The sequence below is a fragment of the Burkholderia sp. CpTa8-5 genome (assembly GCF_017815045.1).
GTDB lineage: Bacteria > Pseudomonadota > Gammaproteobacteria > Burkholderiales > Burkholderiaceae > Burkholderia > Burkholderia sola.
Map to the genome: position 1 here is coordinate 1 of NZ_JAGIQD010000025.1, position 56,440 is coordinate 56,440.

A 56,440-nucleotide genomic window follows, 5' to 3' on the forward strand; every position below is an offset into this window, starting at 1 on the left:
TCGCGCGCCAGGTGCTCGGCGAGAACTGGATGGCCGATTATGTCGCACGGGCGAACCATGGCGGGATCGAGCGCGTGCTGGTCTAATGCGGGCATGACGACCGCCCGGCGGGACTAGGATGAGAGCGGGCGCCGGCGCTGATGTGCCGGCGCCCGTCCACATGGGAGCGACGATGGAATGCGTGTTTTGCCGTGAAGACGGCGGCGAGGTGCTCTGGCAGGACGATGCGCTGCGTGTCGTGCTGGCCACCGGCGAGCACGACTACCCGGGCTTCTGCCGGGTGATCTGGGGTGCGCACGTGGCCGAGTTCTCCGATCTCGGCGAGCCCGAGCGGGCACATCTGATGCGCGTGGTCTACGCGGTCGAGCGGGCCGTGCGCCGCGTGATGCAGCCGAACAAGGTGAATCTCGCGAGCCTCGGCAACATGGTGCCGCACGTGCACTGGCACGTGATTCCGCGCTTTTCCAACGATGCCCATTTCCCGCAGCCCGTGTGGGCGCCGCGCCAGCGCAGCGTGTCCGAGGCGCTGCTGCGCTCGCGCGCGGCGCAGGCCTCGCTGCTGCACAATGCGGTGCGCGAGGAAATTCAACGCATGACCGATTCGAGGCAAGCATGAGCGGTTTGACTTCCACGACGCCGATTCCGTCCGGCGTCGTCGTGCACGCGGTGTCGCGCGTGCTCGAATTGCAGTACCCGAACGGCGAGAGTTACCGGATTCCGTTCGAGCTGATGCGCGTCTATTCGCCGTCGGCCGAGGTGCGCGGCCACGGGCCCGGCCAGGAGACGTTGCAGACCGGCAAGCGCGAAGTGACGATCACCGCGCTCGAGGGCGTCGGCAACTACGCGCTGCAGCCGACGTTCTCCGACGGCCATTCGACCGGCATCTACTCGTGGGACCTGCTGTACGAACTGGCGACGCAGCAGGACGCGCTGTGGCGCGACTATTTCGACAAACTGAAGGCGGCGGGCGTCGAGCGCGACGCGCCGATGCCGGCAGCCGCAGCGCCGCACGGCCACTGCCACTGAAATCGACGGCGCCCGCTCGGCGCCGTCTTGCCATTTACTGAGGATCAACGCGATGAGCAAAACCCACTTCGGCTTCGAAAGCGTCGAGGAAAACGAAAAAGCGAAGAAAGTGGCGGGCGTGTTTCATTCGGTCGCGAGCAACTACGATCTGATGAACGACCTGATGTCGGCGGGCATGCACCGCGCGTGGAAGGCGTTCACGATCGCGCAGGCGAACGTGCGCCCCGGCTTCAAGGTGCTCGACATCGCGGCCGGCACCGGCGACTTGACCAAGTCGTTCGCGAAGGCGGCCGGGCCGACGGGCGAGGTCTGGCATACCGACATCAACGAATCGATGCTGCGCGTCGGCCGCGACCGGCTGCTCGACAAGGGCGTCGTGACGCCGTCGCTGCTGTGCGACGCCGAGAAAATTCCGTTTCCGGACAACTACTTCGACGTGGTCACGGTCGCGTTCGGGCTGCGCAACATGACGCACAAGGATGCCGCGCTCGCCGAGATGCGCCGCGTGACGAAGCCCGGCGGCCGCGTGATGGTGCTGGAATTCTCGAAAGTCTGGGATCCGCTGAAAAAAGCGTACGACCTGTATTCTTTCAAAGTATTACCGTGGCTTGGCGACAAGTTCGCGAAAGATGCTGAAAGTTATCGGTATCTTGCTGAATCTATCCGGATGCACCCCGATCAGGACACGCTGAAGACGATGATGGAACAAGCGGGCCTCGATGCCGTCAAATATTACAATTTGTCAGGTGGCGTGGTAGCTTTACACCTAGGGACCAAGTACTAAGGGGTTCTTTCCCTACATTCGTCTTACATTCGGAGAAGCTGATGTCTGAATCGCGTTCGTTGTTCAACCGTAGCAAGCCGTCGAAGCCGTGGGCTCGACGGGTCGGCACGCTGCTGATGGTCGGCCTGCTCACGGCCGGCACGTTCGCATCGCTCGACGCCGAAGCGAAGCGCATGGGCGGCGGGCGCAGCATCGGCCGCCAGAGCTCCACCGTCACGCAGCGCCAGGCCACGCCGCCCGCGCAGCAGCCGATGCAGCAGGCCGCGCCGTCGCAGGCGCAGCGTACGAACCCGGTCGCGCCCACGCCGGCCGCGCAGCCCAACCGCTCGCGCTGGCTCGGGCCGATCGCCGGTCTCGCGGCCGGTCTCGGCATCGCGGCGCTGCTGTCGCACTTCGGCCTCGGCGGCGCGTTCGCGAGCATGATGGCGAACGTCATCGTGATCGCGTTGCTCGCGATGGTCGGTATCTGGCTGGTCCGCAAGTTCATGAACCGCCGTCGCCCGCAGGAGCCGGCGTATTCGGTCGGCGGCGCATCGTCGTCGTCGGGCGGCTATTCGCAAAGCCCCTCGTTCCAGCAGGGCAACACCGGCGGCAACTACGCGGGCAGCGGCAGCAGCTATGCCAATGAAGCACAGGGCGTGTTCGGCGGCGGTGCGGCGGCCGCCGGCGCGGCAGGCGCGATGGCGGCTGCGCCGCTTCAAGTGCCGGCCGGCTTCGACACCGAAGCGTTCCTGCGCAGCGCGAAAGTCTATTTCGTGCGCCTGCAGGCCGCGTGGGACCAGGGCAACCTGGCCGACATCCGCGAGTTCACGACGCCCGAAATGTTCGCCGAGATCAAGATCGACCTCGATTCGCGCGGCAACGACGCGAACCAGACCGACGTCGTGCAGCTCGACGCGGAACTGATCGCGATCGAGGATCGCGGCATCGAGCAGTCGGCGAGCGTGCGCTTCCACGGCCTGATCCGCGAATCGGCGAATACGTCGGCCGCGCCGTTCGACGAGGTGTGGAACCTGTCGAAGTCGGGCAGCCAGGGCTGGCTGCTCGCGGGTATCCAGCAGATCAACACGCACTGAGCGTGGCCGGCGGCCCGCGCCGCCGGGCACCCGGGCGACGGCCGCCGCACTGCGACCGCTTGCCGCCCGGGTGTACGGTCAGGCACGGTCTGCCATCGATCCGACGTTACAATAGAAACCCGCGTGGGCGCCCGGCCTGCGCGGGTTTTTTCTTTCCCAGCCCGATGACCTTTGCCGCCAAGCCTTTTGCTGCTGCCGTCAATCACCTGCTCGCGCGCGAATCGTGGGCGCGCGACCGCCTGATTCCCTATGCGGGCAAGACTGCCCGGATCGACGTGCCTCCCGTCACGCTCACGCTGCTGGTGCAGCCCGACGGCTATCTGTCGGCTGTCGACGCACACGATGCGCAACAGGTCGACGTGTCGATCGCGCTCGCCGGCGATACGGTCGCCGCGTTCCTGCAGGGCGGCCAGGCGGCCGTGATGAAGCACGTGAAGATCGAGGGCGACGCGGAATTCGCGACGCAGATCGCGAAGCTGGCCGAGCATCTGCGCTGGGAACCGGAAGAAGATCTCGCGAAGCTGGTCGGCGACGCGGCGGCGTACCGGATCGCGACGGTCGTGCGCGATGCCGGCGCGCGCGCGCGCCGCACCGGACGCAACGTGCTCGACTCCGTCGCCGAATACTGGCTCGACGAGAACCCGCAAGTCGTTCGGCGCGCGTCGCTCGGCGGCTTCGACGCCGAACTGGCGCGCGCACGCGATGCGCTCGCGCGGGTCGAAAAGCGGGTCGAGCGACTCGAACAAAAAATCGGCGCGCGCACGGGTTCCAGCCCGCGCGGCGCGCACTGAGGGCCGCAGGGCATGCGCATTTTCCGTTTCATCAAGATTGTCTACACCGTCATCCGCTTTGGTCTCGACGAAGTGATGCTGTCCCGGATCGACGACCGGCGCGTGAAGCTGCTGCTGCGGATCACGACGATCGGTCGCCGTTACTCCGATCCGCCCGCCGTGCGGCTGCGCCACGCGCTCGAAAGCCTCGGCCCGATCTTCGTGAAGTTCGGCCAGGTGTTGTCGACGCGCCGCGACCTGCTGTCGGTCGATTTCGCGAACGAACTCGCGAAGCTGCAGGATCAGGTGCCGCCGTTCGACTCGGCCGTCGCGATCGCGATCATCGAGAAGTCGCTCGGCGCGCCGGTCGACGAGCTGTTCGACGAATTCGAGCGCGAGCCGATCGCGAGCGCATCGATCGCGCAGGTGCATTTCGCGAAGCTGAAGCAGGGCGTGCACGCGGGCAAGGCCGTCGCCGTCAAGGTGCTGCGGCCGAACATGCTGCCGGTGATCGATTCCGACCTCGCGCTGATGCGCGACATCGCGACGTGGACCGAACGCATGTGGGCCGACGGCCGGCGCCTGAAGCCGCGCGAGGTCGTCGCCGAATTCGACAAGTACCTGCACGACGAGCTCGACCTGATGCGCGAGGCCGCGAACGGCAGCCAGCTGCGCCGCAACTTCGCGGGCCTCGACCTGCTGCTCGTGCCCGAGATGTTCTGGGATTTCTCGACGTCGCAGGTGCTCGTGATGGAGCGCATGACCGGCGTGCCGATCAGCCAGGTCGAGACGCTGCGCTCGGCCGGCGTCGACATCAAGAAGCTCGCGCGCGAAGGCGTCGAGATCTTCTTCACGCAGGTGTTCCGCGACGGCTTCTTCCATGCGGACATGCACCCCGGCAACATCCAGGTGAGCCTCGACCCGAACACGTTCGGCCGCTATATCGCGCTCGATTTCGGGATCGTCGGCGCGCTGTCCGATTTCGACAAGAACTACCTCGCGCAGAACTTCCTCGCGTTCTTCAAGCGCGACTACCACCGCGTCGCGACGCTGCACCTCGAATCGGGCTGGGTGCCGCCCGAGACGCGCGTCGAGGAGCTCGAAAGCGCGATCCGCGCGGTGTGCGAACCGTATTTCGATCGCGCGCTGAAGGACATCTCGCTCGGCCAGGTGCTGATGCGCCTGTTCTCGACGTCGCGCCGCTTCAACGTCGAGATCCAGCCGCAGCTCGTGCTGCTGCAGAAGACGATGCTGAACGTCGAGGGGCTCGGCCGCTCGCTCGACCCCGAACTCGACCTGTGGAAGACCGCGAAGCCGTATCTCGAGCGCTGGATGACCGAGCAGATCGGCCTGCGCGGCTGGTACGAGCGGTTCAAGGTCGAGGCGCCGCAGTGGAGCAAGACGCTGCCGCAACTGCCGCGCCTGATCCACCATGCGATGGCCGCGCGCCACGACGCGCCGCGCGCCGCGAGCGAGGAGCTGATGCGTCAGGTCCTCGTCGAGCAGAAACGGACGAACCGGCTGCTGCAGGCGTTGCTGATCTTCGGCCTGGCCGTCGGCGTCGGGGCGCTCGTCGCGCGCGTGCTGCTCGCGCTCGCGTACGGCGCCTGACCGAAAGGAGCCACGCGATGTCCGAACCGAAACAGCCGTCCGCGTCGAGCGCCGCCGATTTCGCGACGCGCGACCCCGGCAGCGCGTCGTTCTGGGACGAGCGCTTCGAGCGAGGCGTGACGCCGTGGGAATTCGGCGGTGTGCCGGACGGGTTTCGCGCGTTCGCGCAGCGGCGCGACCCATGTGCGGTGCTGATTCCCGGCTGCGGCAGTGCGCAGGAGGCCGGATGGCTCGCGCAGGCCGGCTGGCCGGTGCGGGCGATCGATTTCGCCGCGCAGGCGGTCGCTGCGGCGAAGGCGCAGCTCGGCGCGCATGCGGACGTCGTCGAGCAGGCCGATTTTTTCCAGTACCAGCCGCCGTTCGATGTGCAGTGGGTGTACGAGCGCGCGTTCCTGTGCGCGCTGCCGCCGAGCCTGCGCGCGAGCTATGCGGCGCGGATGGCCGAGCTGCTGCCCGCGGGCGGATTGCTGGCCGGTTATTTCTTCGTGGTGGCGAAACCGAAAGGGCCGCCGTTCGGGATCGAGCGAGCCGAACTCGACGCGCTGCTCGCGCCGCACTTCGAGCTGATCGAGGATTTGCCCGTGACCGATTCGCTGGCCGTGTTCGACGGGCACGAGCGCTGGCTCACGTGGCGTCGCCGCTGATGCGCGGGCGTCGCGGCCGTTGCCGGAGCGGGCCGGGGTTTCGGCTATAATTCAAGGTTTTGCAAGCCGTTTCCAGTTTCTGCGGGAAAAATATCATGCCGATCTACGCCTATCGATGCGAAGCGTGCGGTTTCGCGAAGGACGTGCTCCAGAAGATGAGCGACGCGCCGCTGTCGCAATGCCCTGAATGCGGGAAGGATGCTTTTCGCAAACAGGTGACCGCCGCCGGTTTCCAGCTGAAGGGCTCGGGGTGGTATGTCACCGATTTTCGCGGCGGCTCGGGCGGCGCCAGCGCACCGGCGACCGCGTCGGGCGACGCGGCGCCGGCGGCACCCGCGGCGGAAGCCGCACCGGCCGCGGCCGCGCCGGCTGCGACGAGCAGTTCGGGCAGTGCGGGCAGCACCACGACGACGAGCGCCGCGCCGGCACCGGCTGCGACGCCCGCCGCCGGCACTTGATCGTCGCGGCCCGGCCGGGTCGCGACCAACCCGCGCTTCCGGCGCGGTTCATTGACGGCAGATGATGAAAAAGACGACCCTGAAAACGGTGTTCCTGACCGGCTTGCTGGTTCTCGTCCCGCTCGCGATCACGCTGTGGGTGCTCGGCCTCATCATCGGCACGATGGACCAGACGCTGCTCCTGCTGCCCGAATCGTGGCAGCCCGAGCGGATGCTCGGCTTCCATCTGCCGGGGATCGGCGCGGTGCTGACGCTCGCGTTCATCTTCGTCGTCGGGCTGGCCACGCAGAACTTCATCGGCCAGAAGCTCGTCACGTGGTGGAACGCGGTCGTGCGTCACATCCCGGTCGTCGGGCCGATCTACACGAGCGTCAAGCAGGTATCGGACACGCTGCTGTCGAGTAGCGGCAACGCATTCCGCAAGGCGCTGCTGATCGAATACCCGCGCCGCGGCTCGTATACGATCGCGTTTCTGACCGGCACGCCCGGCGGCGACGTGGTCAACCATCTGACGGAAGAGTACGTGAGCGTGTACGTGCCCACGACGCCGAACCCGACGTCGGGCTTCTTCCTGATGTTGCCGAAGAGCGAAGTCATCGAACTCGACATGTCGGTCGATGCCGCGCTCAAGTACATCGTCTCGATGGGCGTCGTGGCGCCTTCGGCGCCGGCTCCGGCGCCCGCCCGTCGTCCCGTCGAGCCGCCGCTGTAAGTAAAGAATCATCGCCCGGGCCGCGCGTTGCGGCGCCCGTTGATCAAACCGAACGAAAGCAAACATCATGTCGATGCGTACTGAATACTGCGGTCTCGTGACCGAACACCTGCTGGGCCAAACCGTGTCGCTGTGCGGCTGGGTGCAGCGCCGCCGCGATCACGGCGGTGTGATCTTCATCGACCTGCGCGATCGTGAAGGCCTCGTGCAGGTGGTGTGCGACCCGGATCGCGCGGAAATGTTCGCGACCGCCGAAGGCGTGCGCAACGAGTTCTGCGTGCAGATCAAGGGCCTCGTGCGCAACCGTCCGGAAGGCACGGTCAACGCCGGCCTGAAGAGCGGCAAGATCGAAGTGCTGTGCCACGAACTGAACGTGCTGAACGCGTCGGTCACGCCGCCGTTCCAGCTCGACGACGACAACCTGTCGGAAACGACGCGCCTCACGCACCGCGTGCTCGACCTGCGCCGCCCGCAGATGCAGCACAACCTGCGCCTGCGCTACCGCGTCGCGATCGAGGCGCGCAAGTATCTCGACGAGCAGGGCTTCATCGACATCGAAACGCCGATGCTGACGAAGAGCACGCCGGAAGGCGCGCGCGACTACCTCGTGCCGTCGCGCGTGAACGCGGGCCAGTTCTTCGCGCTGCCGCAGTCGCCGCAACTGTTCAAGCAGCTGCTGATGGTCGCGAACTTCGACCGTTACTACCAGATCACCAAGTGCTTCCGCGACGAGGATCTCCGCGCCGACCGTCAGCCGGAATTCACGCAGATCGACTGCGAAACGTCGTTTCTCGGCGAGCAGGAAATCCGCGACCTGTTCGAAGACATGATCCGTCACATCTTCAAGACGACGATCGACGTCGAACTCGACGCGACATTCCCGGTGATGCCGTACTCGGAAGCGATGGCGCGTTTCGGTTCGGACAAGCCGGACCTGCGCGTGCAGCTCGAATTCACCGAGCTGACCGACGCGATGAAGGACGTCGACTTCAAGGTGTTCAGCACGCCGGCCAACGCGAAGGACGGCCGCGTCGCGGCGCTGCGCGTGCCGAAGGGCGGCGAGCTGTCGCGCGGCGACATCGACGGCTACACGGAATTCGTGCGCATCTACGGCGCGAAGGGCCTCGCCTGGATCAAGGTCAACGAGAAGGCGAAGGGCCGCGACGGCCTGCAAAGCCCGATCGTGAAGAACCTGCACGACGCGTCGATCGCGGCGATCCTCGAGCGTACCGGCGCTGAAGACGGCGACATCATCTTCTTCGCTGCCGATCGCGCGAAGGTCGTCAACGACAGCCTCGGCGCGCTGCGCCTGAAGATCGGCCATTCGGAATTCGGCAAGGCGAACGGCCTCGTCCAGGCCGGCTGGAAGCCGCTGTGGGTCGTCGACTTCCCGATGTTCGAATACGACGACGAAGACGCGCGCTACGTCGCCGCGCACCACCCGTTCACGAGCCCGAAGGACGAGCACCTCGAGTATCTCGAGACCGACCCGGGCCGCTGCCTCGCGAAGGCGTACGACATGGTGCTGAACGGCTGGGAAATCGGCGGCGGCTCGGTGCGTATCCACCGCGAGGAAGTGCAGAGCAAGGTGTTCCGCGCACTGAAGATCGGCGCGGAAGAGGCGCAACTGAAGTTCGGCTTCCTGCTGGACGCGCTGCAGTACGGCGCGCCGCCGCACGGCGGTATCGCATTCGGTCTCGACCGCATCGTCACGATGATGGCCGGCGCCGATTCGATCCGCGACGTGATCGCATTCCCGAAGACCCAGCGTGCGCAGGATCTGCTCACGCAGGCGCCGAGCCCGGTCGACGAGCGTCAGCTGCGCGAGCTGCACATCCGTCTGCGTCAGCCGGAGCAGCCGAAGGCGTAACGCGTTTTCGCACCCGGTCGTGCGCGCGGCGACGCGCGCGCGACATCCAACGAAAAGGCGCCGTGGTGCGCCTTTTTCGTTTTTTGCGGTACAGTCGCAGCACTTGCCGCACGTTCGGGCACAGGCCCCGCGCACGGCCCTGTGCCGCATGAAACCAAGATGACGAAGCCGCCGAAAATCCCCGAATCCGTTCTCGTCGTGATCTACACGCCCGAACTCGACGTGCTCGTGATCAAGCGTGCCGACCAGCCCGATTTCTGGCAATCGGTCACCGGCTCGAAGGACGCGCTCGACGAGCCGCTCGCGCTCACCGCCGCGCGCGAGGTGGCCGAGGAAACCGGCATCGCGGTCGGCACGCCGGACGTGCCGGCCACCGCGCTCGTCGACTGGCATCACCGGATCGAATACACGATCTATCCGCAATACCTGCATCGCTATGCGCCGGGCGTCACGCGCAACGTCGAGCACTGGTTCGGCCTGTGCGTGCCGCATCGCGTCGACGTGACGCTGTCGCCGCGCGAGCATGTCGACCATGCGTGGCTGCCGTTCCGCGAGGCGGCCGCGCGCTGCTTCTCGCCGTCGAACGCCGAGGCGATCCTGCAATTGCCCGCGCGCGTGGCCCTCATGCGTGCGCCGCACGGTTCGTCCGCATGAATGCGGAGACCCGCAAGCGCTTCGCGCAATTGCGGCAGATGTTCCTGCAGGAGCGCGGCTCCGCGTCGCGGCTCGCGTTTACGGCCGGCAACACCGTGCGGCTGTGCGAAACCGGCGGTGAATTCTTCCACGCGCTGATCGATCGGATCGACGCCGCCCGCGAGCAGGTGATGCTCGAAACCTACATCTTCTGCGACGACGAGGCCGGCCGCCCGGTGTCGGACGCGCTGATCCGCGCGGCGCAGCGCGGCGTGCGCGTGCGCGTGATCACCGACGGCATCGGCACCGCCCGCCTGCCGCTGTTCGACACATGGGCCGAGGCCGGCGTCGAGCACTGCATCTACAACCGCTTCCTGTTCGGCCGCTTCGGCTTCTCGCGCACGCACCGCAAGCTCGCGGTGATCGATCACGCGGTCGCGTTCTGCGGCGGCATCAACATCGTCGACGACTACACGCAGGGCAGCGCGACGCTGCCGTTCCCGCGCTGGGATTTCGCGGTCGAGATGGCCGGGCCCGCGGTGTCCGACGTGCGCGCCGCGTTCGAGCTGCAGTGGCACCGGATCCGGTTCGGCCACAAGCCGTATGCGCAGTACGCGGCCGGGCTGCATGGCGGCGAAGCGTTCCCGGACATGTTCCGGCGCTGGATGCGCAGCCACCGGTGGATCAAGGCCGGCGCGCTCCGGGTCGTGACCGAGCCGAGCGTCGCGTTCGTCGCGCGCGACAACGTCGTGAATCGCCGTGCGATCGAGAAAGCCTACCTCGCGGCGATCGGCCAGGCGCGCCAGCGGATCCTGCTCGCGAATCCGTACTTCATGCCGGGCCGCAAGCTGCGCCGCGCGCTGACGGGCGCGGCCCGCCGCGGCGTCGACGTGCAGGTGCTGATCGGCCGCAAGGAATTCACGGCGCTCGATACGGCCGTACCGTTCCTGTATCACTCGCTGTTGCGCGCAGGCGTGCGCGTCGCCGAATACGACAAGACGATCCTGCACGGCAAGGTCGCCGTGATCGACGACAACTGGGCGACGGTCGGCTCGTCGAATCTGGACGCGCTGAGCCTGATGCTGAACAATGAAGCGAACGTCGTGCTGGTGCGCTACGATGCAGTGACGAACCAGTTGCGCGACGCGATCGCCACCGCGTTCGCCGAAGGCCGGGAAATCGACGCCGCGCACTACGCCGCGCGCCCGCGCGTCGAGCGGCTGCTGAACTGGCTGGCGTACAACACGTACCGCCTCGTGATGAAGGCGCTGACGGTCGGCGGTTACGACTGACGCAGACTCAGTATTCGCTTCAAAAAATCTGTCCGCACGTTCGTGCGGAAAAGCCGCTCCGGTCCCGCCGGAATCGCGCAAAATAGCGGCTCGGTTAGACACCGGTTTCTAATAATTTCCTTGTTTCGCGAGCGGCCGCACTCAATAATAGTACGGCCGTTCGATTTTATTCGAACCCCCCGAACGGTTACAGAAATAGCTATGCGAAAAGGCGAACAGACGCGTGCCGCGATACTCGAAGCTGCTTTGGACCTCGCCAGCCGTGACGGGCTGGAGGGGCTGACGATCGGCCTGCTGGCCGAGCGCATGCAGATGAGCAAGAGCGGCGTGTTCGCGCACTTCGGATCGCGCGAAGACCTTCAGGTGGAGGTCGTCCGCGAGTACCACCATCGTTTCGAGAACGAGGTGTTCTTTCCGAGCCTGCGCGAGTCGCGCGGTCTGCCGCGTCTTCGGGCGATGCTGGCGCGCTGGATCGAGAAGCGCATCCAGGAGGTGACGACCGGGTGCATCTACATCAGCGGCGCAGTGGAGTACGACGACCGGCCGGACAGCCCCGTGCGCGAGCAGTTGATCGCGAGCGTGACCGCCTGGCGTGCCGCGTTGCTGCGCGCCATTTCGCAGGCGATGGAAGAAGGGCATCTGCGCGCGGATACGGATCCGGAACTGATGCTCTTCGAGTTGTACAGCTTCACGCTCGGCCTGCATCACGACGCACGCTTCCTGCATTCGCCGGACGCCGTGCGCCTTACGTGGGCCGCGCTGGAAAAGACGATTGTTTCGTATCAGAGCGAGAGCCGTTAGCGGCGCGTGACCCGCCCGCCAGGAGCTCGAGCCGTTGCCCACCTTTGGAGAGAGTCATGGGACAGTACGCCGCGCCGCTGCGCGACATGCAATTCGTGTTGCACGAGCTTCTGAACGTCGAAGCCGAAGTCAAGCAAATGCCCAAGCATGCGGACCTCGACGCCGACACGATCAACCAGGTCCTCGAGGAAGCGGGCAAGTTCTGCTCCGAGGTACTGTTCCCGCTGAACCAGGTCGGCGACCGCGAAGGCTGCACGTATGAAGGCGACGGCGTCGTGAAGACCCCGACCGGCTTCAAGGAAGCGTATCGGCAGTACGTCGAGGCCGGCTGGCCGGCGCTCGGCTGCGATCCGGACTACGGCGGCCAGGGGCTGCCCGCGTTCGTGAACAACGCGCTCTACGAAATGCTGAACTCGGCGAACCAGGCATGGACGATGTATCCGGGCCTGTCGCACGGCGCGTACGAATGCCTGCACGCACACGGCGCGCCGGAACTGCAGCAGCAATACCTGCCGAAGCTCGTGTCGGGCGAATGGACGGGCACGATGTGCCTGACCGAGCCGCACTGCGGCACCGACCTCGGCATCCTGCGCACCAAGGCCGAACCGAACGGCGACGGCTCGTACTCGATCAGCGGCACGAAGATCTTCATCTCGAGCGGCGAGCACGACATGTCGAAGAACATCGTCCACCTCGTGCTCGCGCGCCTGCCGGACGCGCCGCAAGGCACGAAGGGGATCTCGCTGTTCATCGTGCCGAAGTTCATTCCGGACGCGTCGGGCGAGCCGGGCGAGCGCAACGGCATCAAGTGCGGGTCGATCGAACACAAGATGGGCATCCACGGCAACTCGACGTGCGTGATGAACCTCGACGGCGCGAAGGGCTGGATGGTCGGCGAGCCGAACAAGGGCTTGAACGCGATGTTCGTGATGATGAATGCCGCGCGCCTCGGCGTCGGCATGCAGGGCCTCGGCCTCACGGAAGTCGCGTACCAGAACTCGCTGACGTACGCGAAGGAACGCCTGCAGATGCGTTCGCTCACGGGCCCGAAGGCACCGGACAAGCCGGCCGATCCGATCATCGTGCACCCGGACGTGCGCCGCATGCTGCTTACGCAGAAGGCGTACGCGGAAGGCGCGCGTGCATTCACGTACTGGTCCGCGCTGCAGATCGACAAGGAACTGTCGCACGCCGACGAAGCCGTGCGCAAGGAAGCAGCCGACCTCGTCGCGCTGCTCACGCCGATCATCAAGGCGTTCCTGACCGACAACGCGTTCGAGTGCACGAACCACGCGATGCAGATCTACGGCGGCCACGGCTTCATCTCCGAATGGGGCATGGAGCAGTACGTGCGCGACGCGCGGATCAACATGATCTACGAAGGCACGAACTCGATCCAGTCGCTCGACCTGCTGGGCCGCAAGGTGCTCGGCGACATGGGCGCGAAGCTGAAGAAGTTCGGCAAGCTCGTGACCGAATTCGCGGAAGCCGAAGGCGTGAAGCCCGAGATGGCCGAGTTCATCAACCCGCTCGCCGACATCGGCGACAAGGTGCAGAAGCTGACGATGGAAATCGGCATGAAGGCGATGCAGAACCCGGACGAAGTCGGCGCTGCCGCCGTGCCGTACCTGCGCACCGTCGGCCATCTGGTGTTCTCGTACTTTTGGGCGCGCATGGCGCGTCTCGCGCTCGACAAGGAAGCGTCGGGCGATCCGTTCTACAAGTCGAAGCTCGCGACGGCCCGCTTCTACTTCGCGCGCCTCTTGCCCGAGACGGCGGCGACGATCCGCGCCGCGCGCGCCGGTTCGAAGACGATGATGGAAGTCGACGAATCGCTGTTCTGACGCGAGTCCGGGCGGTGCGCGCCGCGCGTCGCGCCGCCCGAACGCAACGGTTCCTGGTACTCACTTCGCCGTGCAGCCCTCACATTCCGCGCTGCACGACACTATCCGGAGACATCCCGTGAGCAATTTCCTGATTCGCAAGGTCGCCGTGCTGGGCGCCGGCGTGATGGGCGCGCAGATCGCCGCGCACCTCGTCAACGCGCGCGTGCCGGTGCTGCTGTTCGACCTGCCGGCCAAGGAAGGCCCGAAAAACGCGATCGCGCTGAAGGCGATCGAGAACCTGAAGAAGCTGTCGCCCGCGCCATTCGGCGTGAAGGACGACGCGAAATACCTCGAAGCGGCGAACTACGAAGACGACATCGCGAAGCTCGCCGAATGCGACGTCGTGATCGAGGCGATCGCCGAGCGGATGGACTGGAAGCACGACCTGTACAAGAAGGTCGCGCCGCACATCGCGCCGAACGCGATCTTCGCGACCAACACGTCGGGCCTGTCGATCACGAAGCTGTCCGAAGGATTCTCGGACGAGCTGAAGGCGCGCTTCTGCGGCGTGCACTTCTTCAACCCGCCGCGCTACATGCACCTCGTCGAGCTGATCCCGACCGCGCACACGCGTCCGGAAATCCTCGACCAGCTCGAGACCTTCCTGACGAGCGTCGTCGGCAAGGGCGTCGTGCGCGCGAAGGACACGCCGAACTTCATCGCGAACCGCGTCGGCATCTTCTCGATCCTCGCGGTGATCACCGAGGCCGCGAAGTTCGGCCTGCGCTTCGACGAAGTCGACGACCTGACGGGCAGCCGCCTCGGCCGCGCGAAGTCGGCGACGTTCCGCACCGCGGACGTGGTCGGCCTCGACACGATGGCGCACGTGATCAAGACGATGCAGGACAACCTCGCCGACGATCCGTTCTTCCCGGTCTACCAGACGCCTGCCGTGCTCGCCGAACTGGTGAAGCAGGGCGCGCTCGGCCAGAAGACGGGCGGCGGGTTCTACAAGAAGGAAGGCAAGGCGATCAAGGTGCTCGACGCGAAGACGGGCAGCTACGTCGATTCGGGCGCGAAGGCGGACGAAACCGTCGGCCGCATCCTGAAGCGCCCGCCGGCGGAACGCCTGAAGCTGCTGCGCGAGACGGATCATCCGCATGCGCAGTTCCTGTGGTCGATCTTCCGCGACGTGCTCCACTACATCGGCGTGCATCTCGAGTCGATCGCCGACAACGCGCGCGACGTCGACCTCGCGATCCGCTGGGGCTTCGGCTGGAACGAAGGCCCGTTCGAAGGCTGGCAGGCTGCCGGCTGGAAGCAGGTCGCCGAGTGGGTGCAGGAAGACATCGCGGCCGGCAAGGCGCTCGCGAACGTGCCGCTGCCGTCGTGGGTGCTCGAAGGCCCGGTCGCCGAGCAGGGCGGCGTGCACACGGCCGAAGGCTCGTGGGCGCCGGCATCGAAGCGCTTCGTGCCGCGTTCGGACCTGGCCGTGTACCGCAAGCAGGTGTTCCGCGCGCCGCTGCTGGGCGAAGCCGGCGCCGATCCGAAGACGTACGGCAAGACGCTGTTCGAGACCGACGCGGTGCGCGCGTGGGTCGACGACCGTGCCGGTGAGGACGACGTCGTGATCGTGTCGTTCAAGTCGAAGATGAACACGATCGGACCGAGCGTGATCGACGGCCTCGTGCAGGCGATCGAACTCGCAGAGCAGGACTACAAGGGCGTGGTGATCTGGCAGCCGACGTCGCTGAAGCTCGGCACGCCGGGCGGCCCGTTCTCGGCCGGCGCGAACCTCGAAGAGGCGATGCCCGCGTTCATGATGGGCGGCGCGAAGGGCATCGAGCCGTTCGTGAAGAAGTTCCAGGAAGGCATGCTGCGCGTGAAGTACGCGAACGTGCCGGTCGTCGCGGCCGTGTCGGGCATCGCGCTCGGCGGCGGGTGCGAACTGATGCTGCACAGCGCGAAGCGCGTCGTGCACGTCGAGAGCTACATCGGTCTCGTCGAAGTGGGCGTCGGCCTCGTGCCGGCCGGCGGCGGCCTGAAGGAAGCGGCGCTGCGCGCAGCGGACGCCGCGACGGCCGCGAACGCGACCACCGACATCCTGAAGTTCGTCACGAAGTCGTTCGAGAACGCGGCGATGGCGAAGGTGTCGGCGTCCGCGCACGACGCACGGGCGATGGGCTACGTGAAGCCGTCCGACACGATCGTCTTCAACGTGTTCGAACTGCTCGACACCGCGAAGAAGGAAGCGCGTGCGCTGGCCGACACCGGCTATCGTGCACCGCTGCGCGCGAAGGACGTGCCGGTCGCGGGCCGTTCGGCGATCGCGACGATCAAGGCATCGCTCGTCAACATGCGTGACGGCCGCTTCATCAGCGACCACGACTACCTGATCGCGAGCCGCATCGCCGAAGCCGTGTGCGGCGGCGACGTCGAAGCCGGCAGCCTCGTCGACGAGGAGTGGCTGCTCGCGCTCGAGCGCCGCGCGTTCGTCGAGCTGCTCGGCACGCAGAAGACGCAGGAACGGATCATGGGCATGTTGCAGACCGGCAAGCCGGTGCGTAACTGAGCGAGCAGACAAGGAGTCTGAAATGAGCAAACAACTGCAAGACGCATACATCGTCGCCGCCAGCCGCACCCCGATCGGCAAGGCCCCGCGCGGTGTCTTCAAGAACACGCGCCCCGACGAGCTGCTGGTTCACGCGATCAGGTCGGCAGTCGCGCAGGTGCCCGGTCTCGACACGAAGGTGATCGAGGACGCGATCATCGGCTGCGCGATTCCGGAAGCCGAGCAGGGGCTGAACGTCGCGCGCATGGGCGCGCTGCTCGCGGGCCTGCCGCAGACGGTCGGCGGCGTGACGGTCAACCGCTTCTGCGCGTCGGGCATCACCGCGCTCGCGATGGCGGCCGACCGCATCCGCGTCGGCGAATCGGACGCGATCTTCGCGGGCGGCTGCGAATCGATGAGCATGGTGCCGATGATGGGCAACAAGCCGTCGATGTCGCCGCACATCTTCGATCGCAGCGAAGACTTCGGCATCGCGTACGGGATGGGCCTGACGGCCGAGCGCGTCGCCGAACAGTGGAAGGTGAGCCGCGACGACCAGGACGCGTTCTCGGTCGAATCGCACCGCAAGGCGCTCGCCGCGCAGCAGGCCGGCGAATTCGGCGACGAAATCGCTGCGTACACGCTCACCGAGCGGTTCCCGAACCTCGCGACCGGCGAAGTCGACGTGAAGACGCGCGAGATCAAGCTCGACGAAGGTCCGCGCGCGGATACGTCGCTCGAAGGCCTCGCGAAGCTGCGCACGGTATTCGCGAACAAGGGCTCGGTCACGGCCGGCAACAGCTCGCAGACGTCGGACGGCGCGGGCGCGCTGCTCGTCGTGTCGGAGAAGGTGCTGAAGGAGTTCAACCTGACGCCGCTCGCGCGTTTCGTGAGCTTCGCGGTGCGCGGCGTGCCGCCGGAAATCATGGGGATCGGCCCGAAGGAAGCGATTCCGGCCGCCCTGAAGGCCGCCGGCCTGAAGCAGGACGATCTCGACTGGATCGAGCTGAACGAGGCGTTCGCCGCGCAGTCGCTGGCGGTGATGCGCGATCTCGGCCTCGACCCGTCGAAGGTCAACCCGATGGGCGGCGCGATCGCACTCGGCCACCCGCTCGGCGCGACCGGCGCGATCCGCGCGGCGACCGTCGTGCACGGCCTGCGCCGCCGCAACCTGAAGTACGGGATGGTCACGATGTGCGTCGGCACCGGCATGGGCGCCGCGGGCATCATCGAACGCCTGTAAGCGGGACGCGACGACAAGCGACGACGGTGCGCGGGCCACGAGCTCGCGCACCGTTTTTTTCATTCCGGTAGAGACAGTCAAAGGAGACGGTTGTGGCCGACATTCAAGTGGAACGCGCCGACGGCGTGATGACGATCACGATCGCGCGCCCGGCGAAGAAGAACGCGCTGACGGCGGCGATGTACCAGACGATGGCCGATGCGCTCGCCGACGCGCAGGAAGACAAGGCGACGCGCGTGATCCTGCTGCGCGGCAGCGACGGTAATTTCAGCGCGGGCAACGATCTCGAGGATTTCCTGAAGTCGCCGCCGAAGGACGACACCGCATCGGTGTTCCAGTTTCTGGCGCGGATCAGCAGCGCGAGCAAGCCGGTCGTGGCGGCGGTGCCCGGCATCGCGGTCGGGGTCGGCGTGACGATGCTGCTGCACTGCGATCTGGTTTATGCGGCCGACACCGCGACGTTCTCGCTGCCGTTCGTGCAGCTCGGGCTGTGCCCGGAAGCCGCGTCCAGCGCACTGCTGCCGCGCCTGGCCGGCCATCAGGTCGCCGCCGAGAAGCTGCTGCTGGGCGAGGCGTTCGACGCGCTGGAAGCGCACCGGATCGGTATCGTCAACCGCGTGCTGCCGGCGGCCGAGCTCGACGCGTTCGCGGCGAAGCAGGCGGCGAAGCTGGCGGCGCTGCCGGCGGCATCGCTGCGTGTGACGAAGGCGCTGCTCAAGGAGACGGGCGGCGTGGCGACGCCCGCGCGGATGGCCGAGGAAGCGCGCCATTTCGCCGAGATGCTGCGCGCGCCGGAGGCCCGCGAGGCGATGACGGCGTTCTTCGAGAAGCGCAAGCCGGATTTCCGTCAGTTCGACTGACGGAACGGGTCGCGCCGGCGGTGGCTCGCCGGTGCGCGGTTGGGAGAGCGATCAGGCCGTGCCGTAGTCGACGTGGCCCGTTTCGCGGCAGAAGCTGACGAGCCGCAAGCCGGCCGCCTTCGCGATTTCGATCGCGAGCGACGACGGCGCGGAGATGGTCGCGACCAGCGGGATGCCGACCCGCGCGGCCTTGCGCACGAGCTCGTAGCTCGCGCGGCTCGACAGGAACACGAAGCCGTCGGTGGTATCGGCGCGCGCCAGCACGAGCGAGCCGATCAGCTTGTCGAGCGCGTTGTGGCGGCCGACGTCCTCGAATGCCGTGCGGATCGCGCCTGTTGCATCGCACCACGCGGCCGCATGCAGGCCGCCGGTCAGTTTCGTCAGCGCCTGATGCGACGGTAACGCATGCGCGGCGCGCGCCAGCGCGTCGGGCGCGAGGCGCGCGAGAAAACCGGTATCGGGCACGCGTTCGGGCGCGAGGTCGAGCAGGTCGATGCTCTCGATGCCGCAGACGCCACAGCCCGTGCGCCCCGCGAGCGCGCGGCGCCGGTCCTTCAGCGCGGCGAACGCCTGCTGGACGACTTCCAGATGGACTTCCGCATGCGGCAGCGGCGCGTCGGCGTGCAGGATCACCTCGATGTCCTTGATGTCGCTGCCGCGCGCGACGATCCCTTCCGAGATCGCGAAGCCGACCGCGAACGCTTCGAGGTCGCATGGCGTACACATCATCACCGCATGCGAGATGCCGTTGAAGACGAGTGCGACCGGCCATTCCTGGCCGACGAAGTCGTGCGCGGGTTCGACCGCGCCGCCGCGCGTGCGGCGCACGGGCAGCTCGATCGCGCCGCGCGGTTCGTCGCGCAATGCGTCGCGCGGTGCGTCTGATTGGGTCGGATTCACGAGCACTCCCGTTGATTCGAAGGGCGGCCGGCGACGATCGTGCCGCCGCCCGCGCGCAGAGGTTCTAAAATACCCCAGGCAAGCCGGCCGCGCCGGCATCCGCCACGTCAGGTAACGACCATGGGACTCAGCGACGCTCCGTTGCTCTTCAACTTCGAACACGATTCGTCGGAAAACTTCACGTACATCCCGATGATCGTGCGTTTCAATCTCGATCGCTTCGGCCTGCGGATTTCGCTCGACCAGTGGCAACTGCTGCCGCTCGAGGACCGCAAGCTGCTCGCGCGCTTTCCGGCCGACGACGACACCGCGATCGAGCCCAACTTCGATCACGCGCTGTTCGAAATGCTGCGCACGCACGCCGATCTGGAGCCGTCATGGTTCCAGCCGGACGAGCAGCCGGCCTGGCGCGCCGTCGACGCGGTACCGGAGTCGCTGGTACAGCAGAGCGCGCTGGCCGGGCTGCCGGCACCCGCGCTCGCGCAGTGGCAGCGGCTCGCGCCGTTCCAGCGCTACGTGCTGGTCAAGCTGTCGCGCAAGCCGACGCTGAATCACGATTTCGTGCCCGCGATGCGGGAGTTCGGGCTGACGGCCACGCACTGACGACCGCCTGCCGCACCGCGGCGCTTGCCCGCCGTCAGAGCGGCGGCAGTTGCCGCGGCTTGCGGTCAGGGCCGGTCGCGACGTAGGTGAGCGTCGCTTCGGTGACTTTCACGACTTCGCCCATCAGGCGCATGCGCTGCGCGTACACCTCGACGTCGACCGTGATCGACGTGTTGCCGGTGCGCATGATGGTGGCGTAGAAGCTCAGCAGATCGCCGACGAATACCGGCTGCTTGAACACGAACGAATTGACCGCGACCGTCGCGACGCGGCCGTTCGCGCGCTGGCTCGCGGGAATCGAGCCGGCGATGTCGACCTGCGACATGATCCAGCCGCCGAACACGTCGCCGTGAACGTTCGCATCGTGCGGTTGCGGGACGACGCGCAGCGCGGGCTGCTTCTGCGGGAGTTCGAGGGTCGAATCGGTCATGGCGGGGGCTTTCATCCTGTAATAAACGAGCCGCCGCGCGCAGGCTGGCCGACGAGGCCGCCGGCAGCGGCGCGAAGCGGCTTCTGCGACAATACAACGTTCGCAAATTGTACGAGAAAGCGCGCGAGCCGGCCGCCGATACGCGCGTCCCGCATTGCCGCAGGACCTTTCCCCATGCGCCGATTTCCCGCTTCCGGCGAGCCCGCGCCGGCTTCGACCGGGCCTCGCAACGACTGGCAGACCATCCGGTCGCTGCTGCCGTACCTGACCACCTACAAATGGCGCGTCGCGCTCGCGCTCGGCTGCCTGATCGGGGCGAAGGTCGCGAACCTCGGCGTGCCGGTCGTGATGAAGCGCATCGTCGATCACCTGTCCGCCGTGCAGCAGCTCACCGCGCTCGGCCGTGCCGAGCAGTCGGCCGGCATCGTGCTCGCGGGCGGCGTCGGGCTGCTGGTCGTCGCGTATGCGCTCGTGCGGCTGTCGACGTCGCTGTTCACCGAACTGCGCGAAATCCTGTTCTCGAAGGTCACCGAGAGCGCGGTGCGCCAGCTCGCGCTGCAGGTGTTCCGGCATCTGCACGGGCTGTCGCTGCGGTTTCATCTCGAGCGCCAGACGGGCGGCATGTCGCGCGACATCGAGCGCGGCACGCGCGGCATCCAGCAACTGATTTCGTATTCGCTGTACAGCATCCTGCCGACGCTCGTCGAGGTCGGGCTCGTGCTCGGCTTCTTCGTGGTCAAGTACGAGGCCTACTACGCGTACGTGACGTTCGCGGCGCTGGTCACGTACATCGTGTTCACCGTGAAGGTCACCAACTGGCGCACGCATTTTCGCCGCACGATGAACGAGCTCGATTCGCGCGCGAACTCGCGGGCGATCGATTCGCTGATCAACTACGAGACGGTGAAGTACTTCGGCAACGAGGCGTGGGAAGCGCAGCGCTACGACGAGAACCTGAAGCGCTACCGGAAGGCCGCGATCCGCTCGCAGAACTCGCTGTCGGTGCTGAACTTCGGCCAGCAGGCGATCATCGGCACGGGGCTCGTGTTCATCCTGTGGCGCGCGACGCAGGGCGTGCTCGCGGGCAAGCTGACGCTCGGCGATCTCGTGCTGATCAACACGTTCATGCTGCAGCTGTACATTCCGCTGAATTTCCTCGGCGTCGTCTATCGCGAGCTGAAGCAGAGCCTGACCGACATGGACCGGATGTTCGGGTTGCTGTCGGCGCCGAAGGAAGTGGCCGACCGGCCCGATGCGCCGCCGCTCGCGGTGGCCGGCGCGCAGGTGCGCTTCGAGCACGTGAACTTCGCGTACGAGCCGTCGCGGCAGATCCTGCACGATGTGACGTTCACGATCGAGGCCGGCACGACGACCGCGGTGGTCGGCCACAGCGGGTCGGGGAAATCGACGCTGTCGCGGCTGCTGTTCCGCTTCTACGATCTCGACCGGCAGGCGGGCGGCGCGATCCGGATCGACGGGCAGGACATTCGCGACGTCACGCAGGAATCGCTGCGCGCGTCGATCGGGATCGTGCCGCAGGACACCGTGCTGTTCAACGACTCGATCTACTACAACATCGCGTACGGTCGGCCGACGGCGACGCGCGACGAGGTGGTCGCGGCCGCGCGCGCCGCGCACATCCACGATTTCATCGAAGGGTTGCCGAAGGGCTATGACACGCCGGTCGGCGAGCGCGGGCTGAAGCTGTCGGGCGGCGAGAAGCAGCGCGTCGCGATCGCGCGCACGCTGTTGAAGGACCCGCCGGTGCTGCTGTTCGACGAAGCGACGTCGGCGCTCGATTCCCGCTCGGAACGCGCGATCCAGCACGAGCTCGATCAGATCGCGCGGCATCGCACGACGCTCGTGATCGCGCACCGTCTGTCGACGGTCGTGCACGCGCAGCAGATCCTCGTGATGGACCACGGGCGGATCGTCGAGCGCGGCACGCACGACGAACTCGTGCGCGCGGACGGGCTGTATGCGCAGATGTGGGCGTTGCAGCAGCAGCGCGCGGCGGCGGGCGGGGAAGAGGCCGAGGCCGCGTAACGGGGCGTGGCGGCCTGGCGGCGTGCCGCGTGCCGTGGCGCGCAGCGCAAGGGCGGCGCGACGGGGGCGTCGCCGCCCGTCGTCCGATCAGCCCGCGGCGGCGCGCAGCCGTGCGTCGAGTTCGCCGAGCTGCGCGGGCGTACCGACGTTCTCCCAGATCCCTTCGTACAGTTCGCCGGTCGCGCGGCCGGCTTCGATCGTCGCGCGATAGTACGGCGTCAGCGCGCGCCGCGTGCCGGGTGCGAGGTCGCGGAACATCCGCGTGTCGTACAGGCCGATGTTGCCGAACGTGAAGCGCGCGGCGCCGTCGAGCGCGAGACGGCCGTCGTCGCCGAGCGCGAAGTCGCCGGCCGGATGGAACGGCGGGTTCGGCACCATCACGAGGTGCATCGCCGGCGTGTCGAGCGCGGCCATCCGGGCGGCGCGCGGCGCAAGCGTCCGGTAGTCGAACGCGCAGTACACGTCGCCGCTGACGGCCGCGAACACGGCTGGCTGCCCGTCGCGCTCCAGCAGCGGCAGCGCCTGCGCGATGCCGCCGGCGGTTTCGAGTGCGTCGCCCTCGGCCGAATACGCGAGCCGCACGCCCCAGCGCGACCCGTCGCCGAGCGCGGCCTCGATCTGCTCGCCGAGCCACGCGTGGTTGATCACGATCGTGTCGATGCCCGCCCGCGCGAGCGCCTCGATCTGCCACACGATCAGCGGCTTGCCGCCGGCTTCGAGCAGCGGCTTCGGGCGGGCGTCGGTCAGCGGACGCATCCGTTCGCCGCGTCCGGCGGCGAAGATCATCGCCGTGGTCAGGGGTGTGCTCATGGTCGACTGGGTGCGAGAACGGTCAGAACGTATAGCCGACGTCGGCCGGCGCGTTGCCCTCGAGCTCGTCGAGCAGCTTCGCGAACGGCACGAGCGGGCGATAGCGCAGCGCGACCTTGCGTGCATACGCGAGGAAGCGCGGCAGGTCGTTCAGGTAGTGCGGCTTGCCGTCGCGGTAGTTGATGCGCGCGAACAGGCCGAGGATCTTGATGTGGCGCTGCAGCCCCATCCATTCGAGCTGGCGGTAGAACTCGCCGAAATCCGCGTCGACCGGCAGGCCGGTCTTCTTCGCCTTTTCCCAGTAGTACGCGAAGCAGTCGAGCTCGAACTCCTCGTCCCAACTGATGAACGCGTCGCGCAGCAGCGACACGACGTCGTACGTCAGCGGCCCGTAGACGGCGTCCTGGAAGTCGAGCACGCCCGGGTTCGGCTCGCAGACCATCAGGTTGCGCGGCATGAAGTCGCGCAGCATGAAGCCTTGCGGCTGCGCGTGCGCGCTCGCGACCAGCAGCGCGAACGTGCGGTCTAGCGTGCCGCGCATCGCGTCGGTGATCGGCTTGCCGAGGTGGCGGCCGACGAACCATTCGGGCAGCAGCTCCATTTCGCGGCGCAGGAACGCTTCGTCGAACGGCGGCAGCACGTCGGGTGTCGACGCGAGCTGGAAGCGGATCAGCGCGTCGAGGGCGTCACGCATCAGCGGACGGGCCGCGCCCGGATCGGCCGGATCGAGCACCGAGATGTACGACGTGCGGCCGAGATCGGTCACGAGCATGAAGCCCGCGTCGAAATCGTGGGCCAGCACGTCCGGCACGTGATCGCCGGCCCCGGCGAGCAGCCGCGCGACCTGGACGAACTCGCGGCACTTCTCGGGCGGCGGCGCGTCGACCGCGATCAGCGTGCCGCCGGGGCGCGTGGCCGACGCGACGCGGAAATAGCGGCGGAAACTGGCGTCCGACGACGCGGGCGCGAGGGTCGACAGATCGAGCGCGTAGCGCTCGGCGAGCGGGTGCAGCCACGCGGTGAGCGCGTCGAGGCGGGCGTCGGGCTGGGATGCGGCGGATGGGGGCGTCATGAAACTCGGCGGAGGGGGGAACGTCTTGCCATATAATACCCCACGACTTTTTTGACGCGCCCCGCGTCAGCTTCCGCCGTGCAGGCCCGCGGCCTGTCGCGCCGTCCGCCCGATCGCCTCCCCGGTTTGCGAAGAGCCGCAGTCGCGGCTCGACGGCGCGGCCCGCCGCGCGTGAAGGTGCCGTGCAGGCGCGGTTGACAAGGGGCGATTCGCCAAACGATAGATGCCGCCCAAACCGCTATTCCCGAATGTTTTCCCCGGTGACGGGGCGCCGCGCAAACGGCGGCTCGCGCTCGCGCTCCTGGCCGTGCCCGGCCTCGTGCCGGCCGTGTCGTACGCGCAGCTGTCGGGCGCGGCTGCGCAGCCGCAGCCGCTCGACTCGCCGTGGGATCTGCGTCTCGCGCCCCAGCTCGAGGATCATCCGCTGAAGGACGGCGCGAAGCCGGCCGCCTTCGTCATTGCCGACCATACGAGCGGCACCGCCGAGCAGGACCTCGCCGCGAAGGGTTCGGCCGAGCTGCGGCGCGGCGACGCCGTCGTGAAGGCCGACGCGATCCACTACGATCAGGATACCGACATGGCCGATGCGTACGGCCAGGTCAAGGTGGTCAATGGCGGCACGTCGTTCGCCGGCCCCGAGGCGCACCTGAAGATCGAGGCGAACCAGGGCTTCATGACCGCGCCGAAGTATCACTTCAACGTGACGGGCGGGTCGGGCAGCGCGGAGCGCGTCGACATGGTCGACAACGAGCGCTCGGTGTTCGTCAACGGTACGTACACCGCGTGCCAGTGCTCGACGAACCCCGCGTGGTACATCAAGGGCAGCCGCTTCGACTTCGATACGGGCGCCGACGAGGGCACCGCGCGCAACGGCGTGCTGTTCTTCCAGGGCGTGCCGATCTTCGCGAGCCCGTGGATGACGTTCCCGCTGTCGGGCGAGCGGCGCAGCGGCCTGCTGCCGCCGACGTTCTCGGTGAACTCGAACAACGGCTTCGAGCTGTCGCTGCCGTACTACTTCAACATCGCGCCGAACCGCGACCTGACGCTCACGCCGCGCATCATCTCGCGGCGCGGCGTGATGACCGAAGCGACGTTCCGCTATCTGTCGCCGTCGTATTCGGGCACGTTTACGGCCAATTACCTGCCGGACGACCGGCTCGCGCATCGCAACCGCTACGCGATCTACTGGCAGCACCAGCAGAACTTCGGCGGCGGCTTCGGCGGCTACGTCTACTTCAACAAGGTTTCGGACAACACGTATCCCGAAGACCTCGGGTCGGCGAACCAGTTCATCAACGGCACGCAGACGCTGTACCAGCAGGAAGCCGGCCTCACGTACAACAACGGCCCGTGGTCGGTGCTCGCGCGCTACCAGCACTGGCAGACGCTGCCGCCGTCGATCGCGCCGTACAGCCGCGAGCCGCAGTTGAACGTGAAGTACACGAAGTACAACGTCGGCGGGTTCGACTTCGGCGCGGAAGCCGACTATTCGCGGTTCCGCATCACGACCGCCGATGCGACCCAGGGCGACCGGGTGGTCTTCAACCCGTACATTTCGTATGGCGTGTACGGTCCCGGCTACTTCGCGGTGCCGAAGGTCCAGTACCACCTGGCGTCGTACGACCTGAACTACCTGTCGTCCGCCACGCCGAACAGCCCGAAGCGCTTCACCGAGTCGATCCCGACCGTGAGCTTCGATTCGGGCCTGATCTTCGACCGTTCGGTGCGCCTGTTCGGCCAGGACTTCATCCAGACCCTCGAGCCGCGCCTGTACTACGTGTACACGCCGTATCGCGATCAGTCGAACGCGCCGCTGTTCGACACCGCGGAATCGGACTTCGGCCTCGCGGAGATCTACCAGCCGAACACGTTCGTCGGTAACGACCGGATCGCCGATGCGAACCGGATCACGGCCGGCCTGACGTCGCGCTTCATCGATCCGCGCACCGGCGACGAGCGCGCGCGGTTCGTGATCGCGCAGCAGTACTACTTCGCCGATCAGCGCGTCACGCTGAACCCGGGGCAGAGCGCCGTGCTGGCGCGCCACTCGGACCTGATCGTCGGCGCCGCGCTGAAGCTCGGCTCGGGCTTCATGTCGGAAACGGCGTTCCAGTACAACCAGAACAACAACCAGCTCGTGAAGTCGAGTATCGGTTTCGGTTACAGCCCGGGCGAGCGCCGCGTGATCAACGTCGGCTATCGCTATACGCGCACGAATACCACGCTCGACAACCAGCCGATCAACCAGTTCCTGGTGTCCGCGCAGTGGCCGCTCACGCGCCGCCTGTATGCGATCGGCCGGTTCAACTACGACTTCGCCGGAGATCGCGTGGTCGACGGTCTGGTCGGCTTACAATACGACGCGGATTGCTGGGCGCTCGGGGTCGGGGTGCAGCGGGCCGCGAACGGCATCAATTCGTCGGGACAGCAGAACTCGTCGACGCGCTTCATGATGCAGCTGACGCTCAAGGGCTTGTCGACCATCGACAACGGCCTCGTGTCCGCATTCCGCGCCGGGGTGCCAGGCTACACGCCGTTGCCGCCGCCGCCGCCGCCGATGTCCCGCTTCAGCAACTACGAGTAACGCCGGCATGTCTGCACCGGTCAGCACGATTTCAATGGAGTTTCAGTGGCAATGAAGAAAACCCTTCGTTTCGCGGCAGTCGTGTCCAGCCTCGCCGCGTCCGCCGCGCTGCTCGCCGCCGCGCCGGCCGCGGCGCAGGCACTCGGTTCGCAAGGTGCGCAGCTCGCCGACGAAGTCGTCGCCGTGGTCAACAACGACGTGATCACGGGCCGCGAACTCGACCAGCGCGCCGGCCTGATCGCACGCCGCCTGCAGCAGCAGAACGCGCCGGTGCCGCCGGCCGACCAGCTGCGCGCGCAGGTGCTGAACCAGATGGTGCTCGAACGTATCCAGGTGCAGAAGGCCAAGGACGACGGGATCCGCATCGACGACGCGACCGTGCAGGCCACGCTGCAGCGTCTCGCGCAGGCGAACGGGATGACGCTCGACCAGTACCGCGCGCGCCTCGAGGCGCAGGGCGTGCCCTGGAGCATCTTCACGAGCGACGCGCGCACCGAGCTGATGCTGTCGAAGCTGCGCGAGCGCGAGGTCGACGGCAAGATCACGGTGTCGGACGCCGAGGTCGCGAACTACATCGCGAGCCAGCGCGGGCCGAACGCATCGCAGCAGCAGGACCTGCGCTTCCAGCACATCTTCATCAAGGCGCCCACCAACGCGCCGCAGGCTGACATCGAAGCCGCGCAGAAGAAGGCCGAAGCGCTGCTGCAGCAGGCGAAGTCGGGCGCCGATTTCGAGCGCCTCGCGAAGAACAACTCCGAAGCGAACGACGCGAAGAAGGGCGGCGATCTCGGCTTCAAGGCGCCGAGCGCGCTGCCGCCCGACGTCGTCGACGCCGCGTCGAAGCTGCGCCCGGGCGAGGTCAACCCGACGCTGATCCGCGTGCCGGACGGCTTCGAAATCGTGCGCCTCGTCGATCGCCGCCAAAGCCAGGGCGCGAGCGCCGCGGCGCCGAAGATCGTCCAGACGCACGTGCGCCACATCCTGCTGCGCGTCGGCGAAGGCAAGTCGGAAGGCCAGGCGCGCCAGCAACTGGTCGACATCCGCAAGCAGGTCGAGGCCGGCGGCGATTTCGCGAAATTCGCGCGCACCTACTCGCAGGACGGTTCCGCGTCGCAGGGCGGCGATCTCGGCTGGATCAGCCCGGGCGAGACCGTGCCGGAATTCGAGCGCGCGATGAACAACCTCCAGGACGGCCAGATCAGCCAGCCGATCCGTACCGAATACGGCTATCACCTGATCCAGGTGCTGAACCGCCGCGAGGCGGAAGGGTCGGTGCAGCAGCAGATGGACATCGCCCGTCAGGCGATCGGCCAGCGCAAGGCCGAGCAGGCGTATGCCGACTGGCTGCGCGAGTTGCGCGATTCGTCGTACGTGCAGTACAAGATCGGCGGCGTCGGCCCGGCGAACTGAGCGAGCCTCGGATGACCACGCCCGCGCTGCAGATCGCGATCACGACCGGCGAACCCGCGGGGGTTGGCCCGGAGCTGACCGTGCAGGCGCTGCGTGACGCCGCGCAGCGCTGGCCCGATGCGCATTTCACCGTGCTCGGCGATGCCGCACTGCTCGACGCGCGTGCGGCCGCGGTCGGCATCGACGCGGCCACACTGGCCGGCGGCGCGCCGGTGTCGGTCGCGCATCACGCACTGGCGGCGCCCGCGCAGGCGGGCAAGCTGGACGCGGCGAACGGCCGCTACGTGCTCGGGCTGCTCGACGCGGCGATCGACGGTGCGCTGGCCGGCCGGTACGACGCGATCGTGACCGCGCCGCTGCAGAAGAGCACGATCAACGACGCGGGCGTGCGGTTCACCGGCCATACCGAATACCTGGCCGAACGCACGCACACGCCGCGCGTCGTGATGATGCTGGCCGGCACCGGCCACCGGCCGCTGCGCGTCGCGCTCGCGACCACGCACCTGCCGCTGAAGGACGTATCGGCCGCGCTGACGATCGACGGGCTCGTCGAGACGCTCGCGATCATCGATCGCGACCTGCGGCGCGATTTCGGTCTCGCCGCGCCGCGCATTCTCGTGACGGGCCTGAACCCGCACGCGGGCGAGAACGGTTATCTCGGCCGCGAGGAGATCGACGTGATCTCGCCGGCGCTGGCCCGCGCGAACGCGCAACACATCGACGCACGCGGCCCGTATCCGGCCGACACGCTGTTCCAGCCGCGCCATCTGGCCGATGCCGATTGCGTGCTCGCGATGTTCCATGACCAGGGTCTGCCCGTGCTGAAGTACGCGACGTTCGGCGAGGGCATCAACGTGACGCTCGGGCTGCCGATCATCCGCACGTCGGTCGATCACGGCACCGCGCTCGATCTGGCCGGCACGGGCCGCGCGGATCCGGGCAGCATGATCGCCGCGCTCGATACGGCCGTCACGATGGCGCGCCATCGCCGCGCAGCCTGACGCTGCCGGTTTACCCCATTCGTCGTATTTTTCGTTTTACTCAGTCGATGTCGAACAGCAGACAGCACCAAGGCCATTTCGCGCGCAAGCGCTTCGGGCAGAACTTCCTCGTCGATCACGGCGTGATCGACTCGATCGTCGCGACGATCGGCCCTGCACGCGGCCAGCGGATGGTCGAGATCGGCCCCGGGCTCGGCGCGCTGACCGGGCCGCTGATCGAGCGGCTCGCGACGCCGGAGTCGCCGCTGCACGCGGTCGAGCTCGACCGCGATCTGATCGGGCGCCTGCAGCAACGCTTCGGCGCGCTGCTGGAGCTGCACGCGGGCGACGCGCTCGCGTTCGACTTCCGCTCGCTCGCGATGCCCGGCGACAAGCCGTCGCTGCGGATCGTCGGCAATCTGCCGTACAACATCTCCAGCCCGCTGCTGTTTCACCTGATGACGTTCGCCGATGCGGTGATCGACCAGCATTTCATGCTGCAGAACGAGGTCGTCGAGCGGATGGTCGCGGAGCCGGGCACGAAGGCGTTTTCGCGGCTGTCGGTGATGCTGCAGTACCGCTACGTGATGGAAAAAATGCTCGACGTGCCGCCGGAATCGTTCCAGCCGCCGCCGAAGGTCGATTCGGCGATCGTCCGGATGATTCCGTACGAGCCGCACGAACTGCCGGACGTCGATCCCGTGCTGCTCGGCGAAATCGTCACCGCCGCGTTCTCGCAGCGCCGCAAGATGCTGCGTAACACGCTGGGCGACTATCGCGAGACGATCGATTTCGATGCGCTCGGCTTCGATCTCGCGCGCCGTGCGGAGGACGTGAGCGTGGCCGAATACGTCGGTGTCGCGCAGGCGCTGGCGGCGGTGCGCAAGGCCGGATGACGTGCGTGGCGCGAGCCGCCCACCCGCTGTATCGAAGAGAGCTGCCCGACGGGCAGCTTTTTTATTGCCCGCGTGTCTTTGCGCCGGTCGTCACATCCGCCGGCGCGGCGGCGCGTTGACGAGCGCGATGCCGGTCAGCACGAGCGCGGCCGCGGACATGAAGCGCCAGCCGACCGATTCGCCGAGCAGCAGCACGCCGAACGCGACGCCGAACAGCGGCGACAGGAACGTGAACACGGACAGCCGCGACGCGCTGTAGCGCGTCAGCAGCCAGAACCACGACAGGTAGCTGACGAACGCGACGATCACCGACTGATACGCGAGGCTTGCGAGCGCGACCGGCGTGATCCGCGCGAATGACATCTGGCCGAACAGCGCGGCGAGCGCGACCAGCACGACCGCCGATACCGCGAGCTGGTAGAACAGCGTCTTGCTCGCGCTGGCCCGCGCAAGCGCCGTCGAGCGCACGACGACCGTCGTCGCGGCCCACATCGCGCCGCCGAGGATCCCGAGCGCGTCGCCGGCGAGCCCTGCCAGCACCGATGCGCCGGGCGCGCGCGGCTTCAGGAAGCCGTCCGCGAACGCGAGCGCGATGCCGGCGAATGCGAGGCCGACGCCGGCCCATTGCGTGCGCTGCAGCCGCTCGCCGGGTGCGAACAGGTGCAGGCCGAGCGCGGTGAAGCACGGCGCCGTGTACAGGAAGATCGCCATGTGCGACGCGCTCGTCAGCGTCAGCCCGAAGAACACGCAGATGAATTCTCCGGCGAACAGCGCGCCGGCCGCGAGGCCCGCACCGAATGTGCCGTCCGCCTGAAACAGCGGCGTGCCGCGCGTGCGGGCCCAGCCCCACAGCAGCACCGCGGCGATCACCGAGCGCAGCCCGGCCTGGAACATCGGCGCGATCGCGGCGTTCGTGCTCTTGATCGCGACCTGCTGGAAGCCCCAGATCGCGCACAGCAGCAGCATCAGGCCGACGGCGCGCGTATCGAGTGCGCGGCGCACGCGGGCGGCGGCAAGCGCGGTCATCGGCGCGCCTCGCTGGTCGGGCCTTGCGGCACGGAGGTCAGGCGGGCGGCGCGTCCGGCGCGCTCGAATCGACGGTTTCGCACGGCAGTGGGGCGGCAAGAAAAAATGGGTGGTCGCGGTCGGGCGGCGGCGCGCATGCCCGCTTTTGGTGCGAAGTGGAAGGATGTTACCCGATCGACGCGGTGCCCGGGCGAGCCGGATCGTGCCGCTTTCAGTCGTTGCGCGCTTGCTCGCGCCGAGGCAGCCGATACGCGGCATCGGCCGCGTGCTTGTTGGGCCGTTCCGGGCTAGGCGCCCCCGGCTAGGCGCCCCCGGCTAGGCGCCCCCGGCGAATTTCACCCGACTCCGGTAGAATTTCCGCTTCTGGAAAGTCCCCACAGGAGTACAACACATGCGTTTGCTGCATACGATGCTGCGAGTCGGCGATCTCGACCGCTCGATCAAGTTCTACACCGAATTGCTCGGCATGAAGCTGCTGCGTCGCGAGGATTATCCGGAAGGCAAGTTCACGCTCGCGTTCGTCGGCTACGAAGACGAAAGCACGGGCACCGTGATCGAGCTGACCCACAACTGGGAGACGCCGTCCTACGATCTCGGCAATGGCTTCGGCCATCTGGCGGTGGCGGTCGACGATGCGTACGCGGCCTGCGAGAAGATCAAGGCGCAAGGCGGCAAGGTCACGCGCGAGGCAGGCCCGATGAAGCACGGCACGACCGTGATCGCGTTCGTCGAGGATCCGGACGGCTACAAGATCGAGTTCATCCAGAAGAAGGCGCACTGAACGCCGGATGAGCGGTTCGCGGCGCGTGGCGCGTCGCGGGCAACGAAAACGGGCGATGCGGCGTGATCCGCATCGCCCGTTTGGCGTTTACGTCGTGACCGACGGCGTCAAAGCGACGGCAGCAGCTCGGGCGGGTGATGCTTGAGCGTGTGCCGCGCTTCGCGGAACTCGGGGAAGATCGATTCGACGGTCTGCCAGAAGGCCGGGCTGTGGTTCATCTCGCGCAGGTGCGACAGCTCGTGCGCGACGACGTAGTCGATGATCGACATCGGGAAATGGATCAGCCGCCAGTTCAGGCGGATCTTGCCGTCGCTCGAGCAACTGCCCCAACGCGTCGCGGCCGACGACAGCGCGACCATCGAATACGTGACGCCGAGCTTTTCCGCGTAGACCACGAGGCGTTCGCCGAAGATGCGTTTCGCTTCGCCCTGCAGCCAGCCCTGCACGCGATCCTTGATCTGCTGCATGTCGGCCTGCACGGGCAGCGGCAGCGACAGCCGCAGCGCGTCGGTATCGAACGCGACGGCGCCCGCGCCGAGCGCGATCGTCACAGTCTTGCCGAGATACGGCAGTTGCGCGCCGTCGCGCCAGTCGATCTGCGGCAGCGCGCGCTGCTCGGTGCGCGTCTTCCATTCCGCGAGCTTCGCGAAGATCCAGCGTTGCTTTTCGGCGATCGCCGCTTCGATGTCGGCGAGCGTGACCCAGCGCGGCGCGGTGATCGACAGCCCGCTGCCGTCGATCGTGAAGCCGATCGTGCGGCGCGCCGAGCGCTTCAGCCGGTATTCGAGCACGCGGCTGTCGAGCGCGAACGTGCGCACGCGCGAGCGATCGGGCGCCGGGCCCGGATCGAGCGGCGCGGCGGGGGCGGCTTCGGGCGGCGCCGGCGGGGCGGCAGGCGCCGACGGCGCGGCGGCCGGCCCGTCGAAGAGCGGCAGATCCATCTGGCGATGATCGAGGGCCACGACGGCAGGCCGTGGCCGCGGACGCTGTTTCATCAGTTCGCTTCTTTTTGTCGTACGCAACGGCTGCAATCCGGGGCGTCAGGCGCGCGCGGCATCGCGCGTGCCGGCGTTGCCCGCCTGGCGATACGCGTCGGGATCGATGCGGCGCATTTCCGCTTCGATCCATGCTTCGACCTGCGAGTTCAATGCATCGGGCGTCAGCCCTTCGCTGGGGATCGGCTTGCCGATCGACACCGTGACGACGCCCGGGAATTTCGTGAACGAGTTGCGCGGCCACACACGACCTGCATTGTGCGCGATCGGCACGACCGGCGTGCCGGTTTCGATCGCGAAGCGCGCGCCGCCCGTCTTGTACTTGCCCTGCTTGCCCACCGGCGTGCGCGTGCCTTCGGGGAACATGATCATCCATGCGCCTTCCGACAGGCGCTTCTTGCCCTGGCGGATCACCGAATTGAACGCGTTCTTGCCTTCCTTGCGGTTGATGTTGACCATGTGCAGCAGCCCGAGCGCCCAGCCGAAGAACGGCACGTACAGCAGCTCGCGCTTGAACACGTAGCACAGCGGCTTCGGCATCAGCGCCGGAAACGCAAGCGTCTCCCACGCGGACTGGTGCTTCGACAGCAGCACGGCCGGGCCGTCGGGCAGGTTCTCGAACCCTTCGATCCGATAGCGGATGCCGTTCAGCCAGCGCACGACCCACAGCGTCGACTTGCACCAGCCGGCCGCCATCCAGTAGCGCGCGTCGGGGCGCATGAACGGGAACGCGATGAAGCACGCGGTGGCGTACGGCACCGTGTACAGGATGAAGTAGATCAGCAGCAGCAGGGAGCGGACGAAGCGCATCGGCGTGAGTCTGGTGTTGGGGAGGATGCGCGCGGCAGCCGCATCACTCGTGTTCGTGTGAAAGAAAATCGAGCGCGAACGCGCGCAGGTCGTCGTGGACTTTCGTGCCGTCCGGCAGATTGCCTGCGGCGAGCGTTTTCTTGCCCTTGCCGGTCAGCACGAGATGCGGCTGGAAGCCGACCGCGACGCCGGCCTGCAGGTCGCGCAGCGAATCGCCGACGACCGGCGTGTGAGCGGGATCGATCTCGAAGCGCTCGGCGATCATCTGCATCATGCCGGGTTTCGGCTTGCGGCAGTCGCAGTGATCCTCGGCCGTGTGCGGGCAGAAGAATACCGCGTCGATGCGCGCGCCGACCGCGGCCGCCGCGCGATGCATTTTCAGGTGCATCTCGTTCAACGCGGCCATGTCGAACAGCCCGCGGCCGATACCGGACTGGTTGGTCGAGACGACCACGCGATAGCCCGCGTGGTTGAGCCGGGCGATCGCCTCGAAGCTGCCGGGCAGCGCGATCCATTCGTCGGGCGTCTTGATGAACGCATCCGAATCGACGTTGATCACGCCGTCCCGGTCGAGGACGACGAGCTTTCGGTTGGGGCTGGTCGGCATCGTGCGGCCCTTATGCGGCGAGCTTCGAGATGTCGGCGACGCAGTTCATCTGCTGGTGCAGCGCGGACAGCAGTGCGAGACGGTTCGCGCGCAGCGCCGGATCTTCCGCGTTCACCATCACGTCGTTGAAGAACGTGTCGACCGGCACGCGCAGCGCGGCGAGCGCCGACAGCGCGCCCGTGTACGCACGCGCCTCGAGCTGCGACTGCACGTGCGGCGTGACGGCCGCGAGCTGTTCGTGCAGCGCCTTCTCGGCCGCCTCGACGAGCAGCGTCGGCTGCACCGCGCCGTTCGCGCCGCCTTCCGATTTCTTCAGGATGTTCGAGATCCGCTTGTTCGCGGCCGCGAGCGCTTCGGCTTCCGCGAGGCGCGTGAATTCGCGCACCGCGTCGAGGCGCGCGACGAGGTCGTCGATGCGCGTCGGGTTCAGGCTCAGCACCGCGTCGATTTCGCCGGCCGAATAGCCGCGCTCGCGCAGCAGGCCGCGCAGGCGATCCATGAAGAACGCGAAGATCGCGTCGGTCGATTCGGCGACGCCCGGCACGCCGTCGAAGCGTGCGTGCGCCGTGCGCAGCAGCGATACGAGATCGAGCGGCAGTTGCTTCTCGAGCAGCAGGCGCAGCACGCCGAGCGCGTGACGGCGCAGCGCGAACGGATCCTTCTCGCCGGTCGGCGCGAGGCCGATGCCCCAGATGCCGACGATCGTTTCGAGCTTGTCGGCGAGCGCGACGGCGGTCGACACCGGCGTGGTCGGCAGCGCGTCGCCGGAGAAGCGCGGCTGGTAGTGCTCGGCGCATGCGAGCGCGACGTCGTCGGCTTCGCCGTCGTGGCGCGCGTAGTACGTGCCCATCGTGCCCTGCAGCTCCGGAAACTCGCCGACCATGTCGGTCAGCAGGTCGGCCTTCGCGAGACGCGCGGCGCGCTTCGCGTGCGCGGTATCGGCGCCGATCGCCGGGGCGATCTCGCCCGCCAGCGCCTCGAGGCGCTCGACGCGTGCGAGCGCCGAACCGAGCTTGTTGTGATAGACGACGTTCGCGAGCTGCGGCACGCGGTCGGCGAGCGGCTTCTTCTTGTCCTGCTCGAAGAAGAACTTCGCATCGGCGAGGCGCGGGCGCACGACGCGCTCGTTGCCTTCGATGATCTCGCCCGGCGTCTTCGTGTCGATGTTCGACACGATCAGGAAGCGCGAGCGCAGCTTGCCCGCGACGTCGGTCAGCGCGAAATACTTCTGGTTCGTCTGCATCGTGAGGATCAGGCATTCCTGCGGCACCTGCAGGAATTCGTCCTCGAAGCGGCACGGGTAGACGACCGGCCATTCGACCAGCGACGTCACTTCGTCGAGCAGCGACTCGGGCATCACGACCGTGTCGCCGTTCGCATGTTCGTTCAGCTGCGTGCGGATCGTTTCGCGGCGATCGGCGAAGTGCGCGATCACGCGGCCCTTGTCGCGCAGCGTGTCGGCGTATGCGCGCGCATGCTGGATCGCGACGAGGCCGTCCGACAGGAAGCGGTGGCCGAGCGTGGTGTCGCCGGCGTCGACGCCGAACGCGGTGACGGGCACGACGCGATCGTCGTGCAGCACCGTCAGCCGATGCACAGGGCGCACGAACTTCACGTCCGAGCCGTCCGGGCGCTGGTACGTCATGAATTTCGGGATCGGCAGCTTCGCGAGCGCTTCGTCGAGCGCGGCCTGCAGGCCGTCGGCGAGCGTGGCGCCGGCCGCCGAGTAGTTGATGAAGAATGCTTCGGCCTTGCCGTCCTGCGCGCGCTCGAGATCGGCGATCGACGCGTTCGGGTGGCCGAGCGCCGCAAGCTTCTTCGCGAGCGGCGCCGTCGGCTTGCCTTCGGCGTCGAGCGCGACCGACACGGGCAGGACCTTTTCGCGGACCTGTCTGTCGGGTGCGACGGCGCGCACGTTCTGCACGACGACCGCGAGGCGGCGCGGCGTCGCGTAGCGTTCGAACACGAGTTCGCCTTCGATGAGGTCGCGCGCGGCGAGGCGTTGTGCGATACCTTCGGCGAATGCGTCGCCGAGGCGCGCGAGGGCCTTCGGCGGCAGCTCTTCGGTCAGCAGTTCGACGAGCAGGGGGGCGGGATGATTGTGCGTCATATCTGGAATAAATCTCGTCTCGTCAGACCTGATCGATCTTGCGTTCGACCTTGAGCGGCGGCGCCCACGCCGGCTGCGCGGCGTCTTGGGCGTCGGTGGTGAGGCCCGGCACGCCCGGCGGGTTGCCGAGCATCGGGAAGCCGAGCTTCTCGCGCGAGTCGTAGTAAGCCTGCGCGACGAGACGCGACAGTGCGCGGATGCGGCCGATGTACGCGGCCCGCTCGGTGACCGAGATCGCGCCGCGCGCGTCGAGCAGGTTGAACGTGTGACCGGCCTTCAGCACGAGCTCGTACGCGGGCAGCGCGAGCTGCGCGTCGATCATCTTCTTCGCTTCCGCTTCGTAGCTGTTGAAGAACGTGAACAGCAGGTCGACGTTCGCGTGCTCGAAGTTGTAGGTCGACTGCTCGACCTCGTTCTGGTGGTACACGTCGCCATACGACAGGCGGCGCAGCTCGGGGCCGTTCGGGCCTTGCTCTTCCCACTCGGTCCACACGAGGTCGTACACGTTCTCGACCTTCTGCAGGTACATCGCGAGGCGCTCGAGGCCGTACGTGATCTCGCCGAGCACCGGCTTGCATTCGAGGCCGCCGACTTCCTGGAAATACGTGAACTGCGTGACTTCCATCCCGTTCAGCCACACCTCCCAGCCGAGGCCCCACGCGCCGAGCGTCGGGTTTTCCCAGTCGTCCTCGACGAAGCGCACGTCGTTCTGCTTCAGGTCGAAGCCGAGCGCTTCCAGCGAGCCGAGGTACAGGTCGAGGATGTTTTCCGGCGCCGGCTTGAGCACGACCTGGTACTGGTAGTAGTGCTGCAGGCGGTTCGGGTTCTCGCCGTAGCGGCCGTCCTTCGGGCGGCGCGACGGCTGCACGTACGCGGCGCGCCACGGCTCGGGGCCGACCGCGCGCAGGAACGTGTGGACGTGCGACGTGCCCGCGCCGACTTCCATGTCGATGGGCTGGAGCAGGGCGCAACCCTGCTTGTCCCAGTAGGACTGCAGCGTCAGGATGATTTGCTGAAACGTAAGCATGAAGAGCCTTCGTGGCGCTGGCGCTCCGTTGCGGGCGGCGCTCCGGGCGGGCCCGGAGGGTCGGCTCGCGCGGCGGCGCGGCTTGTTAGTGTGCTGAAACGCGTAATTTTACCGGATCGGCGACCGGATGCGGCCGGAAGGCCGATGCGGGCACCGCCGGCCTGTTTCCGGCGGCCTGCGCATCCATCGCCCGCATGCGTCGCGCAGCCGCGTGCGGGCCGCCGCGACGCGCATGCCGCGGCGCTTCGCGCGGGCGGTAAGATGCGCGTATTGCGGCGCGCGCGATGCGCGCCGCGTCACCGCTTGCCGACGCTCACCGCATGGACGAACCGACCGACATCCTGATTCCGCTGCTTCCGCCGTTCCTCGCACTGCTCGGACAGGCCGCCGACGCGCAGGCGCGCGGCGAGCATGCCGCGCACGAACTGTGGCTTGCCGCCGCCACGCATCTGCATGCGGTCGATGCGTCGGCGATCGCGCAGCTCACGGCCACGCTCGTCGCGCGGCAGCGCACGGACGACGCGATTGCGCTCGCCGAATGCGCGGCGCGCGCGCAGCCGGGCGCGGACGCGTACTTCAACCACGGCTACGCGCTGCAGATGGCCGGCCGTCACGCGGATGCGGTCGCGCCGTACCGCGCGGCGCTAGCAATCGATGCCGGCTGGCCGTCGCTGCGCAACAACCTCGCGATCGCGCTGCGCTTGTCGGGCGGCGAGCGCGCGGAAGAGATCGCGCTGCTCGACGCGGCCGTGAAGCACGATCCGCAGGACGTGCAGGCATGGATCAATCTCGTCGTCGCGCGAATCGCGATGCAGGACCTCGACGGTGCGCTCGCGAGCGCCGCGCGGCTCGCCGATCTCGCGGCCGACAACGCGCTCGCGATGAACAACGTCGCGATGGCGATGAAGGAGGCGCAGCGCTGGGACGACGCCGAGCGCCATGCGGCGCGTGCGTGCGAGCTGGCGCCCGACGACGCGTCGTTCCGCTTCAATCTCGCGATCATCCAGCTCGTGCGCGGCAATTACGCAGCCGGCTGGCGCGGCCACGAGGCACGCTGGGACGGCGCCGGCGAATTGCGCGGCCGCCGGCCGGCGCTGCCTGGCCCGCGCTGGCAGGGCGAGCCGCTCGCCGGCAAGACGCTGCTGGTATGGGGCGAGCAGGGGCTCGGCGACGTGCTGCAGTTCTGTCGCTTCGTCGCGCCGCTCGCCGAACGCGTGCATCGCGAGGGCGGCCGGCTCGCGTGGAATACGTTTCCGGCGCTCGGCACGCTGATGCAGCGCAGCCTCGGCGCGCACGCGGACGTGTTCGGCGCGGGCGGCGGCGTCGACGCGCTGCCGGCATTCGATTACGAAGTGCCGCTGATCGGCCTGCCGCTGATGCTTGGCATGGAGGCGTCGACGCTCGCCGCGTCGGTGCCGTACCTGCGGGCCGAGCCGGCCGCGCGAGACGCATGGCGCGCGCGGCTCGCGGGCGACGGCCGGTTGAAGGTCGGGCTCGTGTGGACGGGCAGTGCGGGCCACCAGCGCAATCCGTTCCGGCGCGTCGGGCTCGAGCGCTACACCGATGCATTTCGCGGGATCGACGGCGTCACGTTCTATTCGCTGCAGCCGGGAGCGGACGCGGATGTCGCCGCCGCGCGCGCGGCCGGTTTCACGATCGAAGACCACACGGCCGAATTGACGAGTTTCGACGATACGGCCGCGTTCATCGGCGCGCTGGATCTCGTGATCACGGTGTGCACGTCGGTCGCGCACCTGGCCGGCGCACTCGGCGCGCGTACGTGGGTGCTGCTCGACGTGAATCCGCACTGGCCGTGGCTGCTCGATCGCCGGGACAGCCCGTGGTATCCGACCGCGACGTTGTACCGGCAGCCGACGTTCGGTGCGTGGGCGCCGGTGATGGAGGAGGTGTGCCGCGACCTGCGGAGCCTCGCCGCGCAGCCCGAGCAATCGGATCGATCGTCCCGGCAGGCCTGAACGGCCGGCCGGTTCGCGGTCACGCGCGGCCGCCGGGCGCGACGGCGGCCCGCCGCGTCACGCCGCTTCGTCGCCGCCGGGTTGCCGGCCGTTGCGCCGGCGCAGCCCGGGCCCGAACGTGAAGCCGAACGCGAGCAGCACGAACGACACCGCGAGCACGATGTTGTTGCCGCTCGTCACGTACGGCGTGAAGCCGCTCGTGCCTTCGATCCGCACGTCGAGCGAGCCGATCGTGAACGGCTTCAGCTGGCCAAGCACGCGCCCGTGCGCGTCGATCGCGGCCGTCATCCCCGTATTGGTCGAACGCAGCATCGGCCGGCCCGTCTCGAGCGAGCGCATCCGCGCGATCTGCAGATGCTGGTCGAGCGCGATCGTGTCGCCGAACCACGCGAGGTTCGTCACGTTGACGAGCACGCCGGGCGGCTGCGGGTTGTCGCGGATCGTCGCGGCGATTTCCTCGCCGAACAAGTCCTCGTAGCAGATATCGGCCATCACCGGCTGGTTGTGCACGAGGAACGGCTTCTGCACCGGCGCGCCGCGCGCGAAGTCGCCGAGCGGCATCTTCATCAGGTTGACGAACCACCGGAAGCCCCACGGAATGAATTCGCCGAAGGGCACGAGGTGGTGCTTGTCGTAGTGATAGATGTCGCGCGAATTCGGCGTCACGCCGTACAGGCTGTTCGTGTAGTCGACGTAGTGGCCGTCCTCGGTCACCGACGCGCCGACCGCGCCGAACAGCACGGCCGACCCGGTCGTGTCGCTGAATTTTCGGATCGCGACGGCGAACGGCTCGGGCAATTCCTGGATCATCACCGCGATCGCGGTCTCGGGCGTGACGATCAGGTCGGCCGGTTTCTCGACGATCATCTGTGTGTACATCTTGATCGCCGCGTCGATGCCTTCCTGCTCGAACTTGATGTCCTGCTTCACGTTGCCCTGCAGCAGCCGCACGGTGAGCGGCGCGTTCGCGGGCACGGTCCACGTGACCTGCGACAGCCCGAGGCCGGCCGCGACGAGGGCGACGGCGATGCCGGCCGGCGCGGCGATGCGCACGCGGGCGTTGCCGCCCGATGCGCCGGCTTCGCCGTCACGCACCGGCGACGGCCGCGCGGCGGCGAGCGCCTGCACGACGAGTGCGGCGAACAGCGCGAGCACCCACGCGATCCCGTACACGCCCACCACCGGCGCGAAGCCCGCGAACGGGCCGTCGACCTGCGGGTAGCCGCTGCCGAGCCACGGAAAGCCGGTGAACACGGTGCCGCGCAGCCATTCGCCGAGCGCCCACGCGCTCGCGAACGCAAACGCGCCGTGCCAGGTCGGCGAGAACGGCCGCGGGTCGGCCTCGCGGCGATGCCATGCATGGCCCGCGCAGAACGACCACAGCCCGGCCGAAAACGCCGGGTACAGCGACAGGTAGAGCGCGAACAGCACGAGCGCGCCACCCGCGAGCGGCGCGGCCATCTCGCCGTACACGTGCATGCTGATGTAGAGCCACCAGACGCCGCTGATGAAGTTGCCGAAGCCGAACGCGCCGCCGGTGAGCGCGGCGCCGCGCCAGTTCGACGTGCGCGTCAGCTGCGCGAAAAACCAGACGAATACGACGAGCTGCAGCCAGCCGCCGTGCGGCGTGGGCGCGAAGCTGAGCGTATTGGCCGCGCCGGCGAGCAGCGCGGCCGGATAGTGCCAGCGCGGCAGCGCGCGGCCGGGCGCCGGCGCGAGAAGGCCGCCAGCCGGGCGGGACGGAATCGGATCGTCCATGTGAAGCGGAAGAGGGCGAGCGGTTGAAGGAGGCGCGGCTGGCGCGGAGCGGTCAGTCTTCGTGCGAGGTTTCGGCGCGACGGCTGGCGAGCGGGTTGCGGCGCACCAGCAGCACGTGAACCTGGCGCGCATCGCCGCGCTGGATTTCGAACACGAGGTTGCCGAGCTGCAGCTTCTCGCCGCGGTGCGGCACGCGTCCGAAATGATGGGTGATCAGGCCGCCGATCGTGTCGACCTCGTCGTCGGGGAAATCGGTGCCGAACGTCTCGTTGAACTGCTCGATCTCGGTGAGCGCGCGCACGCGGTAGCGGCCGTCCGGCCCCGAGATGATGTTGCCGGCTTCCTCGTCGAAGTCGTATTCGTCCTCGATGTCGCCGACGATCTGTTCGAGCACGTCCTCGATCGTGATCAGGCCCGCGACGCCGCCGTATTCGTCGACGACGATCGCCAGGTGGTTGCGGTTCACGCGGAAGTCGTGCAGCAGCACGTTCAGGCGCTTCGATTCCGGAATGAACACGGCCGGGCGCAGCATTCCGCGCACGTCGAATTCTTCCTCGGCATAGAAGCGCAGCAGATCCTTCGCGAGCAGCACGCCGATCACGTTGTCGCGGTTCTCCTCGTACACCGGGTAGCGCGAGTGCGCCTTTTCGAGGACGAACGGGATGAAATCCTCGGGCTTGTCGGCGATGTTGATCGCGTCCATCTGCGCGCGCGGCACCATGATGTCGCGGGCGCACAGATCGGAGACCTGGAACACGCCTTCGATCATCGACAGCGAATCCGCGTCGATCAGGTTGCGTTCGTGGGCGTCCTGGAGGATTTCCAGCAACTCGCCGCGGGATTCGGGCTCGGGCGAGATGAAGTCGGTCAGGCGCTCGAGCAGCGAGCGCTTTTCTTGCGGTTTGTCGGTTGGCTTACGACTGGGATACGAATCGTTCATGGTGGTGCGCCCGGGTCATGCCGGGGCGCGCGGTCACGGAGTAGGCAAGGATACACCAAGGGCACGACGCGACCGTGTCACCCGGCCGTACGGCCAGGGTGGACGGCTCGCGCGGGCCCCGCTCGCGGACGGCCGCGCCGGGCGCGACGTCGTCGTCGGGTCCATCCTATCGCAGAAAGCGTCGGCGGGGCGCGGCGGCAAAAAAATGGCGGCGGGCAGGGCGGCGCGGCCGGACGCGGGCAACGGCCGGCGACGGCGGCATTCCGTCGCAGGCGGCGCACGCGTCGCGCGTCGTTCAGAACCGCATGCCGGCCGAGCAGCCGCCGGCGGCCGCGCCGTTGGTCGCGGCGCCGCCGCAGCCGAGTATGCCGCAGCCGGACAGCGCGACGCTCGCGGCGACGAGCAGCACGGCGATCCTGCAACGCGACCGGCGTGACGATTTCATCGGGCGTGTCCTCGTGTGGATGCGCGCGCGGCGCGGGGGCGCATGGCGGCCGCCCGCGCGGTGTGCCGGATCATCGGCATCGCGCCAGCAACCCTTCGAGCGCGCGGTCGGGGATGCCGCTCGCGCGCAGTGCGTCCACCGTGCGGCTCACGTAGTCGAGCGTCGTGCCGTAGCGGCCGGCCGCGCAGCGGAACACTTCCTTGACGACGGGGTCGGTCAGCTTGCCCGTATAGGTCGGTGCGTCGCGGCGCATCACGAACGCGAGCGCGTTCACGCGTTCGCCGGTCTCGAGCGAGCACGGCAGCCACGCGGGCCGGTACGAGCCCATCGGCATTTCGCGCTTCCACAATGTCTCGAGATGCGGCTGCGCGGTCGGGCCGGAGAGCCGGAATGCGATGCCCGAGCACGAGCCGCCGCGATCGAGCGCGAGCACGAGGCCCGGCCGTTCGGGGGTGCCGCGATTCACGCGCGACCACAGGTAGAGCCCGCGATGGTAGCCGTGCACCTTGCCGCGTACGGCGGCGACGGTCGGCAGCCCGGGATTCCAGATCAGCGAGCCATAGCCGAACAGCCAGAGATCCTGCCGGCCGTCCCAGTCGCGCATCGTCTGCGCGAGCGACGCCGCGAGCTCGTCTTCCGTCAGCAGGCGTCCTTCGCCGATCGACGGCGGGTAGGCGGGCGGCAGCATCGCGGCGTGGCGCATCGGGCGGACGGCTTACTGGTACGGGTTCGGGAAACCCAGTTTCGCGAGGATGTCGATTTCGAGCGCTTCCATTTCGGCCGCGTCCTCGTCGCTCGTCTCGTGGTCGTAGCCCTGCGCGTGCAGCGCGCCGTGTACCAGCAGGTGCGCGTAATGGGCCGCGAGCGGCTTGCCTTGCTCGTGCGCTTCCTTCTCGACGACCGGGCAGCACAGCACGAGGTCGCCGATCACGGTGCCGTCGGGCGCCGCGTCGTACGCGAAGGTCAGCACGTTGGTCGGATAGTCCTTGTGGCGGTAGCCGGCGTTCAGCGTACGGCCTTCGTTCTCGCCGACGAAGCGCACGGTGAGCTGCGCGCTCGCGAACAGCGCCGGCTCGATCCATTCGGCGATCAGCTTGCGCTTCGGCAGCGTCTTGCGCACGTCGCTCGTGATCTCGTCGCCGTACTGCACGGACAGGTCGAATTCCAGCGCGCGCGGCTCGTCTTCGGGGTCGTCCTCGCGCGGCGCGAACTCGGCGCCGACGTGCAGCGTCACGCTGTCGTAGTGCTCGGGCTGCAGCGCGAGCTTCGCGCGCATCGCCGGATCGTTGTGCTGCGCGACGATCGCGACGGCCGCGTCGCCCGAGCTGCCCGACAGGTCGAACATCAGGCTGCGGCCGTCCGGGAAGTCGATCCGCAGCCCTTGCGCGTTGACGGTCCGGGCTTTGCCCTTCGCGTCGAACAGCGAAAGGCGGGGGGATTCGGACGCGGCGGACGGGGCGCGGCCGGACTTGCGGGAACGAGAGGATTTCATGACGCGTGCGGCGATTGGGACGCGTTGAGGATACACCAAACGGCCGATCGCGCCCGAATTCGGACCGGGCGGCGCCCGGGCAAAAGAAAGCCCGGCGCGCCGTCTGGCGGGCCGGGCCGGGCAGCGCTCGGGCGCCGCCGCTCAGCCGTCCTGGTGCTGCGCGTGGAACTCGTCGTACGCCTCGACGATGCGTGCGACGAGCGGATGGCGCACGACGTCCGCGCTCGTGAAGCGCGTAAGCGCGATGCCGCGCACGCCGCCGAGCACTTGCTGCGCCTCGACGAGGCCGCTCTTGTGGCCGCGCGGCAGGTCGACCTGGCTCGTGTCGCCGGTCACGACCGCCTTCGAGCCGAAGCCGATCCGCGTGAGGAACATCTTCATCTGCTCGGGCGTGGTGTTCTGCGCCTCGTCGAGGATGATGAACGCGTGGTTCAGCGTGCGGCCGCGCATGTACGCGAGCGGCGCGATCTCGATCATCTGGCGCTCGAACATCTTGGCCGTCTTGTCGAAGCCGAGCAGGTCGTACAGCGCGTCGTACAGCGGCCGCAGGTACGGGTCGACCTTCTGCGCGAGATCGCCCGGCAGGAAGCCGAGCCGCTCGCCGGCCTCGACGGCCGGGCGCGTCAGCACGATCCGCTTGACCTGGTCGCGCTCGAGCGCGTCGACCGCGCACGCGACCGCGAGGTAGGTCTTGCCGGTGCCGGCCGGCCCGATGCCGAACGTCACGTCGTGCTGCAGGATCTGCTTCAGGTATTCGCGCTGCGCGGGCGTGCGGCCGCGCAGGTCGGCGCGCCGCGTGTAGAGCTTCGGCCCCGGCTCTTCCTCCGGTTCGCTGGCGTCGAGCTGCGCGACGGGCTCGTCGAACGGATGATCGGGGTCGCCGCGAAAGCGCACGTCGAGCGTGTCCTGGCGGCCGTTGCCGGCCGTGTGGCGCACTTCGACCAGCGCAAGCTGGATGTCGTCGACCGACAGCGGATCGCGCGCGCGGTTGTAGAAGTTTTCGAGCGCGGCGAGCGCGAGCTTGGCGCCGCGCCCGCGGATCGTGATCCGGTGGCCGCGCCGCGCGAGCGTGACGTCGAGCGCCTGTTCGATCTGCCGCAGGTTCTCGTCGAGCGGGCCGCAGAGGTTGGCGAGGCGCGCGTTGTCGTCGCGCGGGGCGGTGAATTCCAGTGCTTGGACGGTCTTCAAAGTAGCGTCGGGCTCCTGTCGGGCGTCGGTCGGTCAGTGGGTGGCCGCGCTCGCGTCGTCGCTGACGAGCACGAGCTCGCCGCGCAGCGAGTGCGGGTACGCATGGTTGATCTTCACGTCGATCATCTGGCCGATCAGGCGCGGGTGCGACGCGAGCGGCGCCGGGAAATTCACCACACGGTTGTTCTCGGTGCGGCCCGCGAGCTCGTTCGGGTCCTTGCGCGACGGGCCCTCGACGAGGATCCGCTCGACCTTCCCGACCATCGACTGGCTGATGCGCGCGACGTTCTCCTCGATCGTCGCCTGCAGACGTTGCAGGCGTTTGAGCTTCACTTCGCGCGGCGTGTCGTCGGCGAGGTTCGCGGCCGGCGTGCCGGGGCGCGGGCTGTAGATGAACGAGAAGCTCGTGTCGTAGCGCATCTCGTGCACGAGCGCCATCATCTTGTCGAAATCGTCCTCGGTCTCGCCGGGGAAGCCGACGATCATGTCGGTCGACAGCGACAGGTCCGGGCGGATCGCGCGCAGCTTGCGGATCACCGACTTGTATTCGAGCACCGTATAGCCGCGCTTCATCGCCATCAGGATGCGGTCGGAGCCGTGCTGCACCGGCAGGTGCAGGTGGCTCACGAGCTTCGGCACCTTCGCGTACGTGTCGATCAGGCGCTGCGTGAATTCCTTCGGGTGCGACGTCGTGTAGCGGATCCGCTCGATGCCGGGGATGTCGGCGACGTATTCGATCAGCGTCGCGAAATCGGCGATGTCGGACGAGCCGGCGGTCAGTGCGCCACGATAAGCATTCACGTTCTGGCCGAGCAGCGTGACTTCGCGCACGCCCTGGTCGGCGAGGCCGGCCACTTCGGTCAGCACGTCGTCGAGCGGGCGCGACACTTCATCGCCGCGCGTGTACGGCACCACGCAGTAGCTGCAGTATTTCGAGCAGCCTTCCATGATCGACACGAACGCGCTCGGTCCCTCGACGCGCGCGGGCGGCAAGTGATCGAACTTCTCGATTTCGGGGAACGTGATGTCGACCTGCGCGCGGCCGCTCGCGCGGCGCGCGTCGATCATCTGCGGCAGGCGGTGCAGCGTTTGCGGGCCGAACACGAGGTCGACGTACGGCGCGCGCGACACGATCGACGCGCCTTCCTGGCTCGCGACGCAGCCGCCGACGCCGATCAAGAGGCCCGGCTTCGCTTCCTTCAGCTCGCGCACGCGGCCGAGATCGGAAAACACCTTTTCCTGCGCCTTTTCGCGCACCGAGCAGGTGTTGAACAGGATGATGTCCGCGTCTTCCGGCGTGTCGGTCTTTTCGAGGCCTTCGGCCGCATTGAGCACGTCCACCATCTTGTCCGAGTCGTACTCGTTCATCTGGCAGCCGAAGGTCTTTACGTAAACTTTCTTGGTCATGGGGATTCGCCGTTCGCAGTGGTTGACCTGGGGGCGTCGTCAAGGGTGAATCGGGACGGCCGTGCGCGGCACGCGAATGGCGCGCATCGGACAGGAAAGGCCGTCGGGAAAGCCTTCCATTATAGCTTTTCATGCCACGACGGACGGGCGGCCGGTTGCGGGCGCGCGACGCCGGTTTTCACGTTCCGACCCCGGAGTGGTGGCGCGGCGGCCGTCAGCGGCACGCGTTCAGCAGGTCGTCGAGCGCGGCTTGCTCGCGCGCGAAGCGCTCGGCGAGAAAATCGAGCAGCACGCGCACGCGCGGCGCCATGTAGCGCTTGCTGTGATAGATCGCGTGCAGCGGCGCGTCCTGGTGCCGCCAGTCGGGCAGCAGCACGCGCAGCCGGCCCGCGCGGACGTCGTCGGCGATGTCCCACAGCGACTTCAGCGCGATGCCGTGGCCGCGCAGTGTCCATTCGCGGGTGAGGCCGCCATCGTTGGTCTCGAATGCGGTCGACACCGGCACCGTGTGAACCTGCACTTCGTCGCCGCGCGTGAAGTGCCAGGTGTTCATCGGGCCGGACGCGATCGTGATCACGTTGCACGGAAAGCGGGCCAGATCGTGCGGATCGGCCGGCACGCCATGGCGTTCGACGAACGACGGCGCCGCGCACAGCACGCGCCGGTTGGTCGCGAGCCGGCGGGCGATCAGCGCGCCGTCGGGCGGCGCGGCGAAGCGGATCGCGAGGTCGATCTCGTCCTGCCACAGGTTCGACGACGAATCGGACGCCGTCAGCGAGAACGTGACGCCCGGATGCAGCGTCGTGAATTCGTGGAGCCAGTCGAGCAACTGGTGGCGGCCGAAATCGGACGTCGACGACAGCCGCACCTTGCCGCTCACGACGTTGCGGCCTTCCTGCAGCATCGCGTCCGCGTCGTCGAGCGCCTGCAGCGCCTGGCGGCAGCAGTTCAGGTACAGCTTGCCTTCGTCGGTGAGCCGCAATTGCCGTGTCGAGCGTTCGAACAGGCGCGTCGCGATCTTTGCCTCGAGCTTCGCGAGCCGCGCGCTCGCGGCGGCTGGCGTGAGGTTCAGCTTGCGCCCGGCGGCGGACAGGCTGCCGAGTTCGGCAGCCTCGACGAACAGCCGGATGTCGCCTAGTCGGTCCATGCGATTTTCCAGAAATATTTGAAAATGGTTCAAATGCCACGCCAATTATCAAATATAGGCGTCTTCGGGACAATGCGCGCACATCCCGCTTTCTTGTGCGGTGCGGCACCGACCGGGCGCCGCAGCCGCCGTCTTCCGGAGAACGTCATGCCCATTCCGCTCCTGGCGCTCGCGATCAGCGCCTTCGCCATCGGCACCACCGAATTCATCATCATGGGCCTCTTGCCCGAAGTCGCGCACGACCTCGCCGTGTCGCTGCCGTCGGCCGGCCTGCTCGTCACCGGCTACGCGCTCGGCGTCGCGGTCGGCGCGCCGCTGCTCGCGGTGCTGACGAGCCGCATGCCGCGCAAGGCCGCGCTGCAACTGCTGATGGCGATCTTCATCGTCGGCAACGTGCTGTGCGCGACCGCGTCCGGCTACGCGATGCTGATGGTCGCGCGCGTCGTCACGTCGTTCGCGCACGGGTCGTTCTTCGGCATCGGCGCGGTGGTCGCCGCGTCGCTCGTGCCGGCCGACAAGCGCGCGAGCGCGATCGCGCTGATGTTCACCGGGCTCACGCTGTCGAACGTGCTCGGCGTGCCGTTCGGCACGTTCGTCGGCCAGGTGCTCGGCTGGCGTGCATCGTTCTGGATCGTCGCCGCGCTCGGCGTGCTGGCGCTCGGCGGTGTGGCCGCGCTGGTGCCGAACCGCCACGACAGCGGGCCGGTCGGCCTCGGCCACGAAGTGCGCGTGCTGAAGGAGCCGCAGGTGTGGCTCGCGCTGCTGATGACCGTGCTCGGCTTCGGCGGCGTGTTCGTCGTGTTCACGTACATCGCGCCGATTCTCGAGACCGTGTCGGGCTACTCGCCGCGCGCGGTCGCGCTGATCCTCGTGCTGTTCGGCGCGGGGCTGACGATCGGCAACATGATCGGCGGCAAGCTCGCCGACCGCGCGCTGATGCCGTCGCTGATCGCGATCCTCGTCGCGCTGATGGCCGTGATGGCCGTGTTCGCGAAGACGAGCCACCTGCCGGTCGCGGCGGCCGTCACCGTATTCGTCTGGGGGATCGCCGCGTTCGCGACGGTGCCGCCGCTGCAGGCGCGCGTGGTCGAGAAGGCCGCGAGCGCGCCGCATCTCGCGTCGACGCTGAACATCGGCGCGTTCAACGTCGGCAATGCGGGCGGGGCGTGGCTCGGCGGCGTCGCGCTGGAACACGGCTTCGCGCTCGATGCGCTGCCGTGGGTCGCGGTCGCGGTGACGTTCGCGGCGCTGGTCGTCACGTGGCTCGCGATGCGGCTCGATGCGCACGGGCCGGCGCGCGGCGCGGCGCCCGCGGCACAGTGAGCGTCGCCACGGCGCGCCGAGCGGCGACGCCATAGCGGCAGGAAAAGGTTCGCGAGAAACGCATTCCTCCGCGATGCTGATAACGGTGTGAAGATAACTTCGTTTGCCCGTACCAGGCCGGGTGATAGCGTCTCGATACGCGCCAACGACCGGCGCAACCCGATTCCGATTCCGGCTTACCCCTACGCAGGGCCGCGCAGCGGCCCGGAGGCCATGCTATGTCTTCATCCCTGGCGCTCGTGCGCGACGTGTCTTCCTTCGAGTCCGGCAATGCCGCCGACGGACGCGGCGCCGCGTCGCTCGACGCCCTCGAACAGGTCGTCGGCGTGAACCTCGCGCGCTTGCGCGCCGAGCGGCAACTGTCGCTCGATGCGCTCGCGCGGCTGTCCGGCGTGTCGCGCGCGATGCTCGCGCAGATCGAATCCGCGCGCAGCGTGCCGTCGATCAAGGTGCTGTGCAAGATCGCCGCGGCGCTGAAGGTGTCGGTCGCCGCGTTCCTGCGGCGCCATGCGGTGAACGGTTTCGAGCATCTGGCGGCCGAGCGCGCGTCGCGCGTCGTCAGCTCGAACGGCCGTTTCTCGGCACGTGCGCTGTATCCGGAAGGCGAGCCGGCCGCGGCCGAATTCCACGAGCTGCGGATCGCGCCGCTGCATACGGAGCCCGGCGCCCGCCGTGCGCCCGGCACGACGGTCAACCTCGTCGTCAGCGAGGGCACGCTCGAAGTCAGCGTGCACGACCGCCGCCAGTTGCTCGCGACCGGCGACGCGATCGTGTTCGATGCCGACCAGCCGTACAGCCTGCGCAACCCGGGCGACAGCGAAGCGCGAGCGTTCCGCGTGACGGTGAGCCCGGAGGTGCCGCCGCGCTGGCTCGTGCCCGACGCGGCGCACGCGGCGGTCAACTGATCGCGCAGGCGGCGCGGCGCGGCTGCGCTCCGCGCTTTTCGCAGGATCGTGGCTCCGTCCGCCGGCCGTTCGGACGATGCCGTTAGACGGGGTCGTCAGTAAGGTTTTACGCTGCGCGTCGCGCGCGGCTGTTGTATGCTTGGCCCGCCGATGACGGGGTGTTCCCGTCCGGCAATCAGTGCGTCTTCAGGGCGGGGCGAAATTCCCCACCGGCGGTAGGCTGGCGTAAGCCGGCGAGCCCGCGAGCGCCCGCGCATCCGCGCGGGGTCAGCAGATCTGGTCGAATGCCAGAGCCGACGGTCACAGTCCGGATGAGAGAAGATGTGCAGATAGTCATGTCCGTCAGGGCCGCTTCGCGCTGCACGCGAAGCGGGTTGTCGTTCTGTCTGTTTGCAATGCCCTGAAACGTTTTTCGCCCAAATCGTATTTGCGAGGAGCGTTTCACATGTCCTTGATGTCCGTTTCGTCGGCGCCTGCCGACGCCTTTGCCGATCTCCCGTTGCTGGATGCCGAACCGGTGCCGCCGCGCATTGCCGCCGCGCTCGACGCGATGCGCGCAGGTCGCGCGGTCGTGCTGCAGGACGACCACGACCGCGAAAACGAAGCCGACCTGATCGTCGCCGCCGAGCGCATCACGCCCGAAACGATGGCGCTGCTGATCCGCGAGTGCAGCGGCATCGTGTGCCTGTGCCTGACCGACGACACGGTGCGCGCGCTCGAACTGCCGCCGATGGTGCAGACCAACGAAAGCCGCAACGGCACCGCGTTCACCGTATCGATCGAGGCGCGCGAAGGCGTGCATACCGGCGTGTCGGCCGCCGATCGCGTGACGACGATCCGCGCGGCGATCGCCGACGGCGCGAAGCCGCACGACATCGTGCGCCCCGGCCACGTGTTTCCGTTGCGTGCGCAACCGGGCGGCGTGCTGGCGCGCCGCGGTCACACCGAAGGCACGGTCGACCTGTCGATCCTCGCGGGCCTGAAGCCGGCCGGCGTGCTGTGCGAGCTGATGAATCCGGACGGTACGATGACGCGCGGCGACGATGTCGAGCGCTTCGCGCAACGGCACGGGCTGCCGATGCTGACGATCGCGGAACTCGTCGCGTTTCGCGAGGCGCTGGCGGCGGCGCGCGAACGCTGCTGCGAGCCGGCCTGAGTGGAAGGAAAGGCGGGCGCGTTCGCGCGCACGTGGCGCGGCCGGATCGACCCGATCCGGCCCGACTGACGATCAGGACTGCACGTCGCCGAATTCGCCGCGCATGCCGGCTTCGACGAGCGCCGGCAGTTCGTCCATCCTGCGCATGATCCGCGTGATGCCCATCGCGCGCAGCGCGTCCGCGTAGTTGTCGGGGATGTGGCTCGCGCCGACGAACGCGATCGTCTTCATCCCGGCCGCCCGCGCGGCATTCAATCCCGAGATGCTGTCCTCGACGACGACGCAGCGCGCCGGCGCGACGCCGAGTGTTTGCGCCGCGTGCAGGTAGACGTCGGGATAGGGCTTCGGCCGCGCGACCTGTTCGGAACTGAATACCCGCTCGCCGAAGATCTCGGTGAGCGACGCGCGCTTCAGCGAGCTGCGCACGCGCACGAGCCGGCTGTTCGACACGACGGCGGCCGGCAGCGTGACCTTCAGCAGCGCGTCGCGCACGCCGCTGATCGGCGCGAGCGATTGCGCGAGCGCGACCTCGATGTTGTGCTCGATGGTCTCGATGAAGTTGGCGGGCATTTCGACCCCGAAGCGGGCTTCGATGCCGGTGAGGAAACGCGACGTCTGCTGGCCGAATGCCGACTTCGCGGCGGCTTCGAAATCGAGGTTCGGGAACGTGGCGGACAGCGTGTCGAGCAGCACGCGGTCGGCGATGACTTCGCTGTCGACGAGCACGCCGTCGCAGTCGCAGATGAGGTGATCGAGCATGGTGATGAAAACGCGGAATATCGGCGACGCCGATCGATTCGCCATCATACGTGCTTTCACGCGCCGGCCGCGCGACGTGGCGGCACATTTGCCCGATGCGGCCGTGCCGTTGCGGCCGGTCGTGCCGGAGTGCCGCCGGCCATGCGGCAGCGGCAACCCGTTTGCGCGGGTCGCCGCCGTTCACGGCGTCACAGCGCGATCACGCGCCCCGTTTTCCACGACGCCATCGCGGCTTCGGCCAGTTCGAGCGCGGCGAGTCCGTCGTCGATCGTCGTCCTGACCGGCGCGCCGTCGCGCAACGCGTCGACGAAGTGCGCGATCTCGGCCGCGTACGCATGCCGGTAGCGTTCGAGGAAGAACGGCTCCGGCACGTCCGTCGCGATGCCGCCCGCGAGCCATGCGCTCACCTCGGTCGGCCGCACGTTGCCGGCCTGCAGCATTCCGTGGCTGCCGAGCAGCTCGAAGCGCTGGTCGTAGCCGTAGGCCGCACGCCGCGACGTGTTGATCTGGCACAGCAACCCGCGCCGCGTGCGGATCGTCACCGCGGTCGAATCGATGTCGCCCGCGTCGTGCACGGCCGGATCGGTCAGGCAGCTGCCGGTCGCATGCAGCGTCTGCGCTTCGTCGCCGAGGATCCAGCGGAACACGTCGAAGTCGTGGATCAGCATGTCCTTGAAAATGCCACCCGAGCTGCGAATGTAGTCGACCGGCGGCGCGCCCGGATCGCGGCTCGTGACGACCAGCATTTCCGGCGCGCCGATCTCGCCGCGCTCGACGCGCGCCTTCAGCGCCGCGAAGGTCGGGTCGAAGCGGCGCTGGAAGCCGATCATGCAGGTCACGCCGGCGCGCCGCACGACATTCGCGCACGCACGCGCGCGTTCGACGGTGAGGTCGACCGGCTTCTCGCAGAACACCGCCTTGCCGGCGTTCGCGGCGGCGACGATGAGGTCCGCGTGCGTGTCGGTGCTCGACGCGATCACGACCGCCTTTACCGACGCGTCGCCGAGCGCGCGCTCGATGTCGGCGACTTGCGCGCCGTGCGTGCCGGCGAGCGCTTGCGCCGACGGCGCGTGCCGGTCGATCACGTATTTCAGTTTCGCGCCCGGCTGGCGCGCGAGATTCGCCGCGTGGATCTTGCCGATGCGGCCCGCGCCGAACAAAGCGAATTCGATCATTCCGTTCTCCCGTGGATTGTGTCGTCTTGCCGATGCGCTCAGCGATCCGCCAGTTCGCCGCGCACGTAGTCGATGCTCGCCCGCAACCGGTCTTCGATGTCGTCGGCTTCGGCGATCTCGCTCGCGAACGGCTCGAACGACAGCGCACCGCTGTAGCCGCGCGCGAGCAGTTCGCGCAGTTGCCGGATGTTGCCGAGCCGGTCCGCGCCGCCGACCAGCACGCGGTGGCCGTCGCGCATCCGGTCGACCGGCAGCTCGGCCTCCTCGACGCCCGAGATGTGCACGAGGCCCGTCAGGTTCGGGAAGACGATGTCCTCGCCGGCGAGGTGATGGTGGAACGTGTCGTGCACGAGCCGGAACACCGGCTCGCCCGCTGCCGCGTAGATGCCCTTCACCGCGTCCGACTTGCGGCGCAGCGCGCATTCCTCGAAGCCGAGCGGCTCGATGAAGCCGAGCAGGCCGCGGGTGTCGAGGATCGGCTTCAACGCCTGCAGCGCCGTCACGAGATCCGCGTGGCGGGCGTCCGCGCCGCGCGTGTCGGCGCGGCTGTTGGTCGGGCACAGCACCAGCGCACGCGCGCCGCATTGCGCCGCGTAGTCGGCCAGCACGGTCGCCTCGTCCGCGCGCTCGGCGTTCCATTGATCGAAGCGCTGCAGCGCGTTGATCGTCAGGATCGTCACGCCGCCGGCTTCGGCCATCGCGCGGACGGCGGCGGCCGGCGTGCCGTCGGCGAGCTCGACGCCGTCGAGATCGTTGCGGATCTCGATCGTGTCGACGCCGAGGCGCCGGCACAGCGCGACGTAGCGGTCGAGCGGCAAGCGCGGCGCGCTCATCCGGTTCAGCGAAAAGTGGAGGGCGTGCTTCATCGTTCTGTCCTTGAGGCGTGAGTGGTGCAGGGTTCGGATTCGGTGCCGTCTCGCGCGGCGAGTGTGTGCCACGTATCGCGCAGCCATTGCGCACACGCGACGTTGTTGTCGAAGATCGAATAGCGTGCGCCGCCGCCGTAGTCGGGAAACGGGATGAACTCGCAACTGATCTGTTCGAGCCGTGCCGGCTGCACGTGAGCGTGAACCTGCATCTGCGCCTGCAGCAACTGGCGCAGCGCGGCCTTCCACGTGTCGAGCGCGTCCACGCGCCATTCGGCGTGATACGCGCCCGGCGCGGGTGCGACGAACGGGTACTGGATGCCGCGGCCGGGCTTGCCATCCGCGCGGCGCATCCAGCGGTTGTCGGGGTTGTTCGGGCTCACGCTGCGCGCATGCGCATGCCGGACCCAGCCGCGCGCGATCCAGTCCGCGTAGATCGCGGTGGGCGACGCCGGGTCGAGCATCGCGCGGCCGCCGTCGACCGGTTCGCGCAGCCCCGCTGCGTCGAGCTCGGCGCGGTTGCCGAGCTTGAACAGCAGATGCGAATGATCGAGCGTGATCCGGAACGGCGCGCCGGCCTGCTCGACGTGCCGCGCGACGCGCGCCACGCGCGCGAAATCCTCGCTCCACATGTCGACGTGCACTTCGAGGCTCGGCAGGCAGCCGACCGGCTCGCCCCATGCATAGGCGCGCAGGTAGAAATCGGCGACTTCGCGATCCGACAGCCGATGGCCGTCCGCGTGATGCGCGAACAGCTGGCCGTTGAGCACCGTGCTGCCGAAGCGTGCGCCCGCCGCGACGATCTCCGCGACATGCGCTTCGTCGCGACCCGCGCACCAGATGCCGCCGATCACGCGAATCGGCAGCGCGTGGCGGTCGACCAGCGCGAAATACGGCGACAGGTCCTCGCCGCGCGCCGGATTCTTTTCGATGTAATCGAACACGCCGGCAGCGGCGACCTTCCGGAAGCGCTCGGCGGGCGTGGGCGGCGGCAGCCCGTCGTGTTCGAGCACGCCGTCGAGGTTCACGCCGATGAGGATCGGTTCAGCCATCGTCTCCTGTCCGTTGTCGTCTGTCGATGGCTGTCCAATGTACGGATGCGCGGCGCGGGCCGCATGACAAACGTTGACGAAAAATCGCCAATGCCGCGGTCGATTTTTTCGCCGTGCGCAGACGGTGCGTCGCACGGCGCGATTCATGCCTGCAGGTATGCGCTCGTCCTCACGTTCGCCAGGCAGAACACGCGGAATTCGACGGGGTCGTCCGGCGGCGACTGTTCGACGATGCCGCACGCATGCAGCACGTGCTGCAGCGCGGAAATCGCCTGTCCGTCCGGATCCTGGTCGATCGCGAGATCCATCGCGCCGGCTTCGATGAAGGTGCGGTGCAGGTCGATCATCTCGTGGCCGATCCACACCACGCGCCCGAGCGCGCCGGCCTTGCGCAGCGCCGCTTCGATGCCGGCCGAACCGGCGCCACTGTTGTAGATCGCGACCACGTCGTCGTGCGCCTGCAGCGCCCTCGTCACCGCGCGATAGCAGCGGTCGTCCTGGTCGAGCGTCTCGACCGGCGCGTCGTCGCAGCGCACGGCGGCGAACGCGTCGGCGAGCTGATCGCGGCAGCCGGCCATCCGGTCGGCGTGCGCGCGGTAGCCCATGCGCCCGCCGAGCAGCAGCACGCGGCCGGGGCGTGCCGCGAGGCGGCCGATGTAGTAGCCGGCCGTGCGCCCCGCGCGGTAGTTGTCGATGCCGGCGAAGTGCGCGCGTTCGATGCCGCCGATATCGGTGACCATCGTGACGACGGTCTCGCCACGCGCGATCGCGCCGGCCAGCGCATCTCGCATGCGGGCCGTGTCGTGCGCGGTGACGATCAGCGCCTCGCGCCGGTACGCGGGCCGTTCGATCAGCGTCGCGGCACGCTCGTCATCCGCGGCGGGCAGGATCGTCCGGTGCACGACCACGCGCCGGTCGAGCATCTGCAGCGAACGCTGCAGCGCCTGCTGCAATCGTCGGAAGAACGGCGCGTCGGTGTCGGGCAGCAGCACGTCGACGTGGATCAGCCCGTGCCGCGTGTCGGGCAGCTGGCGCGGCACGCCGAGCTGGCGAGCGGCCGCCACCACGCGTTCGCGCGCCTGCGCGGAGACGCTGCCGCGCTCGTTCAGCACGCGATCGACGGTCGTCGTGCTGACGCCGGCGAGCGCCGCGATCTCGTCGAAGCGTGCGGTGCGCTTGCGCCAGCGCGGCCCCGATTCACCTGCCATGGTCGTCTCCATCGTGAGGGTCGCCATCGACCGCGTGGCGTTGTCGGGAACGCTAAAGCGATGGCGAAATTTCGTCAACGTTTCGATTGAGGCGGGGCGACCGGTCGCCTAATTTCGGTCTTATGCGAAGCGTTTGCCGCGCTTCCCGCGCACAAGACCCCCAGGAGACAGACGTGGCCCATACCGACGACCCGGCACGCGAACGCACGGCGGCGCGCCGTCAGGCATACCGAATGATTGGCGGCGCCGGCGATCGCGCGGCGGCCGCCGGGCTCGTCAACGCCGCGTGGTACCGATGCGCGGTGCCGCGACCGCTGATGAAGCAACTGATGCAGCGCGGCGATGCGCGTGCGATTCGCGACACGCTGATCTGGTACGCGGCGATTGCGCTCAGCGGCG

At 68.1% G+C, this 56,440-nt stretch carries 52 protein-coding genes and 1 riboswitch (1 of these 53 cut by a window edge); of the genes, 29 read left to right on the forward strand and 23 right to left on the reverse strand.

What is annotated here, in order from left to right:
- Window positions 1–172 precede the first annotated feature (172 nt).
- The 17 genes from J8I35_RS27720 to J8I35_RS27800 all read left to right on the forward strand — a co-directional run bounded on the left by J8I35_RS27720 (window position 173) and on the right by J8I35_RS27800 (window position 18,157).
- Window positions 173–616, forward strand: coding sequence for an HIT family protein (locus J8I35_RS27720; RefSeq protein WP_011546191.1), 444 nt, complete (start codon window positions 173–175; stop codon window positions 614–616).
- The gene (locus tag J8I35_RS27725) at window positions 613–1,026 is read left to right on the forward strand and encodes a DUF971 domain-containing protein (protein WP_050014701.1); all 414 of its coding nucleotides are present in this window, start codon (window positions 613–615) and stop codon (window positions 1,024–1,026) included. The genes J8I35_RS27720 and J8I35_RS27725 overlap by 4 nt, the downstream gene beginning before the upstream one ends.
- Window positions 1,027–1,078: 52 nt before the next feature.
- Complete coding sequence (gene ubiE / locus J8I35_RS27730) at window positions 1,079–1,810, forward strand: bifunctional demethylmenaquinone methyltransferase/2-methoxy-6-polyprenyl-1,4-benzoquinol methylase UbiE (protein ID WP_006477837.1); 732 nt, start codon at window positions 1,079–1,081, stop codon at window positions 1,808–1,810.
- A gap of 41 nt (window positions 1,811–1,851) precedes the next feature.
- Window positions 1,852–2,886 carry a TIM44-like domain-containing protein gene (locus J8I35_RS27735; RefSeq protein ID WP_209927954.1) on the forward strand — a complete coding sequence of 345 codons (1,035 nt, stop codon included), beginning with the start codon at window positions 1,852–1,854 and terminating at the stop codon, window positions 2,884–2,886.
- Between the two features lie 164 nt (window positions 2,887–3,050).
- Complete coding sequence (locus J8I35_RS27740; RefSeq protein ID WP_027806086.1) at window positions 3,051–3,677, forward strand: SCP2 sterol-binding domain-containing protein; 627 nt, start codon at window positions 3,051–3,053, stop codon at window positions 3,675–3,677.
- A 12-nt stretch (window positions 3,678–3,689) separates the two neighbouring features.
- Window positions 3,690–5,267, forward strand: coding sequence for a ubiquinone biosynthesis regulatory protein kinase UbiB (gene ubiB / locus J8I35_RS27745; protein ID WP_050014696.1), 1,578 nt, complete (start codon window positions 3,690–3,692; stop codon window positions 5,265–5,267).
- A 17-nt stretch (window positions 5,268–5,284) separates the two neighbouring features.
- On the forward strand, window positions 5,285–5,911 hold the full coding sequence (locus J8I35_RS27750; RefSeq protein WP_050014695.1) for an SAM-dependent methyltransferase: 627 nt from the start codon (window positions 5,285–5,287) through the stop codon (window positions 5,909–5,911).
- 95 nt (window positions 5,912–6,006) lie between these two features.
- Window positions 6,007–6,369, forward strand: coding sequence for an FmdB family zinc ribbon protein (locus tag J8I35_RS27755; RefSeq protein WP_124638765.1), 363 nt, complete (start codon window positions 6,007–6,009; stop codon window positions 6,367–6,369).
- 61 nt (window positions 6,370–6,430) lie between these two features.
- The gene (locus tag J8I35_RS27760; RefSeq protein ID WP_006477842.1) at window positions 6,431–7,081 is read left to right on the forward strand and encodes a DUF502 domain-containing protein; all 651 of its coding nucleotides are present in this window, start codon (window positions 6,431–6,433) and stop codon (window positions 7,079–7,081) included.
- A gap of 67 nt (window positions 7,082–7,148) precedes the next feature.
- Window positions 7,149–8,951 (forward strand): aspartate--tRNA ligase, encoded by a 1,803-nt coding sequence (aspS, locus tag J8I35_RS27765; protein ID WP_011657896.1) that lies wholly within the window; start codon window positions 7,149–7,151, stop codon window positions 8,949–8,951.
- A gap of 159 nt (window positions 8,952–9,110) precedes the next feature.
- A complete protein-coding gene (gene nudB, locus J8I35_RS27770; RefSeq protein WP_124556496.1) occupies window positions 9,111–9,605 on the forward strand; it encodes a dihydroneopterin triphosphate diphosphatase in 495 nt (164 codons plus the stop codon).
- Window positions 9,602–10,876: a cardiolipin synthase ClsB gene (clsB, locus tag J8I35_RS27775; RefSeq protein WP_209927961.1), complete on the forward strand. Its 1,275-nt coding sequence runs from the start codon at window positions 9,602–9,604 to the stop codon at window positions 10,874–10,876. Before nudB ends, clsB begins: the two co-directional genes overlap by 4 nt.
- Window positions 10,877–11,077: 201 nt before the next feature.
- Window positions 11,078–11,677 carry a TetR/AcrR family transcriptional regulator gene (locus tag J8I35_RS27780; RefSeq protein WP_006477846.1) on the forward strand — a complete coding sequence of 200 codons (600 nt, stop codon included), beginning with the start codon at window positions 11,078–11,080 and terminating at the stop codon, window positions 11,675–11,677.
- Window positions 11,678–11,733: 56 nt separating this feature from the next.
- On the forward strand, window positions 11,734–13,521 hold the full coding sequence (locus J8I35_RS27785; protein ID WP_209927965.1) for an acyl-CoA dehydrogenase C-terminal domain-containing protein: 1,788 nt from the start codon (window positions 11,734–11,736) through the stop codon (window positions 13,519–13,521).
- 118 nt (window positions 13,522–13,639) lie between these two features.
- Window positions 13,640–16,075: a 3-hydroxyacyl-CoA dehydrogenase/enoyl-CoA hydratase family protein gene (locus J8I35_RS27790; protein ID WP_209927971.1), complete on the forward strand. Its 2,436-nt coding sequence runs from the start codon at window positions 13,640–13,642 to the stop codon at window positions 16,073–16,075.
- Between the two features lie 22 nt (window positions 16,076–16,097).
- On the forward strand, window positions 16,098–17,297 hold the full coding sequence (locus tag J8I35_RS27795; RefSeq protein WP_050014680.1) for an acetyl-CoA C-acyltransferase: 1,200 nt from the start codon (window positions 16,098–16,100) through the stop codon (window positions 17,295–17,297).
- Between the two features lie 92 nt (window positions 17,298–17,389).
- Window positions 17,390–18,157 carry an enoyl-CoA hydratase gene (locus tag J8I35_RS27800; RefSeq protein ID WP_050014678.1) on the forward strand — a complete coding sequence of 256 codons (768 nt, stop codon included), beginning with the start codon at window positions 17,390–17,392 and terminating at the stop codon, window positions 18,155–18,157.
- A 51-nt stretch (window positions 18,158–18,208) separates the two neighbouring features.
- Here the strand turns inward: J8I35_RS27800 and fdhD are convergent, their stop codons facing one another.
- Window positions 18,209–19,063 carry a formate dehydrogenase accessory sulfurtransferase FdhD gene (fdhD, locus tag J8I35_RS27805; protein ID WP_209927978.1) on the reverse strand — a complete coding sequence of 285 codons (855 nt, stop codon included), beginning with the start codon at window positions 19,061–19,063 and terminating at the stop codon, window positions 18,209–18,211.
- Window positions 19,064–19,177: 114 nt separating this feature from the next.
- Here fdhD and J8I35_RS27810 point away from each other — a divergent pair, with 114 nt between their 5' ends.
- Window positions 19,178–19,660 carry a nitrate reductase associated protein gene (locus J8I35_RS27810; RefSeq protein WP_050014677.1) on the forward strand — a complete coding sequence of 161 codons (483 nt, stop codon included), beginning with the start codon at window positions 19,178–19,180 and terminating at the stop codon, window positions 19,658–19,660.
- A 34-nt stretch (window positions 19,661–19,694) separates the two neighbouring features.
- On the opposite strand, the gene J8I35_RS27815 is transcribed toward J8I35_RS27810, so the two are convergent.
- On the reverse strand, window positions 19,695–20,090 hold the full coding sequence (locus J8I35_RS27815; RefSeq protein WP_006485741.1) for an acyl-CoA thioesterase: 396 nt from the start codon (window positions 20,088–20,090) through the stop codon (window positions 19,695–19,697).
- 174 nt (window positions 20,091–20,264) lie between these two features.
- On the opposite strand from J8I35_RS27815, the gene J8I35_RS27820 reads away from it, so the two are divergent.
- On the forward strand, window positions 20,265–22,136 hold the full coding sequence (locus J8I35_RS27820) for an ABC transporter ATP-binding protein/permease (protein WP_124556498.1): 1,872 nt from the start codon (window positions 20,265–20,267) through the stop codon (window positions 22,134–22,136).
- Window positions 22,137–22,223: 87 nt separating this feature from the next.
- On the opposite strand, the gene murU is transcribed toward J8I35_RS27820, so the two are convergent.
- Window positions 22,224–22,946, reverse strand: coding sequence for an N-acetylmuramate alpha-1-phosphate uridylyltransferase MurU (gene murU / locus J8I35_RS27825; RefSeq protein WP_209927982.1), 723 nt, complete (start codon window positions 22,944–22,946; stop codon window positions 22,224–22,226).
- 22 nt (window positions 22,947–22,968) lie between these two features.
- Window positions 22,969–24,018, reverse strand: a complete 1,050-nt coding sequence (locus tag J8I35_RS27830; protein ID WP_209927986.1) for a phosphotransferase — start codon at window positions 24,016–24,018, stop codon at window positions 22,969–22,971.
- 223 nt (window positions 24,019–24,241) lie between these two features.
- Here J8I35_RS27830 and J8I35_RS27835 point away from each other — a divergent pair, with 223 nt between their 5' ends.
- From J8I35_RS27835 to rsmA, 4 genes are read left to right on the forward strand one after another with little or no spacing between them, the layout of a single operon-like run.
- On the forward strand, window positions 24,242–26,602 hold the full coding sequence (locus J8I35_RS27835) for an LPS-assembly protein LptD (RefSeq protein ID WP_050014668.1): 2,361 nt from the start codon (window positions 24,242–24,244) through the stop codon (window positions 26,600–26,602).
- A 51-nt stretch (window positions 26,603–26,653) separates the two neighbouring features.
- A complete protein-coding gene (locus J8I35_RS27840) occupies window positions 26,654–28,012 on the forward strand; it encodes a peptidylprolyl isomerase (protein ID WP_124556501.1) in 1,359 nt (452 codons plus the stop codon).
- Window positions 28,013–28,023: 11 nt separating this feature from the next.
- Complete coding sequence (gene pdxA, locus J8I35_RS27845) at window positions 28,024–29,013, forward strand: 4-hydroxythreonine-4-phosphate dehydrogenase PdxA (RefSeq protein ID WP_209927992.1); 990 nt, start codon at window positions 28,024–28,026, stop codon at window positions 29,011–29,013.
- A 47-nt stretch (window positions 29,014–29,060) separates the two neighbouring features.
- Entirely contained in the window at window positions 29,061–29,888 is an 828-nt protein-coding gene (gene rsmA / locus J8I35_RS27850; protein ID WP_209927998.1) for a 16S rRNA (adenine(1518)-N(6)/adenine(1519)-N(6))-dimethyltransferase RsmA, read from the forward strand.
- A gap of 90 nt (window positions 29,889–29,978) precedes the next feature.
- On the opposite strand, the gene J8I35_RS27855 is transcribed toward rsmA, so the two are convergent.
- The gene (locus J8I35_RS27855) at window positions 29,979–30,914 is read right to left on the reverse strand and encodes a DMT family transporter (RefSeq protein WP_209928002.1); all 936 of its coding nucleotides are present in this window, start codon (window positions 30,912–30,914) and stop codon (window positions 29,979–29,981) included.
- Window positions 30,915–31,305: 391 nt separating this feature from the next.
- Here J8I35_RS27855 and gloA point away from each other — a divergent pair, with 391 nt between their 5' ends.
- Window positions 31,306–31,695 (forward strand): lactoylglutathione lyase, encoded by a 390-nt coding sequence (gene gloA, locus J8I35_RS27860; RefSeq protein ID WP_050014660.1) that lies wholly within the window; start codon window positions 31,306–31,308, stop codon window positions 31,693–31,695.
- Between the two features lie 107 nt (window positions 31,696–31,802).
- On the opposite strand, the gene J8I35_RS27865 is transcribed toward gloA, so the two are convergent.
- From J8I35_RS27865 to glyQ, 5 genes are read right to left on the reverse strand one after another with little or no spacing between them, the layout of a single operon-like run.
- On the reverse strand, window positions 31,803–32,690 hold the full coding sequence (locus J8I35_RS27865; RefSeq protein ID WP_209928005.1) for a SprT family zinc-dependent metalloprotease: 888 nt from the start codon (window positions 32,688–32,690) through the stop codon (window positions 31,803–31,805).
- 45 nt (window positions 32,691–32,735) lie between these two features.
- Window positions 32,736–33,500: a lysophospholipid acyltransferase family protein gene (locus J8I35_RS27870; RefSeq protein WP_050014656.1), complete on the reverse strand. Its 765-nt coding sequence runs from the start codon at window positions 33,498–33,500 to the stop codon at window positions 32,736–32,738.
- Window positions 33,501–33,543: 43 nt separating this feature from the next.
- On the reverse strand, window positions 33,544–34,107 hold the full coding sequence (gene gmhB, locus J8I35_RS27875) for a D-glycero-beta-D-manno-heptose 1,7-bisphosphate 7-phosphatase (RefSeq protein ID WP_050014654.1): 564 nt from the start codon (window positions 34,105–34,107) through the stop codon (window positions 33,544–33,546).
- A 10-nt stretch (window positions 34,108–34,117) separates the two neighbouring features.
- The gene (gene glyS / locus J8I35_RS27880; RefSeq protein WP_209928006.1) at window positions 34,118–36,217 is read right to left on the reverse strand and encodes a glycine--tRNA ligase subunit beta; all 2,100 of its coding nucleotides are present in this window, start codon (window positions 36,215–36,217) and stop codon (window positions 34,118–34,120) included.
- A 22-nt stretch (window positions 36,218–36,239) separates the two neighbouring features.
- On the reverse strand, window positions 36,240–37,244 hold the full coding sequence (gene glyQ / locus J8I35_RS27885) for a glycine--tRNA ligase subunit alpha (RefSeq protein WP_006488593.1): 1,005 nt from the start codon (window positions 37,242–37,244) through the stop codon (window positions 36,240–36,242).
- Between the two features lie 320 nt (window positions 37,245–37,564).
- Between glyQ and J8I35_RS27890 the strand changes: the two genes are divergently transcribed.
- A complete protein-coding gene (locus tag J8I35_RS27890) occupies window positions 37,565–39,220 on the forward strand; it encodes a hypothetical protein (RefSeq protein ID WP_209928008.1) in 1,656 nt (551 codons plus the stop codon).
- Between the two features lie 57 nt (window positions 39,221–39,277).
- Here J8I35_RS27890 and lnt read toward each other — a convergent pair whose 3' ends face one another.
- The 8 genes from lnt to J8I35_RS27930 form a co-directional block, all read right to left on the reverse strand.
- The gene (lnt, locus tag J8I35_RS27895; RefSeq protein WP_124638736.1) at window positions 39,278–40,978 is read right to left on the reverse strand and encodes an apolipoprotein N-acyltransferase; all 1,701 of its coding nucleotides are present in this window, start codon (window positions 40,976–40,978) and stop codon (window positions 39,278–39,280) included.
- 52 nt (window positions 40,979–41,030) lie between these two features.
- Window positions 41,031–41,918 (reverse strand): transporter associated domain-containing protein, encoded by an 888-nt coding sequence (locus J8I35_RS27900; RefSeq protein ID WP_021160150.1) that lies wholly within the window; start codon window positions 41,916–41,918, stop codon window positions 41,031–41,033.
- Between the two features lie 295 nt (window positions 41,919–42,213).
- Window positions 42,214–42,363, reverse strand: a complete 150-nt coding sequence (locus J8I35_RS27905) for a hypothetical protein (RefSeq protein ID WP_162838123.1) — start codon at window positions 42,361–42,363, stop codon at window positions 42,214–42,216.
- 70 nt (window positions 42,364–42,433) lie between these two features.
- A complete protein-coding gene (locus J8I35_RS27910; protein WP_050014645.1) occupies window positions 42,434–43,066 on the reverse strand; it encodes a gamma-glutamylcyclotransferase in 633 nt (210 codons plus the stop codon).
- A 12-nt stretch (window positions 43,067–43,078) separates the two neighbouring features.
- Complete coding sequence (ybeY, locus tag J8I35_RS27915) at window positions 43,079–43,855, reverse strand: rRNA maturation RNase YbeY (RefSeq protein ID WP_050014643.1); 777 nt, start codon at window positions 43,853–43,855, stop codon at window positions 43,079–43,081.
- 141 nt (window positions 43,856–43,996) lie between these two features.
- Entirely contained in the window at window positions 43,997–45,043 is a 1,047-nt protein-coding gene (locus tag J8I35_RS27920; RefSeq protein WP_050014641.1) for a PhoH family protein, read from the reverse strand.
- A 33-nt stretch (window positions 45,044–45,076) separates the two neighbouring features.
- Window positions 45,077–46,450, reverse strand: coding sequence for a tRNA (N6-isopentenyl adenosine(37)-C2)-methylthiotransferase MiaB (gene miaB / locus J8I35_RS27925; RefSeq protein ID WP_209928010.1), 1,374 nt, complete (start codon window positions 46,448–46,450; stop codon window positions 45,077–45,079).
- Window positions 46,451–46,664: 214 nt separating this feature from the next.
- Complete coding sequence (locus J8I35_RS27930; protein WP_209928011.1) at window positions 46,665–47,597, reverse strand: LysR family transcriptional regulator; 933 nt, start codon at window positions 47,595–47,597, stop codon at window positions 46,665–46,667.
- 147 nt (window positions 47,598–47,744) lie between these two features.
- Between J8I35_RS27930 and J8I35_RS27935 the strand changes: the two genes are divergently transcribed.
- From J8I35_RS27935 to ribB, 3 genes are all read left to right on the forward strand, one after another.
- Window positions 47,745–48,920: an MFS transporter gene (locus J8I35_RS27935; protein ID WP_209928013.1), complete on the forward strand. Its 1,176-nt coding sequence runs from the start codon at window positions 47,745–47,747 to the stop codon at window positions 48,918–48,920.
- 218 nt (window positions 48,921–49,138) lie between these two features.
- Entirely contained in the window at window positions 49,139–49,825 is a 687-nt protein-coding gene (locus J8I35_RS27940; RefSeq protein WP_050014630.1) for an XRE family transcriptional regulator, read from the forward strand.
- A gap of 178 nt (window positions 49,826–50,003) precedes the next feature.
- Window positions 50,004–50,152: riboswitch (FMN riboswitch) on the forward strand.
- 118 nt (window positions 50,153–50,270) lie between these two features.
- Entirely contained in the window at window positions 50,271–50,981 is a 711-nt protein-coding gene (gene ribB / locus J8I35_RS27945) for a 3,4-dihydroxy-2-butanone-4-phosphate synthase (protein WP_050014629.1), read from the forward strand.
- Window positions 50,982–51,053: 72 nt separating this feature from the next.
- Here ribB and J8I35_RS27950 read toward each other — a convergent pair whose 3' ends face one another.
- From J8I35_RS27950 to J8I35_RS27970, 5 genes are all read right to left on the reverse strand, one after another.
- Complete coding sequence (locus tag J8I35_RS27950; RefSeq protein ID WP_124638740.1) at window positions 51,054–51,740, reverse strand: HAD family hydrolase; 687 nt, start codon at window positions 51,738–51,740, stop codon at window positions 51,054–51,056.
- Window positions 51,741–51,928: 188 nt separating this feature from the next.
- Complete coding sequence (gene iolG, locus J8I35_RS27955) at window positions 51,929–52,915, reverse strand: inositol 2-dehydrogenase (protein ID WP_209928015.1); 987 nt, start codon at window positions 52,913–52,915, stop codon at window positions 51,929–51,931.
- 38 nt (window positions 52,916–52,953) lie between these two features.
- The gene (locus J8I35_RS27960; protein ID WP_209928017.1) at window positions 52,954–53,781 is read right to left on the reverse strand and encodes a TIM barrel protein; all 828 of its coding nucleotides are present in this window, start codon (window positions 53,779–53,781) and stop codon (window positions 52,954–52,956) included.
- The gene (locus J8I35_RS27965; protein ID WP_209928023.1) at window positions 53,778–54,833 is read right to left on the reverse strand and encodes a xylose isomerase; all 1,056 of its coding nucleotides are present in this window, start codon (window positions 54,831–54,833) and stop codon (window positions 53,778–53,780) included. The genes J8I35_RS27960 and J8I35_RS27965 overlap by 4 nt, the downstream gene beginning before the upstream one ends.
- Before the next feature lie 143 nt (window positions 54,834–54,976).
- A complete protein-coding gene (locus J8I35_RS27970) occupies window positions 54,977–56,041 on the reverse strand; it encodes a LacI family DNA-binding transcriptional regulator (protein ID WP_050014623.1) in 1,065 nt (354 codons plus the stop codon).
- A 173-nt stretch (window positions 56,042–56,214) separates the two neighbouring features.
- Between J8I35_RS27970 and J8I35_RS27975 the strand changes: the two genes are divergently transcribed.
- Window positions 56,215–56,440 carry the beginning of a fatty acid desaturase family protein gene (locus J8I35_RS27975; RefSeq protein ID WP_185722658.1) on the forward strand. 857 nt of this gene lie beyond the right edge of the window, so the window shows 226 of its 1,083 coding nt (coding positions 1–226); the start codon lies at window positions 56,215–56,217; the stop codon falls past the right edge of the window.

Bases quoted from the DNA above. Each gene is read 5' to 3' on its own strand.
- rsmA (WP_209927998.1), top strand. From the start codon at position 29,061: ATGTCGAACAGCAGACAGCACCAAGGCCATTTCGCGCGCAAGCGCTTC.
- J8I35_RS27910 (WP_050014645.1), bottom strand. From the start codon at position 43,066: ATGCGCCACGCCGCGATGCTGCCGCCCGCCTACCCGCCGTCGATCGGC.
- J8I35_RS27900 (WP_021160150.1), bottom strand. From the start codon at position 41,918: ATGAACGATTCGTATCCCAGTCGTAAGCCAACCGACAAACCGCAAGAA.
- ribB (WP_050014629.1), top strand. From the start codon at position 50,271: ATGTCCTTGATGTCCGTTTCGTCGGCGCCTGCCGACGCCTTTGCCGAT.
- J8I35_RS27735 (WP_209927954.1), top strand. From the start codon at position 1,852: ATGTCTGAATCGCGTTCGTTGTTCAACCGTAGCAAGCCGTCGAAGCCG.
- J8I35_RS27950 (WP_124638740.1), bottom strand. From the start codon at position 51,740: ATGCTCGATCACCTCATCTGCGACTGCGACGGCGTGCTCGTCGACAGC.
- J8I35_RS27720 (WP_011546191.1), top strand. From the start codon at position 173: ATGGAATGCGTGTTTTGCCGTGAAGACGGCGGCGAGGTGCTCTGGCAG.
- iolG (WP_209928015.1), bottom strand. From the start codon at position 52,915: ATGATCGAATTCGCTTTGTTCGGCGCGGGCCGCATCGGCAAGATCCAC.
- murU (WP_209927982.1), bottom strand. From the start codon at position 22,946: ATGAGCACACCCCTGACCACGGCGATGATCTTCGCCGCCGGACGCGGC.
- J8I35_RS27810 (WP_050014677.1), top strand. From the start codon at position 19,178: ATGGGACTCAGCGACGCTCCGTTGCTCTTCAACTTCGAACACGATTCG.
- J8I35_RS27930 (WP_209928011.1), bottom strand. From the start codon at position 47,597: ATGGACCGACTAGGCGACATCCGGCTGTTCGTCGAGGCTGCCGAACTC.
- gloA (WP_050014660.1), top strand. From the start codon at position 31,306: ATGCGTTTGCTGCATACGATGCTGCGAGTCGGCGATCTCGACCGCTCG.
- J8I35_RS27960 (WP_209928017.1), bottom strand. From the start codon at position 53,781: ATGAAGCACGCCCTCCACTTTTCGCTGAACCGGATGAGCGCGCCGCGC.
- ybeY (WP_050014643.1), bottom strand. From the start codon at position 43,855: ATGAAATCCTCTCGTTCCCGCAAGTCCGGCCGCGCCCCGTCCGCCGCG.
- J8I35_RS27725 (WP_050014701.1), top strand. From the start codon at position 613: ATGAGCGGTTTGACTTCCACGACGCCGATTCCGTCCGGCGTCGTCGTG.
- J8I35_RS27830 (WP_209927986.1), bottom strand. From the start codon at position 24,018: ATGACGCCCCCATCCGCCGCATCCCAGCCCGACGCCCGCCTCGACGCG.
- J8I35_RS27755 (WP_124638765.1), top strand. From the start codon at position 6,007: ATGCCGATCTACGCCTATCGATGCGAAGCGTGCGGTTTCGCGAAGGAC.
- clsB (WP_209927961.1), top strand. From the start codon at position 9,602: ATGAATGCGGAGACCCGCAAGCGCTTCGCGCAATTGCGGCAGATGTTC.
- J8I35_RS27890 (WP_209928008.1), top strand. From the start codon at position 37,565: ATGGACGAACCGACCGACATCCTGATTCCGCTGCTTCCGCCGTTCCTC.
- gmhB (WP_050014654.1), bottom strand. From the start codon at position 34,107: ATGCCGACCAGCCCCAACCGAAAGCTCGTCGTCCTCGACCGGGACGGC.
- miaB (WP_209928010.1), bottom strand. From the start codon at position 46,450: ATGACCAAGAAAGTTTACGTAAAGACCTTCGGCTGCCAGATGAACGAG.
- J8I35_RS27760 (WP_006477842.1), top strand. From the start codon at position 6,431: ATGATGAAAAAGACGACCCTGAAAACGGTGTTCCTGACCGGCTTGCTG.
- glyQ (WP_006488593.1), bottom strand. From the start codon at position 37,244: ATGCTTACGTTTCAGCAAATCATCCTGACGCTGCAGTCCTACTGGGAC.
- J8I35_RS27840 (WP_124556501.1), top strand. From the start codon at position 26,654: ATGAAGAAAACCCTTCGTTTCGCGGCAGTCGTGTCCAGCCTCGCCGCG.
- J8I35_RS27940 (WP_050014630.1), top strand. From the start codon at position 49,139: ATGTCTTCATCCCTGGCGCTCGTGCGCGACGTGTCTTCCTTCGAGTCC.
- J8I35_RS27865 (WP_209928005.1), bottom strand. From the start codon at position 32,690: ATGAAACAGCGTCCGCGGCCACGGCCTGCCGTCGTGGCCCTCGATCAT.
- J8I35_RS27935 (WP_209928013.1), top strand. From the start codon at position 47,745: ATGCCCATTCCGCTCCTGGCGCTCGCGATCAGCGCCTTCGCCATCGGC.
- pdxA (WP_209927992.1), top strand. From the start codon at position 28,024: ATGACCACGCCCGCGCTGCAGATCGCGATCACGACCGGCGAACCCGCG.
- nudB (WP_124556496.1), top strand. From the start codon at position 9,111: ATGACGAAGCCGCCGAAAATCCCCGAATCCGTTCTCGTCGTGATCTAC.
- J8I35_RS27795 (WP_050014680.1), top strand. From the start codon at position 16,098: ATGAGCAAACAACTGCAAGACGCATACATCGTCGCCGCCAGCCGCACC.
- J8I35_RS27815 (WP_006485741.1), bottom strand. From the start codon at position 20,090: ATGACCGATTCGACCCTCGAACTCCCGCAGAAGCAGCCCGCGCTGCGC.
- J8I35_RS27965 (WP_209928023.1), bottom strand. From the start codon at position 54,833: ATGGCTGAACCGATCCTCATCGGCGTGAACCTCGACGGCGTGCTCGAA.
- J8I35_RS27835 (WP_050014668.1), top strand. From the start codon at position 24,242: ATGCCGCCCAAACCGCTATTCCCGAATGTTTTCCCCGGTGACGGGGCG.
- ubiB (WP_050014696.1), top strand. From the start codon at position 3,690: ATGCGCATTTTCCGTTTCATCAAGATTGTCTACACCGTCATCCGCTTT.
- J8I35_RS27780 (WP_006477846.1), top strand. From the start codon at position 11,078: ATGCGAAAAGGCGAACAGACGCGTGCCGCGATACTCGAAGCTGCTTTG.
- J8I35_RS27905 (WP_162838123.1), bottom strand. From the start codon at position 42,363: ATGAAATCGTCACGCCGGTCGCGTTGCAGGATCGCCGTGCTGCTCGTC.
- glyS (WP_209928006.1), bottom strand. From the start codon at position 36,217: ATGACGCACAATCATCCCGCCCCCCTGCTCGTCGAACTGCTGACCGAA.
- J8I35_RS27855 (WP_209928002.1), bottom strand. From the start codon at position 30,914: ATGACCGCGCTTGCCGCCGCCCGCGTGCGCCGCGCACTCGATACGCGC.
- J8I35_RS27870 (WP_050014656.1), bottom strand. From the start codon at position 33,500: ATGCGCTTCGTCCGCTCCCTGCTGCTGCTGATCTACTTCATCCTGTAC.
- J8I35_RS27785 (WP_209927965.1), top strand. From the start codon at position 11,734: ATGGGACAGTACGCCGCGCCGCTGCGCGACATGCAATTCGTGTTGCAC.
- ubiE (WP_006477837.1), top strand. From the start codon at position 1,079: ATGAGCAAAACCCACTTCGGCTTCGAAAGCGTCGAGGAAAACGAAAAA.
- aspS (WP_011657896.1), top strand. From the start codon at position 7,149: ATGTCGATGCGTACTGAATACTGCGGTCTCGTGACCGAACACCTGCTG.
- J8I35_RS27970 (WP_050014623.1), bottom strand. From the start codon at position 56,041: ATGGCAGGTGAATCGGGGCCGCGCTGGCGCAAGCGCACCGCACGCTTC.
- J8I35_RS27820 (WP_124556498.1), top strand. From the start codon at position 20,265: ATGCGCCGATTTCCCGCTTCCGGCGAGCCCGCGCCGGCTTCGACCGGG.
- J8I35_RS27750 (WP_050014695.1), top strand. From the start codon at position 5,285: ATGTCCGAACCGAAACAGCCGTCCGCGTCGAGCGCCGCCGATTTCGCG.
- J8I35_RS27740 (WP_027806086.1), top strand. From the start codon at position 3,051: ATGACCTTTGCCGCCAAGCCTTTTGCTGCTGCCGTCAATCACCTGCTC.
- lnt (WP_124638736.1), bottom strand. From the start codon at position 40,978: ATGGACGATCCGATTCCGTCCCGCCCGGCTGGCGGCCTTCTCGCGCCG.